This is a genomic window from Methylobacterium sp. 142-1Y (assembly GCF_057747795.1).
Window position 1 is genome coordinate 4,244,561 of sequence record NZ_CM173224.1, and the last position, 55,980, is coordinate 4,300,540.

At 70.4% G+C, this 55,980-nt stretch carries 53 protein-coding genes and 1 pseudogene (1 of these 54 running past the window's edge); 36 read left to right on the forward strand and 18 right to left on the reverse strand.

Annotated elements, in window-relative coordinates; translation table 11 throughout:
- From AC3AOF_RS19380 to AC3AOF_RS19435, 12 genes are all read left to right on the forward strand, one after another.
- A protein-coding gene (locus AC3AOF_RS19380) for a molybdopterin-binding protein (protein ID WP_488346221.1) crosses the window boundary here: on the forward strand, positions 1-515 show its final stretch. It extends 670 nt beyond the left edge of the window; 515 of the gene's 1,185 nt are visible here — the last part of the coding sequence; the start codon falls outside the window, past its left edge; it ends in the stop codon at positions 513-515.
- Positions 512-2,497: a molybdopterin biosynthesis protein gene (locus AC3AOF_RS19385; protein ID WP_442919250.1), complete on the forward strand. Its 1,986-nt coding sequence runs from the start codon at positions 512-514 to the stop codon at positions 2,495-2,497. Before AC3AOF_RS19380 ends, AC3AOF_RS19385 begins: the two co-directional genes overlap by 4 nt.
- Positions 2,488-3,018, forward strand: coding sequence for a molybdopterin-guanine dinucleotide biosynthesis protein B (mobB, locus tag AC3AOF_RS19390; protein WP_488346222.1), 531 nt, complete (start codon positions 2,488-2,490; stop codon positions 3,016-3,018). Before AC3AOF_RS19385 ends, mobB begins: the two co-directional genes overlap by 10 nt.
- Positions 3,002-4,255 carry a molybdopterin molybdotransferase MoeA gene (locus AC3AOF_RS19395; protein WP_488346223.1) on the forward strand — a complete coding sequence of 418 codons (1,254 nt, stop codon included), beginning with the start codon at positions 3,002-3,004 and terminating at the stop codon, positions 4,253-4,255. The genes mobB and AC3AOF_RS19395 overlap by 17 nt, the downstream gene beginning before the upstream one ends.
- Before the next feature lie 150 nt (positions 4,256-4,405).
- A complete protein-coding gene (locus tag AC3AOF_RS19400; protein WP_488346224.1) occupies positions 4,406-5,446 on the forward strand; it encodes a PAS domain-containing protein in 1,041 nt (346 codons plus the stop codon).
- Entirely contained in the window at positions 5,392-6,192 is an 801-nt protein-coding gene (locus tag AC3AOF_RS19405) for an HWE histidine kinase domain-containing protein (RefSeq protein ID WP_488346225.1), read from the forward strand. The genes AC3AOF_RS19400 and AC3AOF_RS19405 overlap by 55 nt, the downstream gene beginning before the upstream one ends.
- A gap of 113 nt (positions 6,193-6,305) precedes the next feature.
- Positions 6,306-7,094: a transporter substrate-binding domain-containing protein gene (locus AC3AOF_RS19410; protein WP_488346226.1), complete on the forward strand. Its 789-nt coding sequence runs from the start codon at positions 6,306-6,308 to the stop codon at positions 7,092-7,094.
- Positions 7,095-7,247: 153 nt separating this feature from the next.
- Positions 7,248-8,075, forward strand: coding sequence for a glutathione S-transferase family protein (locus AC3AOF_RS19415; protein ID WP_488346227.1), 828 nt, complete (start codon positions 7,248-7,250; stop codon positions 8,073-8,075).
- A gap of 29 nt (positions 8,076-8,104) precedes the next feature.
- Positions 8,105-8,716, forward strand: a complete 612-nt coding sequence (locus tag AC3AOF_RS19420; RefSeq protein ID WP_488346228.1) for a TRAP transporter small permease — start codon at positions 8,105-8,107, stop codon at positions 8,714-8,716.
- On the forward strand, positions 8,713-10,038 hold the full coding sequence (locus tag AC3AOF_RS19425) for a TRAP transporter large permease (RefSeq protein ID WP_488346229.1): 1,326 nt from the start codon (positions 8,713-8,715) through the stop codon (positions 10,036-10,038). Before AC3AOF_RS19420 ends, AC3AOF_RS19425 begins: the two co-directional genes overlap by 4 nt.
- 47 nt (positions 10,039-10,085) lie before the next feature.
- Positions 10,086-10,664: an NADPH-dependent FMN reductase gene (locus AC3AOF_RS19430; RefSeq protein ID WP_488346230.1), complete on the forward strand. Its 579-nt coding sequence runs from the start codon at positions 10,086-10,088 to the stop codon at positions 10,662-10,664.
- A gap of 85 nt (positions 10,665-10,749) precedes the next feature.
- A complete protein-coding gene (locus AC3AOF_RS19435) occupies positions 10,750-11,166 on the forward strand; it encodes a nuclear transport factor 2 family protein (RefSeq protein ID WP_488346231.1) in 417 nt (138 codons plus the stop codon).
- A gap of 28 nt (positions 11,167-11,194) precedes the next feature.
- Here the strand turns inward: AC3AOF_RS19435 and AC3AOF_RS19440 are convergent, their stop codons facing one another.
- The 3 genes from AC3AOF_RS19440 to pcaF form a co-directional block, all read right to left on the reverse strand.
- On the reverse strand, positions 11,195-12,250 hold the full coding sequence (locus AC3AOF_RS19440; protein WP_488346232.1) for a KpsF/GutQ family sugar-phosphate isomerase: 1,056 nt from the start codon (positions 12,248-12,250) through the stop codon (positions 11,195-11,197).
- A gap of 131 nt (positions 12,251-12,381) precedes the next feature.
- Positions 12,382-13,329, reverse strand: a complete 948-nt coding sequence (locus tag AC3AOF_RS19445; protein WP_236989323.1) for a helix-turn-helix transcriptional regulator — start codon at positions 13,327-13,329, stop codon at positions 12,382-12,384.
- Between the two features lie 309 nt (positions 13,330-13,638).
- Positions 13,639-14,853, reverse strand: a complete 1,215-nt coding sequence (gene pcaF, locus AC3AOF_RS19450) for a 3-oxoadipyl-CoA thiolase (RefSeq protein ID WP_488346233.1) — start codon at positions 14,851-14,853, stop codon at positions 13,639-13,641.
- Positions 14,854-15,005: 152 nt separating this feature from the next.
- Between pcaF and AC3AOF_RS19455 the strand changes: the two genes are divergently transcribed.
- From AC3AOF_RS19455 to modA, 6 genes and pseudogenes are all read left to right on the forward strand, one after another.
- Entirely contained in the window at positions 15,006-15,380 is a 375-nt protein-coding gene (locus tag AC3AOF_RS19455; RefSeq protein ID WP_236989321.1) for a hypothetical protein, read from the forward strand.
- Positions 15,381-15,599: 219 nt separating this feature from the next.
- Positions 15,600-16,796 (forward strand): efflux RND transporter periplasmic adaptor subunit, encoded by a 1,197-nt coding sequence (locus AC3AOF_RS19460; protein WP_488346234.1) that lies wholly within the window; start codon positions 15,600-15,602, stop codon positions 16,794-16,796.
- 13 nt (positions 16,797-16,809) lie between these two features.
- On the forward strand, positions 16,810-19,983 hold the full coding sequence (locus AC3AOF_RS19465) for a multidrug efflux RND transporter permease subunit (RefSeq protein WP_488346235.1): 3,174 nt from the start codon (positions 16,810-16,812) through the stop codon (positions 19,981-19,983).
- A gap of 88 nt (positions 19,984-20,071) precedes the next feature.
- Positions 20,072-20,844 (forward strand): annotated as a pseudogene (locus AC3AOF_RS19470) (IS5 family transposase).
- A 232-nt stretch (positions 20,845-21,076) separates the two neighbouring features.
- Positions 21,077-21,865 (forward strand): pentapeptide repeat-containing protein, encoded by a 789-nt coding sequence (locus tag AC3AOF_RS19475; protein WP_236989319.1) that lies wholly within the window; start codon positions 21,077-21,079, stop codon positions 21,863-21,865.
- Between the two features lie 83 nt (positions 21,866-21,948).
- Complete coding sequence (gene modA / locus AC3AOF_RS19480; RefSeq protein WP_236989318.1) at positions 21,949-22,728, forward strand: molybdate ABC transporter substrate-binding protein; 780 nt, start codon at positions 21,949-21,951, stop codon at positions 22,726-22,728.
- 484 nt (positions 22,729-23,212) lie between these two features.
- Here the strand turns inward: modA and AC3AOF_RS19485 are convergent, their stop codons facing one another.
- Positions 23,213-24,214 (reverse strand): 4-hydroxyproline epimerase, encoded by a 1,002-nt coding sequence (locus AC3AOF_RS19485; RefSeq protein ID WP_236989317.1) that lies wholly within the window; start codon positions 24,212-24,214, stop codon positions 23,213-23,215.
- Between the two features lie 344 nt (positions 24,215-24,558).
- Between AC3AOF_RS19485 and AC3AOF_RS19490 the strand changes: the two genes are divergently transcribed.
- Positions 24,559-25,269: a carbonic anhydrase gene (locus AC3AOF_RS19490; RefSeq protein ID WP_236992740.1), complete on the forward strand. Its 711-nt coding sequence runs from the start codon at positions 24,559-24,561 to the stop codon at positions 25,267-25,269.
- Positions 25,270-25,312: 43 nt separating this feature from the next.
- On the forward strand, positions 25,313-25,579 hold the full coding sequence (locus AC3AOF_RS19495; RefSeq protein ID WP_488346236.1) for a hypothetical protein: 267 nt from the start codon (positions 25,313-25,315) through the stop codon (positions 25,577-25,579).
- 80 nt (positions 25,580-25,659) lie between these two features.
- On the opposite strand, the gene AC3AOF_RS19500 is transcribed toward AC3AOF_RS19495, so the two are convergent.
- Positions 25,660-26,901: a GGDEF domain-containing protein gene (locus AC3AOF_RS19500; RefSeq protein ID WP_488346237.1), complete on the reverse strand. Its 1,242-nt coding sequence runs from the start codon at positions 26,899-26,901 to the stop codon at positions 25,660-25,662.
- 195 nt (positions 26,902-27,096) lie between these two features.
- Complete coding sequence (locus AC3AOF_RS19505) at positions 27,097-28,545, reverse strand: mannose-1-phosphate guanylyltransferase/mannose-6-phosphate isomerase (protein ID WP_488346238.1); 1,449 nt, start codon at positions 28,543-28,545, stop codon at positions 27,097-27,099.
- 359 nt (positions 28,546-28,904) lie between these two features.
- Here AC3AOF_RS19505 and AC3AOF_RS19510 point away from each other — a divergent pair, with 359 nt between their 5' ends.
- Both AC3AOF_RS19510 and AC3AOF_RS19515 read left to right on the forward strand, forming a co-directional pair.
- On the forward strand, positions 28,905-30,161 hold the full coding sequence (locus tag AC3AOF_RS19510; RefSeq protein ID WP_488346239.1) for a multidrug effflux MFS transporter: 1,257 nt from the start codon (positions 28,905-28,907) through the stop codon (positions 30,159-30,161).
- 172 nt (positions 30,162-30,333) lie between these two features.
- On the forward strand, positions 30,334-30,888 hold the full coding sequence (locus AC3AOF_RS19515; RefSeq protein ID WP_236989311.1) for a DoxX family membrane protein: 555 nt from the start codon (positions 30,334-30,336) through the stop codon (positions 30,886-30,888).
- Positions 30,889-30,921: 33 nt separating this feature from the next.
- Here the strand turns inward: AC3AOF_RS19515 and AC3AOF_RS19520 are convergent, their stop codons facing one another.
- Both AC3AOF_RS19520 and AC3AOF_RS19525 read right to left on the reverse strand, forming a co-directional pair.
- A complete protein-coding gene (locus tag AC3AOF_RS19520; protein WP_488346240.1) occupies positions 30,922-32,085 on the reverse strand; it encodes a PAS domain-containing protein in 1,164 nt (387 codons plus the stop codon).
- Between the two features lie 360 nt (positions 32,086-32,445).
- The gene (locus AC3AOF_RS19525) at positions 32,446-33,159 is read right to left on the reverse strand and encodes a response regulator (protein ID WP_236989308.1); all 714 of its coding nucleotides are present in this window, start codon (positions 33,157-33,159) and stop codon (positions 32,446-32,448) included.
- 367 nt (positions 33,160-33,526) lie between these two features.
- On the opposite strand from AC3AOF_RS19525, the gene AC3AOF_RS19530 reads away from it, so the two are divergent.
- The 6 genes from AC3AOF_RS19530 (at position 33,527) to AC3AOF_RS19555 (ending at position 38,502) form a co-directional block, all read left to right on the forward strand.
- Positions 33,527-34,603, forward strand: a complete 1,077-nt coding sequence (locus tag AC3AOF_RS19530) for an extracellular solute-binding protein (protein WP_488346241.1) — start codon at positions 33,527-33,529, stop codon at positions 34,601-34,603.
- Positions 34,604-34,747: 144 nt separating this feature from the next.
- Positions 34,748-35,662, forward strand: a complete 915-nt coding sequence (locus AC3AOF_RS19535) for an alginate O-acetyltransferase AlgX-related protein (protein WP_488346242.1) — start codon at positions 34,748-34,750, stop codon at positions 35,660-35,662.
- A gap of 149 nt (positions 35,663-35,811) precedes the next feature.
- Positions 35,812-36,084 (forward strand): hypothetical protein, encoded by a 273-nt coding sequence (locus AC3AOF_RS19540; protein WP_236989304.1) that lies wholly within the window; start codon positions 35,812-35,814, stop codon positions 36,082-36,084.
- Complete coding sequence (locus AC3AOF_RS19545; protein WP_236989303.1) at positions 36,081-36,539, forward strand: PIN domain-containing protein; 459 nt, start codon at positions 36,081-36,083, stop codon at positions 36,537-36,539. The genes AC3AOF_RS19540 and AC3AOF_RS19545 overlap by 4 nt, the downstream gene beginning before the upstream one ends.
- A 104-nt stretch (positions 36,540-36,643) precedes the next feature.
- On the forward strand, positions 36,644-38,029 hold the full coding sequence (locus AC3AOF_RS19550) for an MATE family efflux transporter (protein WP_236989302.1): 1,386 nt from the start codon (positions 36,644-36,646) through the stop codon (positions 38,027-38,029).
- A gap of 17 nt (positions 38,030-38,046) precedes the next feature.
- The gene (locus tag AC3AOF_RS19555; RefSeq protein WP_236989301.1) at positions 38,047-38,502 is read left to right on the forward strand and encodes a MaoC family dehydratase; all 456 of its coding nucleotides are present in this window, start codon (positions 38,047-38,049) and stop codon (positions 38,500-38,502) included.
- A 147-nt stretch (positions 38,503-38,649) separates the two neighbouring features.
- Here the strand turns inward: AC3AOF_RS19555 and AC3AOF_RS19560 are convergent, their stop codons facing one another.
- On the reverse strand, positions 38,650-39,252 hold the full coding sequence (locus AC3AOF_RS19560) for a sugar O-acetyltransferase (RefSeq protein ID WP_488346243.1): 603 nt from the start codon (positions 39,250-39,252) through the stop codon (positions 38,650-38,652).
- A 95-nt stretch (positions 39,253-39,347) separates the two neighbouring features.
- Here AC3AOF_RS19560 and AC3AOF_RS19565 point away from each other — a divergent pair, with 95 nt between their 5' ends.
- Positions 39,348-39,917, forward strand: coding sequence for a TetR/AcrR family transcriptional regulator (locus AC3AOF_RS19565; RefSeq protein ID WP_488346244.1), 570 nt, complete (start codon positions 39,348-39,350; stop codon positions 39,915-39,917).
- A 63-nt stretch (positions 39,918-39,980) separates the two neighbouring features.
- On the forward strand, positions 39,981-41,813 hold the full coding sequence (gene htpG / locus AC3AOF_RS19570) for a molecular chaperone HtpG (protein WP_488346245.1): 1,833 nt from the start codon (positions 39,981-39,983) through the stop codon (positions 41,811-41,813).
- Between the two features lie 315 nt (positions 41,814-42,128).
- On the opposite strand, the gene AC3AOF_RS19575 is transcribed toward htpG, so the two are convergent.
- The 5 genes from AC3AOF_RS19575 to AC3AOF_RS19595 all read right to left on the reverse strand — a co-directional run bounded on the left by AC3AOF_RS19575 (position 42,129) and on the right by AC3AOF_RS19595 (position 47,898).
- Positions 42,129-43,424, reverse strand: a complete 1,296-nt coding sequence (locus tag AC3AOF_RS19575; RefSeq protein WP_488346246.1) for a M16 family metallopeptidase — start codon at positions 43,422-43,424, stop codon at positions 42,129-42,131.
- 13 nt (positions 43,425-43,437) lie between these two features.
- Positions 43,438-44,850, reverse strand: a complete 1,413-nt coding sequence (thrC, locus tag AC3AOF_RS19580; RefSeq protein ID WP_488346247.1) for a threonine synthase — start codon at positions 44,848-44,850, stop codon at positions 43,438-43,440.
- 63 nt (positions 44,851-44,913) lie between these two features.
- Positions 44,914-45,327: a DUF4864 domain-containing protein gene (locus tag AC3AOF_RS19585; RefSeq protein WP_488346248.1), complete on the reverse strand. Its 414-nt coding sequence runs from the start codon at positions 45,325-45,327 to the stop codon at positions 44,914-44,916.
- Between the two features lie 397 nt (positions 45,328-45,724).
- Complete coding sequence (gene pyk / locus AC3AOF_RS19590) at positions 45,725-47,158, reverse strand: pyruvate kinase (RefSeq protein WP_236989294.1); 1,434 nt, start codon at positions 47,156-47,158, stop codon at positions 45,725-45,727.
- Between the two features lie 41 nt (positions 47,159-47,199).
- Positions 47,200-47,898, reverse strand: a complete 699-nt coding sequence (locus AC3AOF_RS19595; protein ID WP_488346249.1) for a hypothetical protein — start codon at positions 47,896-47,898, stop codon at positions 47,200-47,202.
- 223 nt (positions 47,899-48,121) lie between these two features.
- Here AC3AOF_RS19595 and AC3AOF_RS19600 point away from each other — a divergent pair, with 223 nt between their 5' ends.
- Together AC3AOF_RS19600 and AC3AOF_RS19605 are read left to right on the forward strand one after the other, a co-directional pair.
- A complete protein-coding gene (locus AC3AOF_RS19600; protein ID WP_488346250.1) occupies positions 48,122-48,502 on the forward strand; it encodes a hypothetical protein in 381 nt (126 codons plus the stop codon).
- 323 nt (positions 48,503-48,825) lie between these two features.
- Positions 48,826-48,981: a hypothetical protein gene (locus AC3AOF_RS19605; RefSeq protein WP_236989291.1), complete on the forward strand. Its 156-nt coding sequence runs from the start codon at positions 48,826-48,828 to the stop codon at positions 48,979-48,981.
- A gap of 3 nt (positions 48,982-48,984) precedes the next feature.
- Here AC3AOF_RS19605 and AC3AOF_RS19610 read toward each other — a convergent pair whose 3' ends face one another.
- From AC3AOF_RS19610 to purM, 3 genes are all read right to left on the reverse strand, one after another.
- Positions 48,985-49,341: a VanZ family protein gene (locus tag AC3AOF_RS19610; RefSeq protein ID WP_236989290.1), complete on the reverse strand. Its 357-nt coding sequence runs from the start codon at positions 49,339-49,341 to the stop codon at positions 48,985-48,987.
- Between the two features lie 129 nt (positions 49,342-49,470).
- Positions 49,471-50,130 (reverse strand): phosphoribosylglycinamide formyltransferase, encoded by a 660-nt coding sequence (gene purN / locus AC3AOF_RS19615; protein WP_488346251.1) that lies wholly within the window; start codon positions 50,128-50,130, stop codon positions 49,471-49,473.
- Positions 50,127-51,203, reverse strand: a complete 1,077-nt coding sequence (gene purM / locus AC3AOF_RS19620) for a phosphoribosylformylglycinamidine cyclo-ligase (protein WP_488346252.1) — start codon at positions 51,201-51,203, stop codon at positions 50,127-50,129. Before purM ends, purN begins: the two co-directional genes overlap by 4 nt.
- A 124-nt stretch (positions 51,204-51,327) precedes the next feature.
- Between purM and AC3AOF_RS19625 the strand changes: the two genes are divergently transcribed.
- A complete protein-coding gene (locus AC3AOF_RS19625) occupies positions 51,328-51,906 on the forward strand; it encodes a CDP-alcohol phosphatidyltransferase family protein (protein ID WP_236989287.1) in 579 nt (192 codons plus the stop codon).
- A gap of 151 nt (positions 51,907-52,057) precedes the next feature.
- Positions 52,058-52,801 carry a calcium-binding protein gene (locus AC3AOF_RS19630; RefSeq protein ID WP_488346253.1) on the forward strand — a complete coding sequence of 248 codons (744 nt, stop codon included), beginning with the start codon at positions 52,058-52,060 and terminating at the stop codon, positions 52,799-52,801.
- 158 nt (positions 52,802-52,959) lie between these two features.
- Here AC3AOF_RS19630 and AC3AOF_RS19635 read toward each other — a convergent pair whose 3' ends face one another.
- Entirely contained in the window at positions 52,960-53,718 is a 759-nt protein-coding gene (locus tag AC3AOF_RS19635; protein ID WP_488346254.1) for a hypothetical protein, read from the reverse strand.
- Between the two features lie 309 nt (positions 53,719-54,027).
- On the opposite strand from AC3AOF_RS19635, the gene AC3AOF_RS19640 reads away from it, so the two are divergent.
- Positions 54,028-55,167 carry an AI-2E family transporter gene (locus tag AC3AOF_RS19640; protein WP_488346255.1) on the forward strand — a complete coding sequence of 380 codons (1,140 nt, stop codon included), beginning with the start codon at positions 54,028-54,030 and terminating at the stop codon, positions 55,165-55,167.
- Positions 55,168-55,194: 27 nt separating this feature from the next.
- Positions 55,195-55,929 (forward strand): P-loop NTPase family protein, encoded by a 735-nt coding sequence (locus AC3AOF_RS19645; protein ID WP_488346256.1) that lies wholly within the window; start codon positions 55,195-55,197, stop codon positions 55,927-55,929.
- Positions 55,930-55,980: the final 51 nt, after the last annotated feature.

Here is a 55,980-nt window from a genome sequence, read left to right on the forward strand (position 1 = left end):
TCGTGGCGCGGCCGGCGGGGGCCGACGCCCTCGCGGCGGCCATGCGGGTGCCGGGGGCCGACGCCGTCGTGGTGATCGGCGGCACCGGGCCCGGACGGCGCGACGCGAGCGCGGCCGCCCTCGCTCGGGCCGGGCGGCTCCACGCCCACGGCATCGCCCTGCGGCCCGGCGAGAGCGCCGGCTTCGGCGAGGCGGCAGGGCGGCCGGTGCTGCTGCTGCCGGGCCGGCCGGATGCGGCGCTCGCCGCCTGGCTCGCGCTGGGCCGGCCGCTCATGGCCGCTCTTGCCGGCGCCGTGCCGGACGCCCTCTTGCTCCTGCCGCTCACCCGCAAGGTCGCCTCCGTCATCGGGCTCGCCGAGGCGGTGTTCCTGCGCCGCGGACCGGCGGGCGCCGAACCCCTCGGCGGGGCCGAACTTCCGCTGCACCGGCTCGCCCGGGCCGATGCCGCCCTGCTGGTGCCGCCGGCCCATGAGGGATATCCCGCCGGGACCCCTGTCGAGGTGCTGCCGCTGTGACCCTGCCTCCCGCCGACCCCTTCCTCGCGCGCCTCGCCGCCGCCTCGCGCCAGGAGCAGTTCCTGGCGGTGGTGAGCCGGGACGAGGCGATGGCGCGTTGGCGCGAGGCCGTGCCGCACGCGGCCCTGCTGCCCGAGACCGTGCCGCTGCACGAGGCCCTGGGGCGGGTGCTGTCCGCCGACATCGCCTCGCCGATCGACGTGCCGCCCTTCGACCGCGCCCTGGTGGACGGGTTCGCGGTGCGCAGCGCCGATACCGAGGGGGCGAGCGAGGCGGAGCCGCGCCGCCTCGTCCTCAACACCGAGATCCTGGCCTGCGGGGTCGCGCCGGGGCTCACCGTCGGCCCCGGCACCGCGACCCCGATCGCCACCGGCGGCGTGCTGCCCCGCGGCGCCGATGCGGTGGTGATGATCGAGGCGACCGAGTTCGAGGACGGCCCGGAGCCGGCGATCGCCCTGGGCCAGCCGGCCGGCCCGGGCCGGTTCGTCGGCTATGCCGGCGCCGACATGGCGCGGGGCGAGACGGTCCTGCGCCGCTCGACCCTGGTCACCGCCCGGGAGATCGGGATGCTCGCCGCCTGCGGCCTCGCCGAGGTCCCGGTGGTGCGCCGGCCCCGCGTCGCGGTGCTCTCCACCGGCGACGAGCTGGTGGCGCCCGGAACCCCGCTCGGCCCGGCCCGGCTCTACGATTCGAACGGCGCCATCGTGGCGGCGAGCGTGACCGAGAATGGCGGCGTCGCGGTCCCGGGCGGCATCGTGCCGGACGACGAGGCGGCGCTCGAAGGCGCCTTGAGGAAAGCTCTCGCGTGCGCCGACCTCGTCGTCCTGTCGGGCGGCACCTCGAAGGGGGCCGGCGACGTCTCGCACCGGATCCTGTCGCGGCTCGGCGAACCCGGCATCCTGGTCCACGGCGTGGCGCTGAAGCCCGGCAAGCCGCTCTGCCTCGCCAGGATCGGCGCCGTGCCGGTGGTGGTGCTGCCGGGCTTCCCGACCTCGGCGATGTTCACCTTCCACGAATTCGTGGTGCCGCTGATCCGGGCGCTCGCCGGCTTGGCCCCCCGGGAGGAGGACAGCATCGAGGCGCGCCTGCCGCAGCGCTTACGGTCCGAGCTCGGCCGCACCGAATACGTGATGACGGCGCTCTCCCGCGGAACTGATGGTCTGGTGGCCTTGCCGCTCGCCAAGGGCTCGGGCGCCGTCACGGCCTTCTCGCAGGCGGACGGCTTCTTCGCGGTGCCGGCGACCCGCGCGGGGCTCGAGGCCGGCGAGATCGTGCGGGTCTCCCGGATCGGCCGGGCGGGGCGCCCGCCGGACCTGACGATCGTCGGCAGCCACTGCCTCGGCCTCGACCGGCTGGTCGGGCACCTCGCGGGGCGGGGCGTCTCGGCCCGTACCCTCTGGGTCGGCTCCGCCGGAGGCCTCGCCGCACTCCGCCGCGGCGAATGCGACCTCGCCGCCATGCACCTGCTCGATCCCGAGACCGGGCGCTACAACGAACCCTACCTCACCCCCGGCCTCGCCCTGGCCCCAGGCTGGCGCCGGCTGCAGGGCGTGGTGTTCCGCAAGGGCGATGCCCGCTTCGAGGGATCGTCGGCGCAAGGTGCCGTGACCGGGCTCATCGCCGACGACGCGGCCGTGATGGTCAACCGCAACACCGGCGCCGGCACCCGGGCCCTGGTCGACGGGCTCCTGAACGGCGCCCGGCCCGCCGGCTACTGGAACCAGCCGCGCTCGCACAATGCCGTCGCGGCGGCGGTGGCGCAGGGGAGGGCGGATTGGGGCGTGGCGATCTCGACGGTCGCGCGCGATTACGGCCTCGGGTTCCTGCCGCTCACCGAGGAGCATTACGACTTCGCCTACCGCGAGGCGCGCCGCGACGAGCCCGCGCTCGCAATCTTTCTGGGCCTCCTCGACGATCGAGGCCTCGCCGCCGACCTGGCCGATCTCGGCTTCACCCGGGCGGGAGACGCCTCATGCGCGTGATCGGGCTCGCCGGCTGGTCCGGCGCCGGCAAGACGACGCTCCTCGTCCGGCTGATCCCGGCCCTGCGCGCCCGGGGCCTGCGCGTGGCGACGCTCAAGCACGCCCACCACGAGTTCGACGTCGACCGGCCGGGCAAGGATTCCTTCCGCCACCGCGAGGCTGGGGCCTGCGAGGTGATCGTCTCGTCGCGTCGCCGCGTCGTGCAGATCCAGGAAGTCGATGAGGAGATGCGCCTGCCCGACCTGCTGCGCCGGCTCGCCCCGTGCGACCTCGCGGTGATCGAGGGGTTCAAGCGCGAGCCGCATCCGAAGCTCGAGGTCTACCGCCACGCCAATGGCCGCCCGCCGCTGCATCCGGACGATCCCCGCATCGTCGCGGTGGCGAGCGATCATTCCTTCCCGGAGGCCGGTCGGCCGATCGTCCCCCTCGACGCGGTGGAGGCGGTCGCCGATATCGTGCTGGCGCGGTCGGAGCCCCTCGCCGCGGTCCTGGAGAGGCTTGCCCATGGCGCAGCTGACTGACGACTGCTTCGCTTTCGGCGGCCCGCTGCTCTCGGTCGAGGACGCCGCCGCCCTCGTCGGCGAGCGGTTGCCGGTGCTCGCCGGCATCGAGACCGTGCCCCTGACTGATGCCGACGGGCGCATCGCCGCAGCGGACGTTCTCGCCGGCCTCGACCTGCCGCCCTTCGACAATTCCGCCGTCGACGGCTACGCCGTGCGCTTCGCCGATCTCGCCCCGGGCCGTGAGACCGTGCTGCCGGTCCGTGGCCGCCTGCCCGCCGGTGCCGTGCCGGAGGCCGCCTTCGTCGGTGCCTCGGCCATGCGGATCTTCACCGGTGCGCCGATGCCCCCCGGCGCCGACACCGTCTTCATGCAGGAGGACGTGCGGCGCGAGGGCGAGGCGGTCGCGCTGCCGTCGGGCCTGAAACCTGGCGCCAACCGGCGGCTTTCCGGCGAGGACGTCGCGCGCGGCAGCATCGTGATCCCTACCGGCCGCCGGCTGACCCCGCCCGACCTCGCGCTCGCCGCCGCGACCGGCCACGCCCGCCTCGCCGTGCGCCGCCGCCTGCGGGTCGCGGTGTTCTCGACCGGCGACGAACTCGCCGAGCCGGGCGCCCCGTTGCGGCCGGGGGCGATCCACGATTCGAACCGCATCCTCCTCGTCGCGCTGCTGCGCCGCCTCGGGGCGGAGGTGAGCGATCTCGGCATCCTGCGCGACGACCCCGCCCTCCTGCCCGACCGCCTCAAGGCGGCGGCCGCCGGTCACGACCTCATCGTCACCTCGGGCGGCGTCTCGACCGGGGAGGAGGACCACGTCAAGGCGGCGGTGGAGGCCGCGGGCCGGCTGGTGTTCTGGCGGCTGGCGATCAAGCCCGGCCGTCCCGTCGCCCTGGGGCTGATCGGCGACGCCGCCTTCGTCGGCCTGCCGGGCAATCCCGTGGCGGTCTACGTCACCCTGCTCGTCGTGGTCCGCCCGCTGCTCGCCCGCCTCGGCGGCGCCCTGCTCGAGCCTCCTCCGAGCCAGCCCGCCCGCGCCGCCTTCCGCTACGCCAAGAAGGCCGGGCGGCGGGAATATGTCCGCGTTTCGCTGCGGCGGGGTGCCGATGGGGTGGTGGAGGCGGTGAAGTTTCCCCGCGACGGCGCCGGATTGCTGTCTTCGCTCACCGGCAGCGACGGCCTCGCCGAATTGCCGGAGGCGGTGACCGGGGTCGAGGTGGGGAACTGGGTGGAGGTATTCCGGCATCCTTTGCTGTGGTAAACCGGAACCGGTCCGATCCTCCGGCGCTCCGCCGCCCTGGAGGCACCTAGTAAAATCGTGCTAGAGGCACCCGATCGCGGGACGGGATGCCCGTGACACCTGCGTCAAGGCAGGTCTTGCGTCAGAGCGGGGCTTGAGTCGGCGCTCATCATGGGTCGAACGGGACTGGACATTCGCCTGCGCGGCCTTCTCGATCGCCTGCGCGCCCTGATCGTCGCGCGCCGGCCCTCCCGCCCGGTGCGGTACGGCGTCCCGGTCCTCGCCGTCGGCGGCATCGCGCTGCTTCACGCGTTGGTCTTCTCCGAATTCGCCCCGTGGTTCCTGTTCACGCCCGCCGTGATCCTCATCGCCCTGCTGCTCGGGGGCGGCGCCGGGTTGTGGGCCACTCTCCTGTCGGCGGCCTGCACCGGCATCGCGCTCCTCGCCGCGCCGCCCGTCGGCGTCCTGTCGCTCACGCAATCGGTCGCCTCGGCGGTGTTCGTCGTCACGACGGCCGGGGTGGTCGGGCTGGTGGTCGCCCTGCGCCATGCGCTCGTCGAAGCGGAGACGTCGCAGGCCGAGCTGAGGCGGAGCGCGGCGGCCTCGGCGGAGCGCGAGGCCTTCCTGGGGAGCATCCTCGCCAGCTCGACCGACTGCATCAAGGTGCTCGACCTCGACGGGCGGCTGACCTTCATGTCCGAGGGTGGCCAGCAGGTGATGGAGGTGAGCGACTTCAACGCGATCCGCGGCTGCCACTGGCCCGATTTCTGGGCCGGCCAGGGGCATGAGGAGGCCGTCGCCGCCCTGGCCGCCGCCCGCGCCGGACGCGCGCGGAGCTTCGTCGGCCGCGCCTGCACAATGCGGGGCACGCCGAAATGGTGGCACGTGGCGCTCAGCCCGATCCGCAACCCCGACGGCACGTTCGACCGCATCCTGTCGGTCTCGCGCGACATCACGGCCCTGCGCGAGAGCGAGGAGGAGCGCGACCGCTTCGTGCGGCTGGCCGAGAACAGTACCGACTTCATCGGCATGGCGCGGACCGACGGCCGGGTCTTCTATCTCAACGACGCCGCCCGGCGGATGGTCGGCCTCGACCGCGCCGATCTCGCCGATCTGACCATCACCGACTTCCTCCCCCGGAGCAGGTCGACACGGTCATGGCGGAGATGCTGGCGGCGGTGGAGTGCGACGGCCACTGGTCGGGCGAGCTGACCTTCCGCCATTTCCGCACCGGGGCGGCGATCCCGGTCCTGTACTCGGCCTTCCCGATCACCGACGGCGAGGGGCGTGTCGTCGGCACCGGCACGGTGACCCGCGACTTCCGCGCCCATAAAGCAGCCGAGGAGGAATTGCGGCTCCTCAACGGCGAGCTCGCCCACCGGCTCAAGAACGTGCTCGCCGTGGTGCAGTCTGTCACGCGGCAGACCCTGCGCAACGCCACCGACCTGCGGAATGCCGGCGAGTCCCTGTCGGCGCGGCTGGTGGCGCTCGGCACCGCCACCGACGTGCTCACCAACGCCGCCTGGCGCTCGGCCGACCTGCGCCAGCTGATCGAGGGCGCCCTGTCCCCGCATGGATCGATCGGCAAGCGGATCCGGCTCGCCGGGCCCGCCCTCACCTTGCAGCCCCAGCTCGCCGTCGCCCTCGCCCTCGCGCTGCACGAACTGGCGACCAACGCGGCGAAATACGGCTCGCTGTCGAACGATACGGGGATCGTGGATGTCCGCTGGCACGAGGAGGGGACGGGGCCGGAGGCGCGGTTCCGGCTCGACTGGCGCGAGCAGGGCGGCCCGCCGGTGACGGCGCCGGCCCGGCGCGGCTTCGGCAGCGCCCTCATCGAGCGCACGCTGAGCGCCTATTTCGGCGGCACGGCGGAGATCGACTACCGGCCGGACGGGCTGGTCTTCGCGCTCGACGCCCCGGCGGACGCCGCGATCCTGGCGAGCGAGGAGGCGTGACGGTGGGCAGGCTTTGGATGCCTGTCCGTCTCCGCCCCTGACACCTGGACGCCCTCCCTCCGCCTCCCTAACCTGAGCCGCGCCACCCGGCGTGGCGATGGGGAGTGAGGTTCATGGCAGTGTGTTCGATGGCGTCGCGCATCGTGACGGGTGCGATGCTGGTGCTCGCGGCGACGCAGGCCCTCGCGGCGGAGGAGCCCTCGCGCCTCGACCAGGTCATCGAGCGCAAGGTCCTCAACGTCTGCACGACGGGGGATTACCGTCCGTTCTCGTACAGGCCCGACGGCGCCAACGACTTCGTCGGCATCGATATCGATCTCGGCCGCTCGCTCGCGCAATCGCTCGGCGCCGAGGCGGTGTTCGTGCAGACCAAGTGGTCGAACCTGATGGCCGATTTCAAGGCGAAATGCGACATCGCCATGAGCGGCATCTCGGTGACGCTGCCGCGCCAGCGCGAGGCCTTCTTCAGCACGATGTACCTGGTGAACGGCAAGGCGCCGATCGTCCGCTGCGACGACGTCGCGAAGTACCAGACGACGGACGCCATCAACCAGCCCTCGACCCGCGTCGTCGTCAATCCCGGCGGCACCAACGAGAAGTTCGCCCGCGCCAACCTCGCCAAGGCGCAGGTCCAGCTCTTCCCCGACAACCGCGTCATCTGGCAGGAGATCGCGCAAGGCCGCGCCGACGTGATGGTCGCCGAGTCGGTCGAGGTGAAGCTCCAGGAGAAGCTGCATCCGGGCCTGTGCGCGGTGAATCCCGACCAGCCCCTGCAATACGGCGAGATGGGCTTCCTGCTGCCGCGCGGCGACACGGTGTTCAAGGCCTATGTCGATCAGTGGCTGCACCTGGCGAAGGCCTCGGGCGAGTTCGACCGTATTTTCACCGCGAACATGAAGTGACGGTGGGCGCGATCGACGATCGCGCGTCCCGTCCTCCCCCGAGGAATCCTCATCCCGGCAGCGGGAACCCAACCATCGTCGGGTTCCCGCTGGACGCCGCCGCGTGCGACACTGCCCCCCAATAAACGAGACGGTCCGGGGGGAACCACGATCATGCTGCTCTACGAGCACCCGCTCTCGTCCTATGCGCAGAAGGTCAAGATCGCCCTGCGCGAGAAGGGCGTGGCCTTCACCACCGAACTGCCGGAGACCTTCGGCACCGGCCGGAGCGACGGCCCCTTCGCGGAGGCCAACCCGCGCCAGGAGGTGCCGGTCCTGGTCGACGAGGGTTCGAGCGTCTTCGAATCGACCGTGATCCTCGAATACATCGAGGAACGCTGGCCCGATCCGCCGCTGCTGCCGCGCGATCCCGTCGCCCGCGCCCAGGCCCGCATGACCGAGGAGGTCTGCGACACCCAGTACGAGGCGGTGAACTGGGGCTTCGGCGAGATCCTGTGGTTCCGCCGCGCCACGGGAGCGCTCGCCGACCACCTGCGCAGCCAGGCCGCGGCGCAGACGAAGACCCTGCAGGACTGGCTCACAGGCCGCCTCGGCGCGGCGGCGTGGTTCGGCGGCGCGGCCTTCGGCTGGGCCGACGCGGCGGCGGCGCCGATGGTCAACCGCTCGGTGCATTACGGGATGGGACCCGAGGCGGGCAGCCCGCTCGCGCGCTGGCACGCAAGGCTGCGCGAGCGCCCCTCCGTGGCGCAGACCTTCCGGGAATTCGATGCCGCGGCGGCCCGGATGGCGGAAGCCGCCGACCTCTACACCACCGGCGGGCGCCGCCGCGAATACCGCGACCACCGCCTCGAATGGATGGTGAAATCCGGCGGCGTCGAGGTGGTGCTGGCGGGCCTGCGCGACGGCACCATCCGCTTCGCTTGGCCCGAAGGCAAGATTCGGCCCGAAGGCGAAATCCGGCCCCACGCCGACACGATCTGACGCCCCGACCGCCCTCCCGGGAAGACTCCATGCACCCCCTGCGCATCCTCGACCGCCTCGAGGAGATCCTGATCGCGAGCCTGATGGCGGGCGCGACGCTGCTGATCTTCGTCGCCGTCGTTCACCGCTACGCCTCCGGCATCCCGGCCCTGTATTCGATCACCACCGCGATCCACCTCTCCTGGGCCCAGGAGCTGTGCATCTACATGTTCGTCTGGATGGCGAAGTTCGGCGCGGCCTACGGCGTGCGCACCGGCATCCATGTCGGCGTCGACGTGGCGGTGAACCAGCTGCCCCCCGCCTGGCGCAACCGGATCGTGCTGTTCGGCCTGTTCTGCGGCGCGCTCTTCACCGCCATCGTCGGCACGATGGGCGCGCGCTTCGTCTACGGGCTCGTCGATACCGACCAGACCACGCCCGATCTCGAGATCCCGAGCTGGGTCGTCTACCTGGCGATCCCGCTCGGCTCCTACCTGATGTGCTTCCGCTTCCTCCAGGTCGCCTGGAGCTTCTGGCGCACCGGGGAACTGCCGCACCACGATCCGGGCCATGTCGAGGGCGTGGTCGAGAGCCCGCACGCCGCCGAAGACCTTGCGAAAGACCTGGCCAACGACGCCCGCACCGGAGGCACCGCCCGATGAATGCCGCCATCATCTTCGGGCTGCTCATCGCCCTGATGCTCACCGGGATGCCGATCTCGATCGCGCTCGGTCTCTCGGTGCTCACCTTCCTGTTCACCATGACCACCGTGCCGATCGAGGCGGTGGCGCTCAAGCTGTTCACCGGGATCGAGAACTTCGAGATCATGGCGATCCCGTTCTTCATTCTGTCGGGCAACTTCCTGACCCATGGCGGCGTCGCCCGGCGGATGATCAACTTCGCCACCTCGATGGTCGGCCACTGGCACGGCGGCCTGGGGCTCGCCGGCGTGATGGCCTGCGCGCTGTTTGCCGCCATCTCGGGCTCGAGCCCGGCCACCGTGGTGGCGATCGGCTCGATCATCCTGCCCGCCATGGTGGCGCAGGGGTTCCCGAAGCGCTTCGGCGCCGGCGTCATCACCACCTCGGGCGCGCTCGGCATCCTGATCCCGCCCTCGATCGTCATGGTGATGTACTCGGTGGCGACCAGCGGCGCGGTGGTGACCGGGCCCGACGGCCAGCGCGTCTCCTCGGCCTCGATCTCGACCCTGTTCGTCGCCGGCGTGATCCCGGGCCTGATGCTGGCGGCGCTTCTCGGCTTCACCACCTGGTACCGGGCGCGCAAGTTCGGCTATCCGCGGATGCCGAAGGCGACTTGGGGCGAGCGCTGGGTCGCGTTCCGCAAGTCGGTCTGGGGCCTCCTGCTGATCGTGCTGGTCTTAGGCGGCATCTATAGCGGCGCCTTCACGCCGACCGAGGCCGCGGCGGTCAGCGCCGTCTACGCCTTCGTGATCGCGCTGTTCGTCTACCGGGATCTCACCTGGAAGGACGTGCCGCGGGTGCTGCTCGATTCGGCCAACATGAGCGCGATGCTGCTCTACATCATCACCAACGCGGTCCTGTTCTCGTTCCTGATGACGAGCGAGCAGATCCCGCAGGCGATGGCGAGCTGGATCACCGGGGCCGGCCTGAACTGGGTGGTGTTCCTGCTGATCGTCAACATCCTGCTGCTCGTCGCCGGCAACGTGATGGAGCCGTCCTCCATCGTGCTCATCATGGCGCCGATCCTGTTCCCGATCGCCGCCAAGCTCGGCATCGATCCGGTGCATTTCGGCATCCTGATCGTGGTCAACATGGAGGTCGGCATGTGCCACCCGCCGGTCGGGCTCAACCTCTACGTGGCCTCGGGCATCACCCGGATGGGCATCACCGAACTGACCATCGCGGTCTGGCCCTGGCTGCTCACCATGCTGATCTTCCTGGTGATCGTGACCTACGTCCCGGCGATCTCGCTGTGGCTGCCGCGGATGCTCGGCATGATGTGAGGTCGTGTTAGACTTCGGGGAGCGTCCTCGCTTCCCGGAGTCCCGCCATGTCGCTCGTGTTCCCGGTCATCCTCGGTTCGGTGCGCGAGGGGCGCAACGGCCTGCGCGCCGCCCGCTACCTGGTCCAGGCCCTCGAATCCCGTGGCCACGAGGCGCCGCTGGTCGATCCGGCGGAACTCGCCCTGCCGCTGCTCACGCGGATGTACAAGGAATGCCCGAAGGGCGAGGCGCCCGAGCCGCTGGAGCGGCTCGCCGCCCTCTATCGCCGGGCGGACGGGTTCGTGGTGGTCTCGGCGGAGTACAACCACAGCATCCCGCCGGCCCTGTCCAACACCCTCGACCACTTCCTGGAAGAGTATTTCTGGCGCCCCTCGGCGATCGTCTGCTACTCGGCCGGCCGCTACGGTGGCGTGCGGGCGGCGATGCAGCTGCGCGCCATGCTGGGCGAGCTCGGCATGCCGAGCATCCCGTCGCTGCTGCCGATCCCCGATGTACACAAGGCGCTCGACGAGGAGGGCCGCCCGCTCCAGCCCTGGCTGGAGCGCCCGACCGGGCGCTTCCTCGATGAATTGACCTGGTACGCCGAGGCACTGCGGGAGAAGCGGCAGGGCGGCGTGCCGTACTGACGGTTCGGCCGGCGCCGAAGCATGCGCGGGGCGCGCGGGGCTAGCGTCCGGCACCGGCCACCGATCGCGCCGGCGAGGACCGACCATGAGCCTGGACGCCGCCTTCCGCCACATTCACGCGCAATGGCACGACACCGTCGTGCGTCGCGACATCGAAGGATTGATGGCGCTCTACGCCGAGGATGCCGTTTTCGAGAGCCCGCTGGTCTGGGCGGCCCTGCCCGAGGGCGGTACCGGGGTGCTGATGGGCAAGCCCGCGATCCGGGACTTCTTCCATCGCGGGTTCCGATCGCCGCAGAACGGCCTGGGCCGCTGGTACCGCACGAGCGTCTTCTTCTCCAACGGGCAGCAACTGGCGTGGGAATACCCGCGCCAGACGCCCGACGGCGATCAGATCGACCTGATGGAGATGATCGACGTGTCCGATGGGCTCATCGCCCATCACCGGGTCTATTGGGGCTGGGTCGGCGTGCGGACGCTCTCGCGCCTGCCCGGGCGATAGCCCCCGGGCGACGACGGGCGAGCCGCCCTCAGACCACCCCGGCCCGCAAGATGTCGTGGATGTGCAGGATGCCGACCGGGCGTCCGCGCTCCACCGCGAACAGGGCGGTGATCTGGCTGCGGTTCATCAGCTCCAGCGCGGCGCTGGCGAAGGTGCCGGGGGTGGTGGTGATCGGTGCGGGCGTCATGATCTCCTCGACCCGGCGGGCGAGGAGGTCGCTGTGGCCGTCGCCCCGGCTCATGTGGCGGCGCACGTCGCCGTCGGTGATCATGCCGACGAGCCGGCCGGCCTCGTCGACGATGCCGGCGCAGCCGAAGCGCTTGCCCATCACGGCGATCAAGGCCTCCGAGACCCGGATGCCGCGGGGCACCAGCGGCATCTCCTCGCCGGCATGCATCAGCTGGGTCACGGTCTTGAGCCGGGCCGCGAGCTTGCCGCCCGGATGGAAGACCTTGAAGTCGCTGGCCGAGAAGCCGCGGCGCTCGAGCAGCGCCACCGCGAGCGCGTCGCCGAGCGCCAGCTGGATCACGCTCGACGAGGTCGGTGCGAGGTTGTGCGGGCAGGCCTCCTTCACCAGCGGCAGCGGCAGCAGGATGTCGGCGGCCTGGCCGAGCGTGCTCGCCGGATTGGAGGTCATGCCGATCAGCGTCACGGCGAAGCGCCGGGAGAAGCTGATGAGGTCGCCGAGCTCGGTGGTCTCGCCCGACCAGGACAGCGCGATGACGATGTCCTGGGAGGTGATCATGCCGAGGTCGCCGTGGCTGGCTTCGCTCGGGTGGATGAACGAGGCCGGCGTGCCGGTGGAGGCGAGCGTCGAGGCGATCTTGCGCCCGATATGGCCGCTCTTGCCGATGCCCGACACGATCACCCGGCCGGGAATGTCGTGGATCGCCGCGACGGCGGCGCCGAACCCGGCCTTCAGCTCGTGGTCGAGGGCGCGGGCCAGCGTCAGGAGCGCCTCGGCCTCGGTGCGGACGCTGCGGATGGCGGAGAAATGCGCCGCCTCGACCACCTGGCCTCCCGCGCTTCCAGGTGCACCGCTTTCCGCCGCCGCGTAGCTCCCGGCCCGGTTCGAACTCTCCATCGTGCTCCTCGACCCCGCCGCATCCCGTGTGAGGGGCGAGCCTGCCGACTCATTTGCGGCCAGAATACGGGTGGTCCCCCGCCGCGCCGGAGATTTTTCACGGCCTCCGGCGCCGCTGTGGCGCCCGCGCCTCAGGCCCTGCGCCGCGTCGTGCCGAGATAGCCCTCGACCAGGCCGGTCAGCTCGGCGGCGGTCTCGGCGACCGTATGGTCGGCGGTGTCGATCACCGCGCGGGCGCGGGCATAGAGCGGCTCGCGGCTCATCAGTACGGCGCGAATCTCCCGCAGGGCGTTGTCGCTGTCCGGCAGCCGGGCCTGGGCGAGGCCCTTGGCCGCCTGCTCGCGCACCCGGTGGATGTGCTCCTCCGGCCGCGCCTTGAGCCAGACGGTGAAGAACGCGGACAACAGCAGGTCGAAGGTGACCGGCTCGGCGACGATGCCGCCGCCGGTCGCCAGCACCATCGGGCCCGGCCGCTCGGCGAGGCGCCGGAGCGCCCCCTGCTCCAGGCGGCGATAGGTCTCCTGGCCGTAGATCGCAAAGATCTCCGCCACCGACAGGCCGTTCTCGCGCTCGATCTCGCGGTTGAGCTCGACGAAGGTCCAGCCCATCCGCTCGGCGAGGATCCGCCCGAGGGTCGACTTGCCGGCGCCGCGCAGGCCGATCAGCGCCACGCGCTGCGTCGGGCCCTCGCCCGGCGCGGCCGCGCCCGAGAGGACGCGCTTGGCCTCGGCGATCTGGTCCGCATTCGCCTTCTCCAGGAGGTCGCGCACCACCGGCCAGTCGGGCGGGCTCTCGACCGCGGCGATCAGGTCCTCGAGCCGTACGCCCATGGCGAGGGCCACCCGGCGCAGCAGGATGATCGAGACGTTGCCCTGCCCGCCTTCGAGCTGGGCGATGTAGCGCTCGGAGAGCCCCGAGGTCTGCGACAGGACCTTGCGCGACATCGCCCGCACCGCCCGCATGGTGCGGACGCGCTGGCCGAGGATCGTCAGGAACTCGGCTTCGGCGTCGCCGGCCTCCGGGCCGTCGGTGTCGGGAGAGTCGTCCGCGTCCGGGCGCGATCCGGTCTTGCTGGGCATGGCGGACCTCACCGGGGCGAAGGGGCGAAACGGCGGCCCCGATCGGACGGCGGGAGGGCGGGGCCGGTGGAAAAAGCGTGGCGGGTCATGGGATTGCTTGCACCGCGGGATCCGTCCCGCGGGGGCGGGCGCTTCGTCCGCGCGGTTCCGGGGGAGGGGCGAGACTGGTTCATACTTAAACCATGCCACGCGGCCCCGCCATGGTGCAGTGCGGCACGATGGAGCGCTCGTCCCCGACTTCGCGATCCCCCGCCGGGTCGATTGGCGGCGGAGCGGAGCCGTGTCCCGCTCCGCTGCCGGTGAGTCGGCTCAGCCGACCCGCTCGACCGCCAGCGCCACGCCCTGGCCGACGCCGACGCACATCGTCGCGAGGCCGAGCCGGCCGCCGGTCCGGCCGAGCTGGAGCGCGACGCTGCCGGCGATGCGCGCCCCCGACATGCCGAGGGGATGGCCGAGCGCGATGGCGCCGCCGTTCGGGTTCACGTGGTCGGCATCGTCGGGCAGGCCGAGGCCGCGCAGGCAGGCGAGCGCCTGCGAGGCGAAGGCCTCGTTCAGCTCGACCGCGTCGAAGTCGGACGGCGTGAGGCCGAGCCGCGCGCACAGCGTCTCGACGGCGGGAATCGGGCCGATGCCCATGATGCGCGCCGGCACGCCGGCCGAGGCGAGGCCGAGCACCCGGGCGATCGGGGTCAGGCCGTGGCGCTCGGCGGCCTCGCGGGTCGCCAGCACCAGGGCGGCGGCGCCGTCGTTGACGCCCGAGGCGTTGCCGGCGGTGACCGTGCCGTCCTTCTTCACGAAAGGCTTGAGCTTCGCCAGTCCCTCCGCGGTCGTGTCGGCCCGGGGATGCTCGTCGCGCTCGACCTTGACATGGCCGCCCTTGCGGTCGGGAATCTCGACCGCGACGATCTCGGCTGCGAAGGTGCCGTCGGCTTGCGCCCGGGTCGCCCGGGCTTGCGAGCGCAGCGCGAAGGCGTCCTGGTCGGCGCGGCCGATCTGATACTCCTCGGCGACGTTCTCGGCGGTCTCCGGCATCGAATCGACGCCGTACTGCGCCTTGAGCACCGGGTTGACGAAGCGCCAGCCGATGGTGGTGTCGTGGATCTCGGCCTGGCGCTGGAACGCGCCCTCGCTCTTGCCCATCACGAAGGGCGCCCGGGTCATCGATTCGACGCCGCCGGCCACGGCCAGGTCGATGTCGCCGGCCCGGATCGCGCGGGCCGCCGCCCCGACCGCGTCGAGGCCCGAGGCGCAGAGGCGGTTGAGGGTCAGGCCCGGCACCCGCTCGGGGTAGCCGGCCAGCAGCAGCGCCATGCGGGCGACGTTGCGGTTGTCCTCGCCGGCCTGGTTGGCGCAGCCGAGAAACACCTCCTCGACGGCGTCCTTCAGGGCCGGGTTGCGCCGCGCGAGTTCCGCCAGCGGCACGGCGGCGAGGTCGTCCGCCCGCACACGGGCCAGCGCGCCGCCGTAGCGGCCGATCGGCGTGCGCACGTAATCGCAGATGTAGACGTCCCGCGGCGCGCTCATGGCTTCTCTCCCGATCGTGGTTTCGAAAAACCGGTACGGCGATGCGCGTCTCCGATCAAGCCCGGGCGGCGTCCGCCCGTACTCCATCGCGCGACTGACAGAATGTCGCGGCGTCTTGTGCGCTGCGGTCGGAACCCCCACTGTTCCGCTCCGTGACCGGTCGTCTCTGGACATCTCTCGCGCGTTTCTGCGCGACCGCCCTTCTCGGCCTCGGCTTCGCCCTCCTGGCGATGTCGGCGGCGGATGCCGCGTCCGGCCGTCCCGAGCCGGTGCTGCGTGCCGGCCACGGCGCCTCGCCGATGGCGAGCCTGCATGCCCATTGGGTGAAGAGCCCGGCCTGCACCCTCACGGCGACCAGCGTCGACAATCCCCGCCCGGACGATGGCGGCGCGGCGAGCACGAACCTCGCCTGCCCGGCCGAGGATCCGGCGGCGGGCGCCGCCACGCCGATGCCCCCGCGCCGCCTCGGTGCCCTGGTCCAGGCCGGCGCCGCCCTGCCCGAGCGCCCGCCGAAAGCCGCCGCCTGACGGCTGGTCCGTCCGTTCCCTTGCGGAAGCGGACCCCTCGTCACATCTCCGCCTCGGAACCTTGCGAGTCTTCCGGCTCGCCGCCGCCGCAAGGCCGCAGCGCCGATGCGCGCATCCTCAAGGCTCGCCCGAGTCCCGCGAGCCCCCCGACCTTTGCCCGGACGCCCGGCGGCGCGACGCGCCCCGGCCGCTTCCCCATCGCGCAGGAAAGACCGACCCGTGATCCAACGCCGCCGCATCCTCCTTGGAGCGACCGCCCTCGTCCTCGGGCTCGCCGCCTGCAAGCCGGCCCAGCAGGCCGCCGCCCCCGCGGCCCCGGCCGCCCCGCCGGAAGTCTCGATCGTGACGGTCAAGCACCAGCCGATTCCCTACGAGCGCGACCTGCCGGGCCGCGCCGCACCGACGCGGATCGCCGAGGTCCGGGCGCGGGTCGCCGGCCTCGTCACCAAGCGCACCTTCGAGCAGGGCAGCCAGGTCAAGGAGGGCGATATCCTCTACAAGATCGACCCGATGCCGTTCCGGGCCGATCTCGCCAGCGCCGAGGCGGCGCTCGCCAAGGCCGAGGCCGCCCTGGTGCTGACCCGCCAGCAGGCCGAGCGCCTGGAGACCCTGCTGTCGCGCCAGACCGCGAGCCAGGCCCAGTACGACGCCGCCTTCGCGGCCCAGAAGCAGGCCGAGGCCGAGGTTGCCGGCGCCAAGGCCGCCCGCGACCGGGCCCAGCTCAACCTCGGCTACACGGACGTGCGCGCGCCGATCTCCGGCCGCATCGGCCGGGCGCTGGTGACGGAAGGGGCGCTGGTGGAGCAGGGCGGCGCCAGCAACCTGGCGACGATCCAGCAACTCGACCCGATCTACGTCGACATCACCCAGTCGGTCGGCGAATTGAACAAGCTGCGTCGGGATCTCGCCAGCGGCGAACTCGATCGCCTCGCCGCCGATGTCGCGAGCGTGCGGGTCATCATGGATGACGGCTCGCTCTACCCCGAGCCCGGCCGCCTGCTGTTCTCCGACGTGACCGCCGATCCGAGCACCGGCCAGGTGACCTTGCGCGCCGTGGTGCCGAACCCCCACGGCGAGCTCTTCCCCGGCATGTATGTCCGCGCCCGGATCAAGCAGGGCATCGATTCCGACGCCATCGCGGTGCCGCAGCAGGCGGTGCACCGCTCCAACGACGGCCGCGCCCAGGTCTGGCTCGTCGGGCCGGACCAGAAGGTGGTGCTCCAGCCGGTCGAGGTCGGTCCGGTGGTCGAGGGCCAGTGGGTGATCCGCGACGGGCTCAAGGAGGGCGACCGGGTCGTCGCCGAGGGCTTCCAGAAGATCGTCGCCGGCACCCAGGTCGCGGCGGTGCCGTTCGAGACCACTACGGTGGCGTCGGCGGGCTCGCACCCCGCCCCCGCCTCGACCGAACAGCGCTGAGGAGGACACCCCCTTGGCGAGCTTCTTCATCGACCGGCCGATCTTCGCCTGGGTCGTCGCGCTGTTCATCTGTCTGGGCGGCGTGCTCACGATCCCGATGCTGCCGGTGGCGCAGTACCCGATCATCGCGCCGCCCTCGATCGCCCTCTCCACCGCCTTCCCGGGCGCCTCGGTGGAGGACCTCTATACCGGCACGACGCGGCTCATCGAGGACGAGCTGAACGGCGCGGCCAACATCCAGAGCTTCGAATCGGCGAGCGATTCGTTCGGCGTCGTCGAGATCACCGCCAACTTCGAGCCCGGCACCGATCCGGGCTATGCCGGCGTCGAGGTGCAGAACCGCCTCAAGCGCGTCGAGGCGCGGCTTCCGGCGGAGGTGCGCCAGCAGGGCATCCTGGTCGAGGAGGCCTCGGCCGCGACGCTGAACATCATCACCCTGGTCTCCAAGGACGGGTCGATGGACGAGGTCGCCCTCGGCGACTTCCTGATCCGCAACGTCATCAACGAGATCCGCCGCATCCCGGGCGTCGGACGCGCCACCCTGTACTCGACCGAGCGCAGCTTGCGGGTCTGGATCGATCCCGACAAGCTGCGCGGCCTGTCGCTCAACGCCGCCGACGTGACCCAGGCGATCACGCGCCAGAACGTCCAGATCGCGTCCGGCGCCGTCGGCGCCCAGCCGAGCCCGGAGACCAACGCGGTCAACTATCCCATCACCGTCAAGGGCCAGATGCGGGCGCCCGAGGAATTCGGCGCGGTGGTCTTGCGGGCCAATCCCGACGGCTCGACCGTGCGCCTGCGCGACGTCGCCCGGATCGAGCTCGGCGGCGAGGACTACAAGTTCACCACCCGCCTCAATGGCGGGCCTGCCGCCGGCATCTCGGTGACGCTGGCGCCGGACGGCAACGCGCTTGACACCGCCAAGGCCATCCGCGCCAAGATGGTCGAGCTGTCCCAGTTCTTCCCCGACACGGTGAAGTGGGACATTCCCTACGACATCACGCCCGCCGTCGAGGCCTCGATCGAGAAGGTGCTTCACACCCTCGTCGAGGCGGTGGTGCTGGTGTTCATCGTGATGTTCCTGTTCCTCCAGAACATCCGCTACACCCTGATTCCGACAATCGTGGTGCCGATCGCGCTTCTCGGCACCTGCACGATCATGCTGCTCGCCGGTTTCTCGATCAACGTGCTCACCATGTTCGGCATGGTGCTGGCGATCGGCATCCTGGTCGACGATGCGATCGTCGTCGTCGAGAACGTCGAGCGGATCATGTCCGAGGAGGGCCTGTCGCCCAAGGAGGCGACCCGCAAGGCGATGCGCCAGATCACCGGCGCGATCATCGGCATCACGCTGGTGCTCGTCGCGGTGTTCATCCCGATGGCGTTCTTCCCCGGCTCGGTCGGCATCATCTACCGCCAGTTCTCGATCGCGATGGTGACCTCGATCGCCTTCTCGGCCTTCCTGGCCTTGTCGCTGACGCCTGCGCTCTGCGCCACCCTGCTGAAGCCCGTCGAGGCCGGGCACGGCCACGCCAAGAAGGGTTTCTTCGGCTGGTTCAACCGGATCGTCGACCGCGAGACCGCCCGCTACGGCCGCGGCGTCGCCTGGGCGGTGAAGAAGTCCGGCCGGATGATGGTGGTCTACCTGATCCTGGTCGCGGGCGTGGCCTACGCCTTCGTGCGCCTGCCCGAGGGCTTCCTGCCGGTCGAGGACCAGGGCTTCTTCACCGTCGACATCCAGACCCCGCCGGGCTCCTCGTTCAACCGCACGCTCGCCGCGGTGAAGAAGACCGAGGAGCACCTGCTGGCCCAGCCGGGCGTGGCGACCGTGACGATCGTCAACGGCTTCTCGTTCTCCGGCCAGGGCCAGATGACCTCGCAGGCCTTCGTGACGCTCAAGCCCTGGTCGGAGCGCGGCAAGGACCAGTCGGCGGCGGCGCTCGTCGCCGGGACCAACAAGGCGATGGCAGGCTACCGCGACGCGGTGATCCAGGCGCTGGAGCCGCCGCCGATCGACAACCTCGGCAACGCCTCGGGCTTCAGTTTCCGCCTCCAGGACCGGGCCCAGAAGGGCTACTCGGCCCTGATGGCGGCGCAGGAGCAGTTGCTGGCGATCGCCCGCAAGAGCCCGATCCTCAAGAACGTCTACGTCGAGGGCCTGCCGCCCGCGCCGCAGGCGGAACTGGTGATCGACCGTGAGAAGGCGGCGGCCCTCGGCGTCAACTTCTCCGACATCAACGACACCATCCAGGTCAATCTCGGCTCGGTCTACACCAACGACTTCCCCAACCGGGGCAAGATGCAGCGGGTGATCGTCCAGGCCGAGGATAACCAGCGCCTCAACGCCACCGACCTCTTGAATTACGGCGTCAAGAACCAGCAGGGCACGATGGTGCCGATGTCGTCCTTCGCCAGCCTGAAGTGGAGCGTCGGCCCGGCCCAGATCATCGGCTTCAACGGCTACCAGTCGGTCCGCATCACCGGCGAGCCGGCGGCGGGCTTCACCTCGGGCGAGGCGATCGCCGAGATGGAGCGGCTGATGACCGAGCTGCCGAAGGGCTTCGGCTATACCTGGACCGGGCAGTCGCTCCAGGAAAAGCAGGCGGGTTCGCAGGCGACCCTGCTGCTGGCGCTGTCGGTGCTGATCGTGTTCCTGTGTCTCGCGGCACTCTACGAGAGCTGGTCGATCCCGCTCGCGGTGATGCTGGTCATCCCGCTCGGCGTGATCGGCTCGGTCGCCGGCGTGCTCATCCGGGACATGCCCAACGACGTGTACTTCAAGATCGGCCTCATCACGATCATCGGCCTGTCGGCCAAGAACGCGATCCTGATCATCGAGTTCGCCCGTGAACTCTGGAAGCCCGGCACCAAGCTGGTGCCGGCCACGGTCGAGGCCTCGCGCCTGCGCTTCCGGCCGATCGTGATGACCTCGCTCGCCTTCATCTTCGGCGTCGTGCCGCTCGCCATCGCGACCGGCGCGGCCTCGAAGAGCCAGCAGGCGATCGGCACCGGCGTGATGGGCGGGATGATCTCCGCCACCGTGCTGGCGGTGATCCTGGTCCCGGTCTTCTTCGTCGTCGCGATGCGGTTCTTCCAGAGGAAGCGCGTGCGGGACGAGAACCTCGACGCGGCGCCGGAGGCGGTGCACGCGCCGGAACCGGCGCGGGAGCACGCCCACGGGCATTGAGGTGAAGGGCGCGGGCTAGGCGGTGTGGACTCTTGGGGTTCCCCTGAGCGGTGAAGAGTGATTCAAGGCTGCTTTTTGGAGGGGCGCCTTGGGAGTTCTGGACCGTCTTGTTCTCGCCGATGCCCAGTGGGAGCGGCTGGCTCCTCTGATCATCGGCCGGCCGGATCAACGCGGCTCGACCGGGCGTGACAACCGGATGTTCGTGGAGGGCGTGCTCTGGATTGTGCGCACCGGCGCGCCGTGGCGCGACCTGCCCGAGGTGTTCGGCGACTGGAACAGCGTGTTCCGCCGCTTCAGTCGCTGGAGCCAGAAAGGCGTGTGGTGGCGCATCTTCGAGGCGATGGCCGATGATCCTGACTTCGAGTACCTGATCGTCGACTCCACGATCGTGCGCGCTCACCAACATGCGGCGGGCGCGAAAAAAGGGGGTCTGATGATCCACCCGATCAGGCGCTGGGCCGGTCCCGCGGCGGCCTGAGCACCAAGATCCACCTCGTCGTACGCGGCCTTGGCTGTCCGGTCCGGTTTGCCCTCACGGCGGGCCAGAAGGGCGATGCGCCCCAGGCCGAGGCGCTGCTGGCGGATCTCCCCGCTGCGGTGGTCCTGGCTGATGCGGCCTACGACAGTAATCGGCTGCGCGAGGCGATTGCCGGCAAGGGCGCGACGGCCGTGATCCCGAACAATCCCTCACGCGCCAAGAAGTACGAACTCGACACGGCACTCTATACCGAGAGGCACCTGATTGAATGCTGCTTCTCCAAGCTCAAACAGTTCCGGCGTGTCGCCACACGCTACGAGAAGACAGCTCGCAACTACGCCGCCGTGGTCACTATCGCCGCTATCGTACTATGGCTCAGGTAACTGTCCACACCGCCTAGAGCATTTTCCGACGAAGTGGAAACCGGTTCGTCGCAGAAAATGCGGCATAACAAGGACTTAGAGAGCTTCGCGATTGCGCCGCGATCGTGAAGCGCTCTAAGGCCCGCGCCCTTGGCTGTTGGTCGGCCTCGCTTCGGGACTGGCTTGATGCTCTATTGCGGGCAACAGGCCGGCGCCCGATCGATCGGCGCGGTACACCGACGGGAGTGAACCGATGCGCCGCCTCGCCCTTGCTGTCCTCGTCCTGATGGCAGGCCCGGCCGCCGCCGAGCAGGACATGCTGCTCGGCGCCGACATGGCCTCCCCGGCGATGACGAAGGCCGAGATGAGCCGGGCCGACATCGAGGCGCTGATCGCCAGGGGTGGGCCGGTCGATCTCTCGGGCAAGGCTCTGTCCGGCCTCGACCTCTCCGGCCTCGACCTGCACGGCGCCAACCTGCGCACCGCGCGCCTGAACAAGGCCAGCTTGCGCGGCACCGACCTCACTGGTGCCAACCTCGAGCAATCCTGGTTCCTGAAGGCGGATCTCTCCGGCGCCAAGCTCGCGGGCGCGCGGATGTTCGGCATCATGGCGCGCGACGCGAATTTCAGCGGCGCCGATCTCAGCCAGGCGATCCCGATCGGCGATTTCCGGAACGCCAACCTGAGCGGGGCGAACCTCGCCGGCCTGAAGGGCGGGGCCGACCTCAAGAACCAGTCGATGGGCCTGATGCGGACGGTGTTTACCTCGGTGAACCTCACCGGCGCCACCCTGCGCGGCGCCGATCTCGGCCGCGCCCGGCTCGACTATGCCGATCTGCGCGGCGCCGACCTCACCGACGCGGTGCTGACGGGGGCCGATCTGTCGGGGGCGAACCTGACCGGCGCGAATGTGGCGGGGGCGGAGTTCAAGAATGCCGACGTGGCGGGCGCGCGGCTCGTCGATCTGAAGGGCGAGGATCGGGCCAGGGACTGGGCGGCGCGGGTGAATGCGGAGCGGGCGATCACGCGGGCGAGCCGGTAACCTCGATATTGGCCGCCGCCATGCGCCGCGACATAAGAAGCGGCGGCCGACCCGCTCGGCCGCGACGAGAGGATGTTTTAGCCATGCGCCGCACCCGCGCCCTCTGGGCCGCCTGCCTGCTCCTCCTCGCGGCCCCGGCCTCGGCCGCCGAACCCACCACGGTCTTTGCCGCGGCGAGCCTGAAGAACGCCCTCGACGAGGCCGGCAAGGCCTTCGCGGCGGAGAGCGGCATCCCGGTGCGGGCGAGCTACGCCGCCTCCTCGGCGCTGGCGCGCCAGATCGAGCAGGGCGCGCCGGCCGATCTCTTCGCCTCGGCCGATCTCGAATGGATGGACTACCTCGCCGCCCGCAAGCTGATCCGGCCCGAGACCCGGGTGAACCTGCTGGCCAACCGCCTGGTGGTGGTTGCGCCCAAGGATGCCAGGGTGACCGAGGCGACGTTCACGCCGGACTGGTTTTCCCGGACGCTCGGTCCCGACGGGCGGCTCGCCACCGGCGAGGTCAACTCGGTGCCGATCGGCAAATACGCCAAGGCGGCGTTCGAGACACTGGGCCTGTGGGCGCAGGTGCAGCCGCGGCTCGCCCAGGCCGACAACGTGCGGGCGGCTTTGGCGCTGGTCTCCCGCGGCGAGGCGCCGCTTGGCGTCGTCTACGAGAGCGACGCGAGGTCGGATCCGGGCGTGAAGGTGGTGGGGGTCTTTCCCGAAGGCAGCCACCCGCCGGTGGTCTATCCGTTCGCGGTCACGGCCGAGGCGAAGGGCGACGGTGGCGCGCGCTTCCTCGCCTATCTGCGGAGCAAGGCCGCAAGGCGCTTCTTCGAGGCGCAGGGCTTCACGATGATCGGGGAGGGGGCGTCGCAATGACGATTCCACACCTCAGGGCCTGTCCGATCGGCGAGGCTCGCCACGCATGCGTCTCTTTCTCCCCATTCGCGACCTCATCCTGAGGTGCGACTGAAAGGAGCCTCGAAGGAGGGCTCCAGTTCGCTCAAAGATTTCTGGAGCCCTCCTTCGAGGTCAGTCGATCGATGATCGACTGAGAGCCTGTTTGACGTGAAGGGTAATTTCTTCCCATTCTCGACCTCATCCTGAGGTGTCAGTCCATCAACGATGGACTGACCTCGAAGGAGGCCTCCAGAAGCCTGCGCGATCCCTGGAGCCCTCCTTCGAGGTCAGCCGATCTTCGATCGGCTAACACCTCAGGATGAGGTTGTGGGCTGGAAGAAGAAGTCCTCTGCAGCAGTCACATCATAATCAAACAAGCTCTGACACCTCAGGATGAGGTGGAGGATGGGAGATCTCGGACTTTATCCAAGTTTCTGCGGACAAAGCCGATTGAACGGCGCCCTCACGCCAGCTGAAACCCGAAGGCGAGGGGGTCGCGCTCGTCGACCAGGATGGTGTTGTGCCCGATCACCCGGGCCCAGCCGCCGATGCTCGGGCGGATGGCGGCGCGCCCGCCGACCTCCGCCTGGCTCTCGACTCGGCCGTGGAACAGCGTGCCGATGATGCTCTCGTGCACGAAGTCGTCGCCGACCTTGAGCAGGCCCTTGGCGACGCGCTGTGCCATCCGGGCCGAGGTGCCGGTGCCGCAGGGCGAGCGGTCGATGCCTTTGTCGCCGTAGAACACGGCGTTGCGGGCGTGCGCCTCCGGGTGCTTCGGGCGGTCGGCCCACATGACGTGGCTCAGGCCCTGGATGCGCGGATCCTCCGGGTGGACCGGGGCGACGGCCCGGTGCACCGCCTCGCGCACCAGCGGGCTCAGGGTCAGGATCTCGGCGGAGGTCATGCCGTCGAGGCCGGCCCAGCCGGGCTGCGGCTCGACGATGGCGTAGAAGTTGCCGCCATAGGACACGTCGACGGTGAGCGGCCCGAGCCCCGGCACCTCGACCCGGACATCGGCGGCGTGCAGGTAGCTCGGGATGTTGTAGAGCCGGACCTCGTCGATGAAGCGGCCGTTGCGGCGATACTCGACCTCGACCTTGCCGGCCGGGACTTCGAGCGACAGGTGCCCCTCGACGCGCGGCACCACGAAGCCCTGCTCCAGGGCCACCGTGACGGTGCCGATGGTGCCGTGGCCGCACATCGGCAGGCAGCCCGAGACCTCTATGAACAGCACGCCGAGTTCGCAATCCTCCCGCGACGGCGGATAGAGGATCGAGCCCGACATCGCGTCGTGGCCGCGCGGCTCGAACATCAGGGCCCGGCGCACCCAGTCGTGCTCGGCGACGAAGATCTGCCGCTTCTCGCCCATGGACACGTTGGGCAGGACCGGGCCGCCGCCGGCGACCACCCGCACCGGGTTGCCGCAGGTATGGGCGTCGACGCAGAGGAAGGTGTGCGGGTGCATGGCGCGGGCGGTCTCCGGGAGAGGCGCGGACGCCCCCTTCGTCGCAGAATTCGCCGCGCCGTCAACGCGGCACGGCCACGGTCGAGGACCGCACTCTCATCCCGGCCCGGCGCCGGGCCAGATGACGCACAGGCAGAGACACGACCCAGGGCAACCCGGCGGCGTCTCGCGACGTTCTCGGGATCATGGCGCGGCCCCGTGGCGGGCCCGCTCGGCTGCGGCCTGGAAAGCTGCCCGATCGCGACGCGGTCGGATGCCGATCCAGGCCCTGGAGTTTGCCGCATCGTCCGACCGGCCGGTCTCCGCGTCGTCGGGCGGTGCCCCCAGAGAGGAGGTTGCCGATGATGGACAATATCGTTCAGGGTTTCACGCAGTTCCGCGAGCAGGTGTTTCCGAGCCAGCGTTCCGTCTATCAGCGCCTCGTCCATGACGGCCAGAAGCCGAAGGCCCTGGTGATCTCCTGCGCCGATTCCCGCGTCGTGCCGGAGCTGATCACCCAGGCGGGCCCGGGCGAATTGTTCGTCACCCGCAACGTCGGCAACATCGTGCCGCCCTTCGCCACCATGCTGGGCGGCGTGACCGCGGCGGTCGAGTACGCCGTGATGGCGCTCGGCGTGCGCGACATCGTGATCTGCGGCCACTCCGATTGCGGCGCCATGAAGGGCCTGCTCACCCCGGGCCTCGCGGAAAAAATGCCGAATGTCGGCGCCTGGCTGCGCCATGGCGAGGCGGCCCGCAAGATCGTCTGCGACGCCTATCCGGACGATATCGACGACAAGCGCCGCCTGCACGCCCTGGCGATGGAGAACGTGCTGGTGCAGCTCAACCACCTGCGCACCCACCCGGCGGTGGCGAGCGCCCTCGCCGCCGGCCAGCTCACCCTGCACGGCTGGCTGTTCGAGATCGAGACCGGCCACCTCCTGGTCTATGACGGTGAGGCCGGGCGCTTCGTGGTCCTGGCCGAGGAGGACGATCTGCCGGTGGCCGAGTCCTCGGCCGCGCCGCGGCTCGCCGCCGCCGGCGTCGGGACGCCCGAGGTCCGGGCGGCCGAGTAGAGCTTCGATTGACAGGCGAGGCGCGGCGGGAGAGGAACCCGGCATGGCCGATTTCCGACCCGACCGCTCCCGCGACGCCGCCTTCGCGTGGATCGCCGCCGCCGCCACCCTGGCGACGATCCTCGTGGCCCATGTCGCGCCGGCCCGCGGGCCTGCGCCGCACCCCGTCGCCGTGTCGCCGGCCGAGGATCCCGGCTGCCGCGAATGGACCGATTCGTGCCGCGTGTGCACCCGCGGTGCCGACGGGGTCCATTGCTCGACGCCCGGCTTCGCCTGCCAGCGCGAGGCCCTGCGCTGCACCGGTCGCTGACGCTCCGGCACGGCATCGACCTCGGTTCGTGGGGTCGGCTCCGTGGGCTCGGCTCCGTCGGCTCGGCGCCGGCCAACCGGTCAGGCAACTTTGGCGACCTCCGTCATCGACGGTCGCGTCCCGACGGGATCTCCGATCTCCGCCAGGGCATAGCCGTTCCGCCCCCGGCTCTTGGCCCGGTAGAGCGCCTGGTCGGCCGCCGTAAACAGCGCGGGCCGGGACCGGGCGGCGCCCACGTCCTTCAGCGCGACCCCGATGCTGACCGTGACGACCCCCGTCCCATCCGGGCGGCCGGGATGGGGGATGGCCAGCGCCTCGACGGCGCGCACCAGGGCGGCGGCGCACCGGGCCGCCTCCGGCGCCCCGGCATCCCGCAGCACGACGGTGAATTCCTCGCCGCCGAAGCGGGCGGCCAGGATCTCGGGCCACATCCCGGTTTCCGGCACGAAGGTGGCGAACAGGGCCGCCACCCGGCGCAGGCAGGCATCGCCCTCCGGATGCCCCAACGTGTCGTTGAACGGCTTGAAGTGATCGATGTCGATCATCATCAGGGCGACGGCGCGCTCGTCGCCGAGCCAGTCCTGCACGCGCTCGTCGAGGGCGCGGCGGTTGGGCAGGCCGGTGAGGGCATCGGTATGCGACAGGCTCTGATAGCGCTCGCGCTCGGACTCCGCCGCCTCGGAGGCGGTTCGCGCGGCCAGCGTCCGGAGATATTCGCGGCATCGTTGCCGCTCCATCCGGTAATTGGCGTAGAGCGCGAACGTGCCGCCGGTGACGAACTGCACCGACAGGCCGAGCCGCAGGTTCGGATCGAGGCCCGACTTGGTGGCGAGGGCCAGCATCGCGCCGACGAAGGCCAGGCCGGTGAAGGCGAGGGCGTGCCGGAAGCGCAGGGCCAGCAGCATGTTCCCGAAGACGATCGCCAGGACCGACGTGTGGAACGTGTAGCTGCCGAGCGGGGCCGTCGTCAGCCAGAACAGCAGGATCGGCACCGCGGCGGCTCCGATCATCCCGAGAAGGGCGAGCCCTTCGCGCCGGGCCGGCCCGACGCGCCGGATCAGCCAGGCCAGCACGAGGGAGACCGGCGTGATCACCAGCAGGTGGCAGACGACGCTCAGCGCGAAGAGATCGGGCGTCAGCCACAGGTTGGTGAGGTTGTCGACGTTGTAGATGACGACGCCGAACAGGACGATCTGGCACAAGGCGACGGCACGCTCCCGGCCATGCTCCGCTTCGTACCGCGCGTCCGTGTGCGGATCGAAGCGCAGCAGCCCGTCCAGGCGGCCGGTCTCGTCGGGCGGTGCGGGACATCCGGCGGCCAAGGTCGAACCCTCCTATGCCGCGTCTGCCACAGCGCCTCCTGTCCTTAGGTGAGGATGGCCTACCCGTTCCTTAACGTTGCGACACGGTAAATCCGGGCGCGTCTTCGATACCAGTATTGTCGTACTAATCCGTCAGTCCGGGCGGGGCCGAGGCGGCGATGCGCCGCCCCTCGCGACCGGGCGCGCCGCCGGGCGTCATCCGCCCTCGCGGCCATAGACGTCCTCGATGCGGATGATGTCGTCCTCGCCGGTATAGCTGCCGACCTGGACCTCGATCAGCTCGAGCGGGATCTTGCCCGGATTGGCCAGCCGGTGCACGCAGCCGATCGGCAGGTAGGCCGCCTCGTTCTCGTGCACGAGGCGCACGACCCCGTCGACCGTGACCTCGGCGGTGCCGCGCACCACCACCCAGTGCTCGGCGCGGTGATGGTGCTTCTGCAGCGACAGCCGGCCGCCCGGCTTCACGGTGATCCGCTTCACCTGGAAGCGCGACCCGATGTCGATGCGCTGGTAGGAGCCCCAGGGCCGGTACATCAGCCGGTGGGCATCCGCCTCCGGCTCAGCCCGACGCCGCAGGGCCTCGACCAGGCCCTTCACCTCCGCCCCGGCGCTGCGGTTCGTCACCAGCACCGCGTCGTCGGTCGTCACCACCACCACGTCGTCGAGGCCGACCACCGTGGTCAGGATCTCGCCCGAGGCGTGGACCAGGCTGTTGCGGGTGTCCCGCACCGCGACCCTTCCGCGGAGCGCATTGCCGTCGGCGTCCCGGGGCGAGACCTCCCACAGGGCGCCCCAGGTGCCGATATCCGACCACGGGAAGCTCACCGGCAGCACGCCGGCCCGGGCGGTCCGCTCCATCACCGCGTAATCGATCGAGATCTGCGGCGCGCGGGCGAACGCCTCCTCGCCGAGGCGCACGAAGTCGAGGTCGCGGGTGGCGGTCTCGAACGCCGCCTTCGCCGCCGCGAGCACCGCCGGGGCCTGGGCCGCGAGCTCGTCCAGCATCACGTCGGCGCGGAACAGGAAGTAGCCGCCGTTCCACAGGGCGCCCTCGGCGATCAGGCCGGCGGCGCGGGCGGCGTCCGGCTTCTCCAGGAACCGCTCGACGACCCGCGCGCCGTCCGCGCCGGCCTCGCCCGGGAGGGAGGCGCCCGGCTGGATGTAGCCGTAGGCGGTGGCCGGCTGCGTCGGCGCGATGCCGAGCGTCATGATGTGCCCGGCCCGGGCCCCGGCCCGGGCGGCCCGGGCGGCCGCGACGAAGGCCGCGTCGTCCCCGACCGCGTGGTCGGCGGCGAGGATCAGCACCAGGCCTTGCGGATCGCGGGCGGCGGCGTGGAGCGCCGCGACGGCGACCGCCGGGGCGGAATCGCGCCGGCACGGTTCGAGCAGGATGTCGGCGGCGACGCCGCCCTGCGCGAGCTGCTCGGCGACGAGGAAGCGGGCGTCGTTGGCGGTGATGACCGCCGGGCGGGCGAAGGTGGCGGGGTCGGAGAGCCGCGCGGCGGTGGCCTGGAACGACGAGCGCCCGGACTCGGCGAGCGGGATGAACTGCTTGGGGAAGCTCTCCCGGGAGGCCGGCCATAGCCGCGTCCCCGATCCGCCGCACAGGATCACCGGGTGGATCAGGTCGCCAGCATCGGACATGGTCGGGCTCCGGGCCGTGAACGGCCGAGGGGGACGGCTCGAAAAACAGGGGCTTCGCGGCCGATGGCCGTGCGGATCTCGGGAGACCGGGCAGGCCGCCGCGCGCGAGGCCGGATCAGGTTGCGGAGTTTGCCACGCCGATCAAGCGACTCGAAAGGGGAGGGGCCCGCCACTTCCGGCCGTCCCGCCGGAAAGTCGCGCCGCATGGTTTCGCGGACGCGAATGCCGCGCCTCCGCTGGCGGAGGAGTGCCGCATCGCTGCCATGCCCCCGCGCGCCTTGCGGGTGCGGCGGGCCTGCGTCACTCCTCGGCGCCGTTGCCGGCCGCCTTCCCGCGAGAGCCGGCCCCTCGGGATGACCATGGCGAGCAGCGCGAGCGGCGGGGCGACCAAGCCCGAGACGATCCGGCCCGAATCCGGCTGGGCCGGGCCCGGCTTCGTCGAGTTCGTCGCCCTGATGGCCCTGATGATGGGCCTGACCGCGGTCACCATCGACAGCTTCCTGCCGGCCTTCCCGGCGATCCAGCGCGACTTCGCGATCCAGGACCCCAACCGGCTGCAGCTCCTGGTCTACGTCTACATGCTGGGCTTCGGGACCGCCCAGCTCGTCTACGGCCCGGTCTCGGACGGGACCGGGCGGCGCCCGGCCCTGATCGCCGGCATCGGCATCTACCTCGCCGGCAGCGTGCTCGCCATGCTGGCGCCGAGCTTCGAGGTGCTGCTGCTGGCCCGCGCGATCCAGGGCGTCGGGGGAGCGGCGGGCCGCGTCCTCGCGGTGGCGATCGTGCGCGACCGCTACGAGGGCCGCGACATGGCCCGGGTGATGTCGTTCTGCATGATGGTCTTCCTCATCGTGCCGATTCTTGCCCCCTCGCTCGGCAGCCTCGTCCTGTTCGCCGGCAGCTGGCGGATGATCTTCGGCCTGATGCTGGCGCTGGCGCTCGTCACCCTGGCGTGGTTCGGCACGCGCCTGCCCGAGACCCTGCATCCGGCCTTCCGCCGGCCGGTCTCGGCCCGGGCGATCGGATCGGGCATCGCCGTCACGGTGCGGACCCGGGCTTCCCTCGGCTACGCCACCGCGCTCGGCCTCACCACCGGCTGCATCATGGGCTATGTCGGCTCGGCGCAGGCCGTCTTCGATACCGGCCTCTACCATCTCGGGCCCCTGTTCCCGGTCGCCTTCGCGCTGATCGCCGGGGCGATGGGTGTCGCGACGCTGATCAATGCCCGCCTCGTGCGCCGCCTCGGCATGCGGCGGCTGGCCCATGGCGGCACGCTCGGGCTGTTCCTCGCCGCCTGCCTGCAACTCGCGCTGGTCCTGGCCTTCGCCGGGACGCCGCCGCTCTGGCTGCTGATCGTCACCCTGGCGGCGTGCCAGTTCCTGATGAGCTTCGCGATGCCGAACTTCAACGCCCTGGCGATGGAGCCGCTCGCGGCGATCGCCGGGACCGCCTCGTCGTTCATCGGCTTCTACACCACGCTGCTGGCGGCCTTCTGCGGCCTCCTCGTCGGCCAGTCCTTCGACGGGACCGTGACGCCGCTGGCGCTCGGCTATTGCGCCCTGAGCGGGCTGTCCCTCGCCACCGTGCTGTGGACCGAGCGCGGCCGGCTGTTCTGAGCGGACTGGCGTCGGCAGGCCGACGCTTCGCCCGTTCAGGCTCTTGCCGTGTCGCAGATTTTCGGCGCCGAACCGGTAACCACTTCGGCGAAATCCGCGGAGGTGCGGGGTCCGGTAGAACCCCCTTAACCGGTCCCGCGCCACCGTCCGCCCATTCGACGAGGGGCTCGGGATGGCTGCGCGCAACGACGGAATCCTGCTCGCCGGGCGGCTCCTGCTCGCCTCCGCCCTGCTGCCGGCGGCGATCGGGCGGGCGCTCAACCCCTCGGGCTTCGCCTTGACGCTGGCGGCGACCGGGATGCCCTACCCGAACGCCGTCGCGACGGCCTCGGTGGTGATCGGGATCTTCGGCCCGCTCCTCCTCGCGCTCGGGCTGCTGCCGCGCCTCGTCGGCCTCGGCCTCGCGCTCCACGCGGTGGTGGCGGGCTTGCTGCTGCACCGGTTCTGGGAGTTCTCCGGCGCCGTCGCCCGGGTCGAGCAGGAACTCTTTCTCGCCCAGCTCGGCCTTGCCGCGGGCTTCGTGCTCTACGCCGTGACCGGTCCGGGCGGCTGGAGCTGGCAGGGCTGGTGGCACGGGGGCGAGCGCGGCACGGCGCCGGCGGCCAGGGTCCCGGCCCCCAAGGACTCTGCCCCCAAGGACTCGGCCCCCAAGGACTCGGCCTCGAAACCGCCCCGCAAGCGGGCCGCCGCGCCCCGCGGGCCCCGCCCGGCCAAGGCCGCGGCCTGACGGCGCGTGGGAGCGAGGAACTGGCGGCGGCGGTCAGGCCGACAGCCGCCGCTCCTCGGCGAGGTGTGCATCGGCGTAGCGGCCGGAGATGTCGCAGGCGACCCCGATCAGCCGGGTGCGGCCGTCGGAGGACGTCATCAGGCTGCCGCGGGCCGAGATCCAGCGCACGCCGTCCTCGTGGGCGATGCGGTACTGCGCGTCGTAGGTGCCCTCGCCCCGCAGGGCGGGTTCGAGACTGGCGAGGACGATGGGGAGGTCCTCCGGCAACACCATCGCCAGGAACAGCTCGTCGAGCGATCCCTTCGTCACGCCCATCAGGCTGGTGCCGAAATCCGAGCAGGTGACCTCCCGGGTCGCCAGGTCGATGTCCCAGGTCATCATCCCGGCCGCCGAGATGGCGAGGCGAAGCCGCTCCTCGCTGGTGCGCAGGGCCTCGGCGGCGCGGACCTGCTCGTCGATATCGGCCATGGTGCCGACCCATTCGCGGATCGTTCCCTCGGCGCTCTCGAGCGGGACCGCGCGGCCGAGCATCCAGCGATACTCCCCGTTCCGGTGGCGCACCCGATAGGTGGCGTCCAGCGGCGTGCCGCTCTGGCAGCAGGCCCGCCACAGGGCCTCGACCGCGGCGCGGTCGTCCGGATGCAGGGCGGCGAGCCAGCCGAAACCCTGCAACTCGGCATCGCCGAGGCCGGTCCGTGCGCTCAGGCCGAAGGTCTGGATCAGGCTGCCGTCCGGGCCGGAGCGCCACTCCACCGCCGCGCTCGCCTCCACCAGGGCGCGGTAGCGCTGCTCGCTCTCCTGCCTGCCGTCCTCCGCCTCCTGCCGACTGGCCGGCACGGGCGATCCCTGGGCCGGGGCGACCTGCCGGAAGCTCGGCTCGTAGCGGCCCAGCGGCAGGTCGATGCGCACCTCGAGCGGGCAGGCGGCATCGGCATAGATCTGCTGCAACACCTGGCGCAGGCGCCGGGCCTCGACCCGCACGATCGCATCCGTCGCCGGATCGAAGCTGCTCGAGCGGCCGAGGGCATCGGTCGCGATGGTGTAGGACTTGAGCAGGCTGCCGCGTCCCGCCAGGCTCTCGCGCACGACATAGGCCAGGAAGGCGGAGAGCTGGGGCGACTTCTTCAAGGGCGGCAGGTTGAGCAGAGCGTCCAGGGTCGCGCTGATGGTCTCCGTTCCAATCGCTTCCCGATCCATCACTCGTTCCCGTCGCGTTCCGTCGCGCGGGTGCACGCCATCACGCCGCGTTCGCACAACCTGCCGGCGAAGCGATCAGTTGTCGTCGCCTCCCCAACACATGGTGAAGGCATACAAAAGCACGCTCCAGTGTCAAGATCAAAACCATTCTAAGAAGCTAACCCAAGGGCAGTATCGGCGAAGAGCGCCGGCGCTATTGGGGGAGGTCGAGGCCGGGGCAGCGCCGATTCGGGAGGTCAAGAGCGAGCATTCGACGAAAGGTCAATGCGCCCAAATCGCAGCACCGCCGATGATATAGTGTTGCAAAGCTCCGGCCCGCAGGTCTTTTCCGGATCGGCATGGCGTGCGGGCCGGCCGGGATCAATCCGCCAGCAGACGTGCGCCGACCACCGCCGCCGCGGCCCGGTTCTGCACCCCGAGGCTGCGTAGCAGCGCCGCCATGTGGACCTTGACGGTGCCTTCGCCGAGCTGGAGCCGCCGGGCGATCTCTTTGTTCGACCGGCCTTCGACCAGGAGGGCGAGCACGTCGCGCTGGCGCGGCGTCAGGTCGGGAATGCGGAGCTGGCGCCCGTCCTGCCGTCCCTCGAACCGTCCGTCCGGTCGTCCGTCGAAGGCGGGGCCCCGTGCCTCGAGCGCCGGGCGCGGGCCCGCCCCGTCGAGCACCGCCAGGGAGGCCGGCACGAAGATCTGGCCCTCGAGGACCATGCCCACCGCCCGGGTCAGCTCGGACGAGCCGATCCCCTTGGGGATGTAGCCGTGGACCCCGACCTCGAGGGCGGTGAGGATCTTGTTGCGCTCGGTGGAGGCCGAGACCACCGCCACCTTCACCGCCGGGAAGCACTCGCGCACCGCGCTCAGGCTCCCGGGGCCCTCCATGCCGGGCATCGCCAGGTCGAACAGCGCCAGGGTCACGGCGCCCCGGCGGGTCGAGAGCTGGTCGAGGGCGGCGTCCAGGGAGCCGGTCTCGACGACCTCGGAAAAGCCGAAGCTGCGGGTCAGGATCGCCACCACGGCGAGGCGGAAGAAGTCGTCGTCATCCGCGATCAGGGCGACTGGCGGAGTCGGGTGGGTCATACCGTGGCGTCTCTGGAAACGATCCGTGCGGCAATCATCCTAGAGCAAGTCGGGGGCGGCTGGGTACCCTCCCGGCACGGAATAACTGGCAATATCAACGACCTATCGCACGGTTCGCAGTCGCCGTAAGAGTTGCATGGAGAATCCGCGCCGCAACACGCCGCCGGCTCCCCGTGCGCGAGGGCCGCCGGAGGCGTCGTGCGGCGCGTCACGGCATCGTCGCCGGGAATCCCTATTCCGGACGGAGCCTGCATCGAGGCGGGCGATCGCGGCCGGTGGCGAAGCGGTCGTGGCGAAGCGGTCGTGGCCAAGTGGTCGTGGCCAAGCGGTCCTGGCGAAGCGGCTTTGGCGAAGCGGAGGGGACGGGATGCGGGGGGCGGCATCGGCGGGCGGGAGGAGGGGATGCGGCGCGGCCGTCCGGCGGCTCCGGGCCTCGCTCGCCCTCGCCGTCTCGGGGGTCGCCGCCTGCCTCGCACCCGCCGCCGGGGCGGAGCGCACCCGGCTCGTCGCCTACACGGCCCTCGAGATCGAGCAGCTCGACCCGATCCGGCGGGCGATCGAGGCGGCGGTGCCGGAGGTCGAGATCGCCTGGCTGCGGGCGTCGACCGGCATCGTCACCGACCGCATGCTCGCCGAGCGGGACGCGCCGCAGGCCGACCTCCTCATCGGGATCGCCGCCACCAGCCTGCTGCAGTTCGAGGCGGCCCACCTCCTCGATCCCTACCGCCCCGCCGGCGTCGAGGCGCTGCGGCCGTTCTTCCGCGATCCGACCCCGCCCTACAGCTGGACCGGGATGGACGCCTATCTGGGGGTGATCTGCTTCAACGTCGAGGTCGCGGCCCGGCACCGGATCACCCGCCCGAGCTTCTGGCGCGACCTCCTCGGCCCCGCCTTCGAGGGGCGGATCGTCATGCCGAACCCGGCGGCCTCCGGCACCGGCTATCTCCTCGTCGCGGGCTGGCTGCAGACCCTCGGGGAGGATGCGGGCTGGGCCTACATGGATGCGCTCGACCGGAACGTCGCCGCTTACCTGCCGAGCGGCTCGGCCCCGTGCCGGGAGGCCGCCTCCGGCGCGGTCGCCCTGGGCCTCTCCTTCGACATGCGGGCCGCCGCCGAGAAGGCGGCGGGCGCGCCCATCGACATCGTGGTCCCGGTCGACGGCACCGGCTGGGAGGCGGAAGCCTTCGCGGTCGTCGCCGGACGGCCCCACCTCGCGCTCGCCCGGCGGGTGGCGGACTGGGCGGCGAGCCGGGAGGCCAACGCGCTCTATGCCCGCAGCTTCGCCATCGTGGCCTATCCGGGCGTCTCCAGTCCGGGCCCGCACTACCCGCCCCATGCCGAGGCGCGGATGATCCGCAACGACCTCGACTGGATGGCCCGCAACCGGCCCCGCATCCTGGCCGAGTGGCGCCGCCGCTACGGCGCCAAGGTCCGCGAGCGCTGACGCGAATCCCGGCAATCCGGCCCGGCCGTCCGTTCCGGCCACCTTTCTTTTTCCATCCTGCGGTAGCAGACCCCCCGGGCAGCCGATCGCCCGCGCGGGACCCCTCCCGCCCGAGACGCGGCCGGATTGCGGGCAGGGGACCGGATGTATCACGCGGGCAAGGACGGCTGGCTCTTCCTCACCGGGGGCACCAACGAGGTCGCGGACCAGTACCGGCGGATCCGCCCGATGGACCGGGTCCTGCGCCAGTGGCGCCGGCAGATCCTGCGGCGCATCCGGCGCGGCCAGAGCTTCGGCGCCCGCTACCTGCACCTCGTGGTGCCCGAGAAGCTCAGCGTCTACGAGGACCGCTTCGACGGCCTGACCCTCGACCCGCGCCTCGCGCCGTCCCGCCGCCTCGGCACCCTGATGCGCTGGTCCTGGCCGGGGCGCCGGGCCTGGATCGACCTCCTCGGGCCGATGCGCGCGCGGCGCAACGAGCGCGACCTGCATTACCGCACCGACACGCACTGGAACATCCACGGCTGCCTGCTCGCCTACCGGCTGGTCTGCCGGGCCTGCGGGGCGAGCCCGCGCACCGATTTCCTGGACCGGCCGTTCCACGAATTCGAGGCCGTGCTCGACATCGGCAACAAGCTCGACGCGCCGCCCCTCGAGACCGTGCGCAACTACCAGCTCTTCCGCGATGCCGAGCGGGTCGGGGGCGGCCGCCTGATCGACGCCTACACGGCCGCCGGCCGCCTCGGCGAGCTGCATGGCGGCGCCCATGCGGTCTACCGCAACCGTTCCCCCGACGCCGATCCGCGCATCCTGGTGCTGTTCGGCGATTCCTGCGCCAACTTCGCCCCCAACGGATTGACCGCGATGCTGGCCGAGACCTTCCGCGAGGTCCACTTCATCTGGTCGTCGAACATCGACTGGGGCTATGTCGAGCGCATCCTGCCCGACATCGTGCTGTGCGAACAGGTCGAGCGTTTCCTGCCGCGGGTGCCGGAGGACGATTTCGACCTCGCGTCCTACGAGGCGGAGCGGCTGGCGGCGTTGGGGGTGGCGTCGTAGGGCCACGGCGAACCGAAGAAACTTGACTGGGCCTGCCTTCGCCGCCTGTACGCGCCCTGCATGGCGCACCAATATGGATGCTGCCTGGACATGAGCCGCATTCGAGTGCGCCGCGTCATTCGATCGGAGATGCTGAGACGGGAAGGACCATGGACGCAAGAGAAGCCATCGCAACCGCGAAGCGCTGGATCGCAGACGTCCATGCCGACGAGGATCTGCGCCACGTCGGCTTGGAAGAAGTCAGGAAGACGGACGATGCCTGGCGCATCACGATCGGCTTCTCGCGTCCGTGGGACGAGCCATGGGTCGGGTCCGGTGCCTCGGTGCGGGATCGCGTTCTGGGTCGAACCTACAAGGTCGTGACGATCGATGATCGGACCGGGGATGTGCTCTCTTCGGAGATTCGCGAGCCTGCCCATTGAAGGCTGCGCTCACCATTCTCGATACCAACCTCATGGTGCTGCTGATCGTCGGTTTGGCGTCGCAGGATTACATCCTGCGACATAAGCGGACGCAAACCTACACGGTTGAGGATTTCTTGTTGCTGCAAGATACCCTGGCTGGAACACCGTCTGTCGTGACCATTCCACACGTCCTCGCCGAGACCTCCAACCTCGTCCGTCAATTCGCCGAGCCGGGTCGCAGCCGCATCTGTGCAGTCTTGCAGAATTTTGTTTTTGATTGCATCGAGACGACAGTCGCGAGTGGTGCGGCCGCGCGTCGACCTGAGTTTCGCCTCCTCGGGCTGACCGACGCGGCTCTTCTCGAGGTGCAGTACGAAACGTCGGTCCTGCTGACCGACGACCTCGATCTCTATGTGGCGAGCGTGAGCGCCGGCCGGCAGGCCGTCAATTTCTCCCATCTGCGTGTTCGCTGACTCGTCCCGGCTCCGCACTCCGCCTTGACGAAAAACTGGCATATGCCACTAATAGCCCCGTGCCGGACCCGCCGGCCACTCTGACTCGCGAGGAGCGCTGCCCGATGGATGCGCGCACCCACCGCCTGCTCCATGCCCCGATCGGCCCGACGCTCCTGCGCCTCGCCGTGCCGAACGTCGTCGTCATGCTGGTCCAGGCCCTGGTCGGGCTGATCGAAACCGCCTTCGTCGCAGGGCTCGGCACCGATGCCCTCGCCGGCATGGCGCTGGTCTTTCCCGTGCTGATGCTGGTGCAGATGATCTCGGCCGGCGCCATGGGCGGCGGCATCCTGTCGGCGGTGGCCCGCAGCCTCGGGGCCGGCCGGCGCGCGGAGGCCGACCGGCTGCCGTGGTACGCCGCCGCCATCGGCCTCATCCTCGGCCTGCTCACCACCGGGCTCGAACTCGCCTTCGGGCCGGCGCTCTACCGGGCGATGGGGGGCGAGGGCGCCTCGCTCCAGGCGGCCACGACCTATGGCGGCGTGGTGTTCTGCGGTGCGGCGCTGGTCTGGCTGTTCAACGCGCTCGCCGCCGTGATCCGCGGCACCGGCAACATGACGCTGCCGGCGCTCGTCATCAGCGTCGGCGCCGCCGTGCTGGTACCGCTCTCGCCGGCCCTGATCTACGGATTCGGGCCGATTCCCGGTCTCGGCATCGTCGGCGGCGGCGTCGCGGTGCTGGCCTACTACGCCGCCGGCACGGCGGTGTTCGCCCATCATCTCTGGGCCGGACGCGGCCTGTTGCGGCCCGGCTCCCGCCCGCCTCGCCTCGCCTGGGCACCGTTGCGCGACATCCTGCGGATCGGGGCCGTCTCGTCGATCGTCAGCGCCACCACCAACATCACCATCGCCGTCGCCACCGCCTTCGCCGGGGAGGCCGGCCCGGCGGCGGTGGCGGGCTACGGCACGGGAGCGCGGCTCGAATACCTGCTGGTGCCCCTCGTCTTCGGCCTCGGCGCGCCGATCGGCGCGATGGTCGGCACCTGCATCGGCGCCGGCGACCGGGCCCGTGCCCTGCGGGTGGCCTGGACCGGCGCGGCGATCGCGGGCGGGCTGACGGAGGCGATCGGGCTTGCCGCCGCCCTCTGGCCGCTGCCGTTCCTCAGGATTTTCGGCCACGATCCGCAGATGCTCACCGTCGGCAGCCGCTATCTCCACCTCGTCGGCCCGTTCTACGGATTCGCCGGAATCGGGCTCGCCCTCTACTTCGCCTCGCAAGGGGCCGGCCGGGTCGGATGGCCGCTGGTGGCGGGGATCGCCCGCATGGCGGTCTCGATCGGCGGCGGTGTCCTGGCGCTCCGGCTCGGCCTCGGTCTCGACGGGGTCTTCCTGGCGCTCGGCCTCGGTCTTGCCGCGCTCGGGCTCGTCAATGCCGGCGCGGTCGCCGCCGGGGTGTGGTTTCGCGGGGAGCGGGCGGCGGTGCCGGCCCTCGTGGCAGCGGGAGGGGAATAGGCGATGGGGAATCGGCGATGACGCGGGACCTGTATCTCGAGGATCTGGCGCCGGGCCAGGTCTACGGCTCGGGCGCGGCGACGGTGACCGAGGCCGACATCGTCCGCTTCGCGACCGAGTTCGACCCGCAGCCCTTCCACCTCGATGCCGGGCAGGCCGCATCGACCTTCTTCGGCGGCCTCGCGGCGAGCGGCTGGCACACCGCCGCGCTCACCATGCAGCTTCTCGTCGGCAGCGAGTTGCGGCTGGCCGGCGGGATCATCGGGGCGGGCATGGACGAGCTGCGCTGGCCCAAGCCCCTGCGACCCGGCGACACGATCCGGCTCACGAGCGAGGTGATCGAGCTGCGTCCCTCCCGCTCCCGGCCGAGCCAGGGCCTCGCGAAGGTGCGCACCACCACGCTGAACCAGCATGGCGAGCCGGTGCAGGTGCTGGTGGCCAACCTGCTGGTGGTGCGGCGGCCGGAGGGGTGATGGGTTGCGCGACTGACGCAGCATCCTATCCTCGACCTCATCCTGAGGCGTCAGTCGATCGAAGATCGACTGACCTCGAAGGAGGGCTCCAGGGATCGCAGAGACTTCCGGAGCCGTCCTTCGAGGCCGCTCCGCGGCACCTCAGGACTAGGTGAGAGGGTGGGATAACCCGTCGAATGGCCGAGCAGGCCTTTCCTCCTGTGCCCCACGCACCCGCGCCGGATTCCCCACCGCCACACCCCCCGCCGGCACGTCCCGGGTCACCACGCTGCCCGCCCCGATGATCGCATCGTCGCCGATCGTCACCCCCGGCAGAATCATCGCCCCGCCGCCGATCCAGACATTGGCCCCGATCACGACCGGCCGGCCGAATTCCAGCATCTGCCGCCGCTCGGCCGGATCGCGCGGGTGGTCGGCGGTGAGGATCTGCACGCCCGGCCCGATCTGCGTCATGTCGCCGATCGTCACCTGCACCACGTCGAGGATGCAGCAGTTGAAGTTGAGGAAGACGCCGCGGCCGAGGCTGATGTTGTAGCCGTAATCGCACCAGAACGGCGGCCGGATGTTGCAGCCCTCACCCACCTGCGCGAAGGCCTCCGCCATCAGCGCCTGCCGCTCCGGCTGGCTCAAGCTGTTGCCGGCGTTGTAGCGGTCCATCCACGCCGAGATGCGCCGGTTGTCGGCGATCAGCTCCGGATCGTCGGCGATGTAGAGCTCGCCGGCGAGCATTTTTTGCTTCTGGCCCGTCATGGTTCCTCGCTGTCGGCTGGCCTTCGATCGCGATACGTACATATGTACACACCCTGGCCGAAAGCCAACCCGCCCCCCAGACGAGCCTGCCCGCCGTGACCCGCCGCTACGATCCGGAACGCCGCACCCGCATCCTCCGGGCGGCCCTCGACACGATCGCCGAGCACGGTGTCGCCGGCACGACCCACCGGCGGATCGCCGCCGCCGCCGACGTGCCGCTCGGCTCGATGACCTACCATTTCGCGGGCCTCGACGACCTCCTGACCGAGGCCTTCACCCTGCTCGCCGACACGGTGTCGGCCCGGTTCACCGAGCGGCTGGCCGCGGCGGTGACCCGCGCCGAGGCCTGCGAGGCGGTGGTGGACCTCGTCGTCGACGATGATTGGGCGACGCCCCGCAACCTGCTCCTGAGCTACGAGCTCTACGCCTATGCCGCCCGGGTGCCCGCCCTGCGCAGCGTGATGCAGGAATGGATGGGCAAGAGCCGGGCGGCCCTGGAGCAGCACTTCTCGCCCGAGACGGCGCGGGCCCTCGACGCGATGATTGAGGGCCTGTCGATCCACCGCTCGGTCGATCGGGCGCCGGCGGACCGGGACGAGGTCCGGGGTATCGTCGCCCGCCTGACCGGAACGGCGCTCCCGCTTCCTCGACAGGCCGGAACTTGAAAAGCCGGAACCCGCCCCGCATATCCGCCCGCGACGATTTGTTCCCAATCGGAGAACCACCACGTGAGCGAAACTGTGGAGCGGCATTCGTTCGGCGCCGAGGTCGGGCGCCTTCTGGACCTCGTGGTCCACGCCCTCTACTCCGAGCGCGAGATCTTTCTCCGCGAACTCGTCGCCAACGCCGCCGATGCGGTCGACCGGCGCCGGTTCGGGGCGCTGACCGAGCCCGCCCTGGCGCTGCCGGCCGACGCCAAGGTCCGGATCACCCCCGACAAGGCCGCCCGGACCTTGACCCTGTCGGATCCCGGCATCGGCATGGGGAAGGACGAGCTGGCGCAGAATCTCGGCACCATCGCGCGCTCCGGCACCCGGGCCTTCAGCCAGTCGCTGGCCGATGCCAAGCCCGAGGAGCGCCCGAGCCTGATCGGCCAGTTCGGCGTCGGCTTCTACTCCGCCTTCATGGTCGCCGACCGGGTCGAGGTCACCTCGCGCAAGGCCGGCTCGGACGAGGCCTGGACCTGGGCCTCGGAGGGGCAGGGCGAATACACCCTGGCGCCCGCGACCCGCTCGGAGCCCGGAACCGACATCGTGCTCCACATGAAGGCCGATGCCGAGGAATACCTCGAGCCGATCCGCCTCGAGACCATCCTGCGCAAATGGGCCGACCACATCACCGTGCCGGTGACGCTGGTGCGCGACGGCGAGGAGGTGCCCTCGACCAAGGGCACGGCCTTGTGGCGCAAGCCCAAGTCGGAGGTGAGCGAGGAGGACTACACCGAGTTCTACCGCCAGATCGCGCACGCCTTCGACAAGCCCTGGGCGACCCTGCACTGGCGCGCGGAAGGCCAGCTCGAATTCACCGCGCTCCTGTTCGTGCCGGGCATGAAGCCCTTCATGGCGGTCGAGGAGCAGCGCGACAGCAAGGTGCGCCTGCATGTGCGCCGGATGTTCATCACCGACGAGGCCGGGCTGCTGCCGTCCTGGCTGCGCTTCGTCCAGGGTGTCGTCGATACCGAGGACCTGCCGCTCAACGTCTCGCGCGAGATGCTGCAGGCGACCCCCGTGCTCGCCCGCATCCGCCGCGCGGTGACCGCCAAGGTCCTCTCGGAGCTGAAGACCCGCGCCAAGGACGCTGAGTCCTACGCCACCTTCTGGCAGGCCTTCGGGCCGGTGCTGAAGGAGGGTCTGTGGGAGGATGCCGAGCACCGTCAGGACATCGCCAACCTTCTGCGCTTCCACTCCTCGACCCAGGAGGGCTGGACCTCGCTCTCCGACTACGTCGCGCGCATGAAGCCGAACCAAGAGGCGATCTACATCCTGGTCGGCGACGACGTGGACGCGCTGAAGCGCTCGGCTCAGATCGAGGGTTTTTCGGCCCGCGGCCTCGAAGTGCTGCTGCTCTCCGACCACGTCGATGCGTTCTGGCCCGAGCGGATGGACGCCTACGAGGGCAAGCCGATCCGCAGCATCACGCAGGGCGGCGACGACCTCTCGGCCTTCGAGCCGGAGGTCGCCGAGGGCGACACCCCGGCCGACCTCGCGGACCTGCTGCCGAAGCTGAAGGAGGCGCTGAAGGACGACGTCTCGGACGTGAAGGCGAGCCAGCGCCTCGTCGACAGCGCGGTGCTGCTCTCGGCTCCGGCCTTCGGGCCCGACCTGCAGATGCAGCGCCTGCTGCGCCGCGCCGGCCGCGGCATGGGTGGCGGCCAGCCGGTGCTGGAGCTGAACCCGCGCCATCCGCTGATCCGCCGCATCGCCGAGCGTGCGGCGTCTGGCGAGGATGTCGGGGAGGCGGCCCAGACGCTGGTCGATCTCGCCCATGTCCAGGGCGGCGACCCGCCGCGCGACCCCGTCGCCTTCGCCCGCCGGGTGGCGTCGGCTTTGGCGCAGGGGTGAGGGGCGGCTTGGCCGCCTGATCAGTGTTGAGGTGCGGGAGCGATAGCCTCCGCGCCAGAACCCTCCCCCCTCTGCGGGGGAGGGTGCCCGGCGGAGCTGGGCGGGAGAGGGGAACCACGCTTCCAGATGAGGCGGACCCGATCTGAAGGTCGCCCTCTGGATGAGCGTCGCGCTGCCCCTCTCCCGGCCCCTGCTGACGCAGGGTCCACCCTCCCCCGCAGAGGGGGGAGAGTTGGGCGTGGCGCGTCTTCAAGCCCGGACAGCCCCGCGGGAAAGGGGCCTATCGGCGGAGAACCGACGCCGCCGCGGAGCCGGTCACGCCCCCCGCACCATCGCCCCGACCGTCTCCAGGCTCTGCAGCTTCTTGATCGGCCCGATCGCCGCGAGGGTCGGCGCGCCGGCGATCAGCGCGCGGCCTGCCGCCCGTACGTCGTCGGGGGTGACGGCATCGACCTTGGCGATCACCTCGGCGGCCGGGATCACCCGACCCCAGGCGAGGAGCTGGCGCGCCGTGCGCTCGATGCGCCCGCCCGGCGTCTCCAGCGCCGAGAGCAACGCCACCTTGAGCTGGGCCTTGGCCCGGGCGAGTTCGGCCGTGTCCACGGTCTCCGCCGCCTCGCGCAGGCAGCCGAGCGTCACTTCGACGAGGCCCGGCAGGTCGCTGCCGGCGGTGCCGGCGCCGATGCCGAACAGGCCGCAATCGCTGAACGGCCAGTGGAAGGCGTGGATCTCGTAGGCCAGCCCCCGGGTCTCGCGCACCTCGTGCCAGAGCCGCGAGGTCAGCCCGCCGCCGAGCACCTGCGCGAAGAGATGCGTGGCGTAATAGGACTCGTCCCGGAAGGACAGGCCGGGCAGGCCGAGCACCAGGTTGGCCTGTTCGAGCTTGCGCGGCATCCGCCGCTCGCCGCCGCGATACCGGCCCGGCACCGCCTCCGGCGTGTCGCCGGCCGGCATGGCGCCGAAATGCTTGTGCGCCGCCGCCACGATGGCGTCGTGCTCCACGGCGCCGGCGGCGGCCAGCACCATCCGGCCCGGCGTGTATTCGCGGGCGAGATAGGCCTCGATCGCCGCACGGTCGAAGCTCTTGATCGTCTCCGGGCGCCCGAGGATCGGCCGGCCGATCGGCTGGTCGGGGAAGGCGGCCTCCGTGAAGGCGTCGTAGACCACGTCGTCCGGGGTGTCCTCGACGGCGGCGTATTCCTGGAGGATCACGCCCTTCTCGCGGGCCAGTTCCCCGGCCTCGAAGACCGAGCGGGTCAGGATGTCGCCGAGCACGTCGAGGGCGACCTCGGCATCCTCGCCGAGCACCCGGGCGGTGTAGCTGGTCTGCTCGACGCTGGTGGCGGCGTTGATCTCGCCGCCGACATTCTCGATGTCCTCGGCGATCCGGCGGGCCGAGCGCGTCGCCGTGCCCTTGAACGCCATGTGCTCGATCAGGTGGCTGAGCCCGTGCTCCTGCGGCCGCTCGTTGCGCGAGCCCGCTCCGACCCAGACCCCGAGGGTCGCGGTGGCGAGACCCGGCATCGCCTCGGTGACGACGGTGAGGCCGTTGGGCAGGCGGGTGATCTTGAGGTCCGGCGAGGCGCCGAGCGTCGCGAAATGCTGGTTCATGCGGCGGTCCCGTTCATGCGGCGCTCTTCAGGATGCGGGCGCGCTCGCGGATCGCCCGCTCCACCGCCGCCTCGTCGTTCGGCAGCACCGTGAAGCGCTCGCGCCGCTCCAGCAGGTCGGCGAGGTGCGGCGGCAGGGCCGGGCGCACGCCGGTCGCGGCCTCGACCGCATCCGGGAACTTCGCGGCATGCGCAGTGGCGAGCGCCACCACGGGAGTCGCGGGATCGTCGGCGAGCAGCTTGCGGGCGGCGCGCACGCCGATGGCGCTGTGCGGATCGACGATCTGGCCGGTGCCCCGGTAGATGTCGCGGATCTCGGCGACGACCTCGTCCTCGGGCACCGAAGCCGCGTCGAACTCGGCGCGGATGCGCGCCAGCGTCCGCTCGTCGAGCGTGAAGGCGCCCGATTGCTTCAGGCCGGCCATCAGCCGGTTGACGGCGCCGGCATCGCGGTCGAGGCACTCGAACAGCAGGCGCTCGAAGTTCGACGAGACCTGGATGTCCATCGACGGCGAGGTGGTGGGCGCCACGCCCCGCACCTCGTAGGAGCCGGTGGCGAGCGTGCGGGCCAGGATGTCGTTGGCGTTGGTGGCGATCATCAGCCGGCCGACCGGCAGGCCCATGCGCTTGGCGGCCCAGCCGGCCAGGATGTCGCCGAAATTGCCCGTCGGCACCGAGAACGACACCGGGCGGTGCGGGCTGCCCAACGCCACCGCGCTGGTGAAGTAGTAGACCGCCTGCGCGGCGACCCGGGCCCAGTTGATCGAGTTGACGCCCGAGAGCCGCACGTCCTCGGCGAAGCGCGGATGCTGGAACAGCGCCTTCACGATCGCCTGGCAATCGTCGAAGGTGCCCTCGACCGCGAGCGCGTGGATGTTGCCCGCATCGACCGTGGTCATCTGCCGGCGCTGGACCTCGGACACCCGGCCATGGGGGTAGAGGATGAACACGTCGACGTTGTCGAGCCCCCGGAACGCCTCGACGGCGGCGCTGCCGGTATCGCCCGAGGTGGCGCCGACGATGGTGGCGCGGCTGCCTTTGGCCTTCAGCGCGTGGTCCATCAGCCGGCCGAGCAACTGCATCGCCACGTCCTTGAAGGCGAGGGTCGGGCCGTGATGCAGTTCGAGCAGGAAGAGGTTGTCGCCGAGCTGGGTCAGCGGGCAGACCGCCGGATGCCGGAAGGTGGCGTAGGATTCGTCGATCATCCGGCCGAAATCGCCGGCCTCGATCTCGCCGTCGACCAGCGGCGACAGTACGGTCTTCGCCGCTTCCGCATAGGGCCGCCCGGCGAGACCCGCGATGGTCTCACGGGAGATCTGCGGCCACTCTTGCGGGATGTACAGGCCGCCGTCGCGGGCAAGCCCCGCCAGCAGCGCGTCGGTGAAGGTCAGCGGAGCGGCGCTGCCGCGGGTCGAGACATGAAGCACGGTGATCGGTCCTGAGGCTGGCGCAGGCCGTACACGAAACCGCGGGGCGCGTCAGCCCTCAGGTCAGACGCTCGCACCCGGCGCCTTGCGCAGGCGGCAGCCGGTGATCCGCCATGCCCCGTCCCCGTCGCGCTCCAGGGTGTAGAGCGCCTCCCAGTCGGTGCCGTCCTGGTCTTGGATCCGCACGCCCTGCGCCAGGCTCCCGTCGGGCAGGGCCTCGTCGGTGCCGAACTCGAAGCGGCGGTTGCGGTACACCGCCGCGTAACCCTGCCGGACCATGCCGATGAAGGTCTCGGGGTTGCCGAAGATCGACCGGATGGCGGGCGCCGCCTCGGCATAGGCGCCGGCCGCGTCGTCGTGCCGGAAGGCCTCCTGCTGGCGAAGGATCACCGCCCGGGCCGCCTCCCGGTCGCTGCCTGCGGCGAGGGCACCCTGGCCGACGGCGAGCAGGGTCATCAGGGCGACGAGGGTGCGCATGGCCGGGCCCTCCTGGGGGGCTGATCGGGATAACGCAGCGTAGCAGGCCGATGCCGTGCACACAACTTGTCCTCGTCCGAGCCTTTTGGGAATGGCGGATGGTCGCGGAGGGAAGGGGCCGGTGCCTGATCATCAGCGTCTCGGTTCCCGTAGAGGCCGAATCTCCTACACGCTCACCTCATCCTGAGGTGTTAGTCGATCGAAGATCGACTGACCTCGAAGGAGGGCTCCAGAAATCTCCGCGATCTCTGGAGCTCTCCTTCGAGGCTCCCTACGGTCGAATGCGATCTCCGATCGCCAGCACCTCAGGATGAGGTCGTGGATGGAGGAGACGATCTCGAGGGTTTCGCGCCAGTGTCGCTGACTGTTGTAAACTCTGTCGAGCGACGACGCGCGCCTACACCCCGCTCGCCTTCCGCCCCAGCTCCACCACCCGCAGGTTGTTGGTCGTCCCGGCCCGGCCGAACGGGATGCCGGCGACCGCCACCACCAGGTCCGGGGCCTGCGCGAAACCTTCCTGGGCGGCGACCTCGGCGGCGCGGTCGACCATCGCCTCGTAGGACTCGATCTCGGGCCCGAGCACCGAATGGGCGCCCCAATACAGGCTGAGGCGGCGCGACACCGCCGTGTCGGACGTCGCCGCGAGGATCGGCACGTTGGGGCGCTTGCGGGCGATGCGGGCGGCGGTGGTGCCGCTCGACGTGAAGGCGACGATCGCCGCCGCCTCGATCGCGTCGGCGAGCGCCGCCGCGGCGGCCGCCACCGCGTGGGGCGGGCTGTCCTCGACCTCCGGCTCGCTCGCCGCGACGAGCGAGCGGTAGAGCCGGTGCTGCTCGGTGCGGCGGATGATCCGGTCCATGATCGAGACCGCCTCGATCGGGTATTTCCCCGCCGCCGATTCGGCCGAGAGCATCACCGCGTCGGCGCCGTCATAGACCGCCGTTGCCACGTCGGAGGCCTCGGCCCGGGTGGGGGAGGGCGCCGACACCATCGATTCGAGCATCTGGGTCGCCACGATCACCGGCTTCACCGCCCGGCGGCAGGCCCGCACCAGTTCCTTCTGGCGCCCCGGCACGTCCTCGGGCGGCAATTCCACGCCGAGATCGCCGCGGGCCACCATCACGCCATCGGCGATGCGGATGATGTCCTCGATGTGGTCGAGCGCCGAGGGTTTTTCGATCTTGGCGATCAGCCCGGCCCGGCCGGCGATCAGACCGCGGGCCTCCATCACGTCGGAGGGGGTCTGGACGAAGGAGAGCGCGACCCAGTCCACCCCGAGATCGAGCCCGAAGGCGAGGTCGCGCCGGTCCTTCTCGGTGAGCGGCGACAGGGCCAGCACCGTGCCGGGCAGGTTGACGCCCTTGCGGTCGGAGATCGGCCCCCCCGTCACCACGTCGGCGTCGATCGCCGCGTCGTCGACGCCGACCACCCGCACCCGGACCCGGCCGTCGTCGATGAGCAGCTCCTGCCCCGGCGCCACCGCGGCGAAGATCTCGGGGTGGGGCAGGGGGATCGCATCCGGGCCGCCCTCCCGGCCCTCGCGCACGAAGCGGATCCGGTCGCCGGTGGCGAGATCCGCCCGGCCGCCGCGCAGGGTGCCGATGCGGATCTTCGGCCCCTGGAGATCCTGGAGGATGCCGATCGGCCGGCCGGTCTCCTGCTCCAGGGCGCGGATGGCGGCATGGACCTTGGCGTGGTCGTCGTGGGTGCCGTGCGAGAAGTTGAGCCGGAAGGTGTCGACCCCGGCGAGGAACAGGGCCTTGAGCCGCTCCGGCGTGTTGCTGGCCGGGCCGACGGTGGCGACGATCTTGGCGTGGCGGTGGCGGCGCATGGCAATCGCTCCTTGCTCTCGTTCGGATCAGGGCCCGATGGTCAGGGCTTGGTGCGGCGGTAGAGGTTGTTGAAGGTCACGTTCATCCCGCCGCAGGCATTGTTGTCCTCGGCGAGCAGGTAAGGAGGCAGCAGCCTCAATCGCAGGCGGCAATCGCCGGAATCGCCGGCCGAGAAGGGCAGCGTGCCCTTGTCCCCCATGGTGAAGGCGAGGTCCGCGCCCTTCGGCGCCGTCTCGCCCTCGACCTCTCCGATATTCACCGCGCCGCGGCGCACGCGGTCGGGATCGAGGGCGCCGTAGGTGGCGTCGCCCTTGATCGCGAGGGTGCCGGGGGTCTTGCCCGGCCGGATCACCACGGTCTGTTCCGGTGCGGTCCAGGTGCCGGTCCAGTCCTTCAGGGACGGGGCGGGGGAGACGGGCGCCGGAGCGACCGCGTCGTCGGCCACCCAGCCGGAACGGGTCGCGCCGGTCTTTCCGACATAGGTGGCGCAGACGAAGCCCGGCAGGGTGGCGCCGAGGATCACGGTGTTGCCCGGCACCAGGAAGGCCTTCTCGCGGCAGGCCGGATCGGGGCCGGGACAGCCTCTGCGCCCGGTGGTGCCCTTGACGAACGGCACCCGGGCCTCGGCCTCCTTGATCGTGCCGAGGCGCGGTCCCGCGCCGGCGCCGAGCGCGCCGTAATCGGTGCAATCCCCGTCGGCGGCGAGCGCCGCCCTCGATCCCGCGAGCCAGGCTAGCACGAGCGACCCGACACCCCACCGCGCCCCACCCCGCATCCGCGAAACCCTCGCTCGTCGCGACATCGCCGCGGAAGCTAGGGCATCTTGGACCAAAGGAGCACCCGTCGGCGCTCAAATCGCATCGCTTGCCGCAGCGCGACGCCCTTGACGCCGGTTATGCTGCAACGCACCCTATCCCTCGGAAACTGTTCGGTGACGATACAGAGGGGGATGATCGACGGCCATGCTGTTCCAGCCGCCCGTCTTCGAGACGATCTTCCGCACCCCCGTCGAGCATCGTCTGGTGATCCGGGGCTCGCGCAGCCGCGGCGCCCCGCTGGACGGCGTGCGCTGGTACCACGACGAGTTCGACGCCACCGGAGCCCTGGTCGCCCGCTACGAGACCTACGACGAGGCCGACGAAGCCGGGCAGGACCGCTGCGGCTGGCGCCGCTACGACGCCGCCGGCCGGCTCGTCGCCCGGCACGAGGTGGCGATGCGCTGGTCGGCCCTCGTCGTCCTGAAGCAGTCGCGCCGGGCGGCCGAGGTCGCGCTGCAACGGGTCGGCGCGCCCGCGCCGCTTCCCCGCCGGGCCTGGCGGCCCGATCGCGTCTCCGCCGCCTGATCCGGAGCCCGTTCGAGCGGTCGCGTCGATCGATTCGGGCACACAGGCCGATCCCTCTCGGCGTCATGACCCGCCACGTCGCGCCGCCCGCACCGGCGGAGGCTGAGCGGACCTGCGTTGGCTTGCCAACGCAAGTCCGCTTAGGTTCTTGTTTCGTCCCAGATTTTTGGCGCCGAACCGGCCACCGCTTCGGCGAAATCTGCCGAGGCCGATCGTGCGCCATCCGCGGTCGGATGGGCCCTTCGCGGCCGCTCAGAATCGGCCTAAAGTCCTGCCCCGAGTCGGCCCGCACCAGAACGGGCCGGCCATCGGAGGAGGCAGCCATGCACGAAGTGGTGCGCATCACGGTGCGGCCCGACGGCCGCTACACGCTCTATCGCGGCGAGACGCCGCTGATCTTCGGCCTGACCCGCGAGATGGCCTTCAGCCTGGCCGAGAGCTGCGGCGTCGTCATCGAGCGCGCCTACAGCATCAATTAGAGATTACGCCTCGCCGCTGGTGCGAAGGCGGGGCCAGACGAGGTCGGCGGCGAGCGACGCCGCCGTGCCGCAGCCGCAGCCGAACACCTTGACCAGAAAATCCGCGACGCGACCGTGCCGGGTCGCCTCGAGCAGCTGGAACGCCTCCAGGGCGCCCGCCGCCGCCACGACCAGCACCAGCACCCGCCAGCGGTGGCGCGGATAGCCGAGGGCGAACAGGAAGGCCAGCACCGCGAAGGCGCCGGCCCGCTCGATCGAGACCGGCAGGGCGCTCACCGGCCGGTAGCCGATCGGCACCACGGTCGCCGCCGTGATGGCGGCCAGGATCAGCCAGCCGAGAATGCGCGACGCTCTGGACATGCGAGGGGAGACCCGTGCGGGCATCGACAAGGACGCGGAGGGTGCGGTGCCAGAACACGGCGCGCTCCGCAATCCTGGCCCGAAAGGTTTACGATTCCCTTCGAGCCGGCTGCGTCACCGTGACCGCGATCAGGCGAGGCCCGGCACCACCAGGGCGCCCTCGGCCGCCCCGCTGCCGTCCGAAAACACCACCCGGCCGCCTTCGAGGCGGGCCCGCCCGCTCGCCACCAGGGCGAGCGCCGCGGGGTAGATCCGGTGCTCCTGCACCAGGATCCGGGCGCTCAAGGAATCTTCGTCGTCCTCCGGCAGCACCGGCACGACGGCCTGGGCGACGATCGGGCCGGCATCGAGTTCGGGCACCACGAAATGCACCGTGCAGCCATGCACCCGCACGCCGGCCTCCAGCGCCTGGGCATGGGTGTGGGTGCCGCGGAACAGGGGCAGCAGGGAGGGGTGGATGTTGAGCATCCGCCCGGCCCACGATTCGACGAACCAGGGCGTCAGCACCCGCATGAAGCCGGCGAGCACCAGAAGCTCGACGCCGTGCCGGCGTAGCTCCGCGTCGAGCGCCCGTTCGAAGGCGGCCCGGTCTGAAAAGGCGCGGTGATCGACCGCCGCGGTGGCGAGCCCGGCCTGCGCCGCGCGGGTAAGACCGGGTGCGTCCGGCCGGTTCGAGGCGACGAGCCCGATCTCGGCCGGGTAGTCCGGTGCCTGCGCGGCCTCGATCAGCGACACCATGTTGGAGCCGCGGCCCGAGATGAGGATCGCGATCCGGGCGCGCGCGCTCATAGGGCGAGCGTGCCGGAGAAGGTCACGGGCGCCTCGCCCCGCGGGGTGATCTGCCCCAGCCGCACCGGCGCCTCGCCGGCCGCCTGGAGCGCCTGCTCCACCGCTTCGGCCCTGGCCGGATCGACCACCACCACCATGCCGATGCCGCAATTGAAGGTGCGCAGCATCTCGGCCTCGGCGACGTTGCCCTGGCGGGCGAGCCAGCCGAAGACCGGTGGCACCGTCACCGCGTCGAGGTCGATGGCGATGCCGACGCCGTCGGGCAGGACCCGGGGCAGGTTGTCGGGAAATCCGCCGCCGGTGATGTGGGCGAGCGCCTTGATGGCGCCGTGGCCGGTCGCCTTCAGTGCCGCCAGCAGCGGCTTGACGTAGATCCGGGTCGGCTCCAGCAGCGCCTCGCCGAGGCTGACGCCTTCCGCGAAGGGCGCAGGCGCGTCGTAGCCGAGACCTGAGGCCGCCACGATCCGGCGCACCAGCGAGAACCCGTTCGAGTGCACGCCCGAGGAGGGCAGGCCGAGCACCACGTCGCCGGGCGCGATGCCGGCGACCGGCAAGAGCGCCCCGCGCTCGGCGGCGCCGACCGAGAAGCCGGCGAGGTCGTAGTCGGACCCGTCATAGAGCCCCGGCATCTCGGCGGTCTCGCCGCCGATCAGCGCGCACCCGGCCTGGCGGCAGCCCTCGGCGATGCCCTTGACGATGTCGGCGCCCACCCCCGGCACCAGTTTGCCGGTGGCGTAGTAGTCGAGGAAGAACAGGGGCTCGGCGCCCTGGACGATGATGTCGTTGACGCACATCGCCACGAGGTCGATGCCGATCGTGGCGTGGCGCCCGGTCTCGATCGCGATCTTGACCTTGGTGCCGACGCCGTCATTGGCCGCGACCAGGATCGCGTCCTTGAAGCCCGCCGCCTTCAGGTCGAACAGGCCGCCGAAGCCGCCGATCTCCGCGTCCGCTCCCGGCCGGCGGGTCGCCCGCACCAGGGGCTTGATCGCCTCGACCAGGGCGTTGCCGGCATCGATGTCGACGCCGGCCTCCGCGTAGGTCATCCCGTTCTGGCGCTCGCCCGTCGTCATCCCTCGACCCTTCGCCTCGATCCGTCCCATGCTGCGACCGCTCTTAGCCGCTCTTGTGAGGGATCGCGAGTCTTGCCCGCGACCGCGAGGCAGGGCAGCCGGGGAGCCATGTCCTCGGGGAGCCATGTCCTTGCCGCACCTGCCGTTGTCGACGATGCTGCTCCGATCGCTGCCGAACCTGATCACCGCCGCGCGCCTCGCCCTGGTGCCGTTCGTCGTCTGGGGCATCGCCCGCGAGGCCTGGGGCACCGCCTTCCTGCTGTTTGCCGTGGCAGGGCTCTCCGACGGCATCGACGGTGTCCTCGCCCGCCGCTACGGCCTGGCGAGCCGGCTCGGCGCGATCCTCGATCCGCTCGCCGACAAGGCCCTGATGCTCGCCGTGCTGGTGAGCCTGACGCTGGCCGGCCTCGTGCCGCCCTGGTTCCCGGCCGTGCTGGTCGCCCGCGACGCCCTGATCGTCGTCGGCGCCGCCCTCGCCCGCCGCGCCGGCCGCCCGCTGGAGACCCCGCCGCTCGCGATCGGCAAGTTCAACACCGCCGGCCAGATCGCCTTCCTGGCCTGGCTCCTCGGCAGCCGGGCGCTCGGGATCGCGGCGGTGGGGGCTGAGGCGGTTGTGATGCCGGTGCTCGCCGGGCTGTCGGTCGCGTCCGCGGTGGCGCAGGGGCTTGCAGCGTGGCGAGGGGGAGCGGCGACGGGTCGGTGAGCTGGACGCTCCTGCGCCGATTTGTTTCTGGCCTGTTTTTGGAAAGGTATTTTTCGGCGCACCGAGAAAATTTTATTTACCTTGAGTAATATTGAAGAAAAATCGTAGAATGGGCTGCGCGCGATTCGCGGCGAGGCGAAATAATAACACGATGAACATCACCGGAGATTATAACAACAATGTTCTTTATGGAACAGAGTATGATGATGTGATCGATGGAGCGTTAGGGAATGACGTTCTGATCGGCAAAGGTGGTAATGATACGTTTCTGGTGAAAGGGGGGCAAGGACCCGATCACTACGACGGCGGTTCGGGGTACGACAAAATTTCGATCGAACAAGTTCCGTGGTACTATAATTACATTTGGCTTGAGATAGCCTCTATGGAAAGCGTCGAGTTAATTGACAATAAAAGTCAACTTGCAGCTTACATTGTAACTGATAATTACCTAAATCTAAATGGAACTGAGCTAAGAGGTATAAATGACATAAGAGGCATGGCTGGCACGCAGTATATAAAGGGAAGTCGACAAAATGATATTATTAAAGGGCTGGATGGCGACGATTTTCTGGAGGGATACATCGGTAATGACACACTCTACGGTGACAATGGGGCGGACGAGATAGTCGGGGGTCGCGGCAACGACGCACTTTACGGTGGGGCTGGTGCTGACAAATTTGTGTTCGACACCGGCCATGGCGCTGACATCATTTACGACTTCGAGGATGGCGTAGACAAAATCCTGTTTCCCGCTGACCTCAGTTACAGCTTCGCTGCCTCTGGCAACGGCACTCTCGTGACCGCTGGGACGACCAGTATACTTTTGTCTGGAGTTTCTTCAGCGTTGATCAGCGCCGACGATTTCGGCACGACTCCTTACAACATATACGGGTAGCATAGATGGCGGCTGTCACGCTATCTGACGCGACAGCCGCCTCGAGATATGCCGCTTGAACCGCCGCTCCCCTTGAATGGATCGGACGGAAGGCCTTTTCTGTCTTGTTTCAGGCAGTCGATGTGAATTTAGGCGCGTGATATTTAATAAGGAAAAATTTATTGCTCGACGTCCGTTGCCCCGTAGTCGACTTCGAGAAGTACTGTGCCCTGATCGTAAAACCTGAGGATATTATTGTCATCCATCTTCATGAATAATTGTCCTGTTGTCTTGTCCCGTGCTTCGAATTTGCCAATGCGGAGTTGGCCATCAGTCCCCTGCGAGACGATTTTGCCGGAAATGTCCGCAACTTCAGCGACGCCCGCCGTCAATGTTGCGATTTTATCCCGAAGTGCTCCAAGAAAGTTCAGATATGACAAATTGCTTTGTTCAATGACATCTCCCCCGCTGGTTCTGCCAGTCGTGTAGGAAAAATCTGATTTAAAATAGTCTTCCATGATGGAAAATATTTTTTCTCCTTCTCGCATTTGTTCCGGCCAGCGATGATAGCCCGGGGTCACGGCGTCGATGGCCTTCTGCGCAGCCTCCTTCCTGGCAAAATCCACCATGATGGCGCGATACTCTGGGTCCTCAATGTCCTCCGGGCGGTCGTAGTACCGCACACCCTGGCTGCTGCCGTGATTCGGGCTCGCCCAGATCTCAGCCGCGCGCAAAGCTGCGTCGCCGATCTTGGCCGCCGCCGCCTTGCTCGCGGCGGTGGTCTCGACGGAGATCGTGTTGACGATCTTGAGGATCGCGGCAGCAGCCTCGTCCGTGTCCTCCGGTCCGATGCCGCCCACGCGGCCGTGAAAGACCGGCCCAGTCGTTTGCAGGAGCGTGGTGATATACGACGCCGGTGTATTGCCGATGCTGGTCATGGCACCTCCTGAACACGGCGCAGGCGCCGGGAACTGCGCAGGCCGATATCGATTTTTGAGTGTATCTCTTGTTTATCCGATTTATTTCCCAGCGGCAATGCCAAGAAGATGTCGGGAATGGACTTTATCTGAAAAGCGATCTTTTATTTTTTTCGGTCGTGATATATTTTATTAACCTATTTCCGCAGGGCAGCCGGCGCCGGAATCCCGAAGCGCCCGCAGGCCGGGCTTGACCCTGCGGCGGCGCCCTTCCATCTCGGACCGGCCGGGACGCGACGGATTCGCGGGGGCGACGGGGGTGAGCCGAGCATGCCGATCCAACGCCGGGCCGCCATCACCCTGGCGGTCGTCGCCCTCGTGGTGTTCCTGCTCTACCAGCTGCGCGACGTGCTGCTGCCCTTCGTGGCCGGCGCGGCGCTCGCCTATGCCCTCGATCCGGTCGCCGACCGGCTGGAGCGGCTCGGGCTCGGGCGGCTCACCGCGACGCTGATCATCCTGGCGACGTTCCTGCTCGGGCTGATCCTGGCCCTGATCCTGGTGGTGCCGCTCGCGGCCAACCAGGTCGCGGCCCTCGTCGCCTCGCTGCCGGCGATGATCGCGAAGCTCCAGGCGATCATTGCCGAGCGGGCCGGGCCCCTGATCGAGCGGGCGGGGGGCCACGGCGCGCTTCAGGAACTGCAATCCTCGGTCGGTAACCTGATGGGGCAGGCGGTGGCCTGGATCCTCGGCTTCCTGCGCTCGCTGTGGTCGGGCAGCCAGGCGGTGGTCGGGATCGTCTCGCTGCTGGTGGTGACGCCCGTGGTGGCGTTCTACCTCCTCGTCGACTGGGACCGGATGATCGCGACCCTCGACCGCTGGGTGCCGCCGCGCCATCGCGCCACCGCCCGGATGCTCGCCCGCGACATCGACGGGGCGATCACCGCCTTCATCCGCGGCCAGACCCTCGTCTGCCTGATCCTCGGCACGTTCTATGCGGTCGGCCTGTGGTGCGTCGGGCTGAATTTCGGCGTGCTGATCGGCCTGATGGCGGGCCTTCTCACCTTCATTCCGTATGTCGGCTCGCTGACCGGCTTCCTGCTCTCCACCGGCGTCGCCCTGGTGCAGTTCTGGCCCGACTGGGTCCCGGTGGTGCTGACGGTCGGGGTGTTCCTGGTCGGCCAGTTCCTCGAGGGCAACGTGCTCCAGCCCAAGCTCGTCGGGGATGCGGTGCGGCTGCACCCGGTCTGGCTGATGTTCGCGCTGCTCGCCTTCGGCTCGCTGTTCGGCTTCCTCGGATTGCTGCTCGCGGTGCCGGTGGCGGCGGCGCTCGGGGTCGTCGCCCGCTTCGCGGTGAAGCGCTACCTCGAAAGCCGGCTCTACCACGACGGCACGCCGATCCTGACCGCCGACGCCACCGTCGCCGCGGTCACGGTGGCGAATCCGGCGCCGCCCGCCATATCGAAGCCCTGAACCCATTGCCGGGACCCCCGACACCGCATGTCCGACCGACCGCGCCAGCTCGCCCTCGACCTGCCCGTCGCGCCCCGCTTCGGCTCCGAGGACTTCCTGGTCAGCCCCTCGAACGAGGGGGCCTATGCCCGCATCGAGGCCTGGCCCGACTGGCCGGACCGGGTCCTCGTGCTCACCGGCCCGCCGGGCAGCGGCAAGAGCCACCTCGCGGCCATCTTCGCCGAGCGGTCGGGCGCCCTGACGGTGCCGGTCGCCGCCGTGACGGCGGCGGCGGTGCCGGATCTGGCGGAGGCCGACGCCCTGGTGATCGAGGATGCCGATCGCGAGGGGGGCCGCGACGAGGCCGCCCTGTTCCACCTCCTCAACCTCGCCCGCGAGCGGTCCTCAAGCGTGGTGGTGACGGCGTCCCGCCCCGTCGAGGCCTGGGGGCTCTCGGTCGCCGACCTGCGCTCGCGCCTGCGGCTGGCGCCCGGCGTCCATCTCGCGCCGCCCGACGAGGCGCTGCTCAAGGTCGTGCTGGTCAAGCTCTTCCTCGACCGCCAGCTCGTCGTCGATACCAGCGTCGTCGACGCCCTGGCCCTGCGCCTCGACCGGTCGCTGGCGCGGGCCCGCGACGTGGTGGCGCTCCTCGACCGCGAGGGCCTGAGCCGGCGCCGGCGCATCACCCGGCCCCTGGCGCTCGCCACCCTGGCGGCCCTGGAAGGGGAGCGGGGGGAGGAGGATCCGGAAGAGGATCCTGGCGACGAGTCCGATCAAGGCTGAGCCCACGGCGCCAGGGCGTGCCCGCGGCGCCACTTGCAAGCACGAACGGCT

Bases quoted from the DNA above. Each gene is read 5' to 3' on its own strand.
- modA (WP_236989318.1), top strand. From the start codon at position 21,949: ATGCGCCGCACCCGCGCCCTCTGGGCCGCCTGCCTGCTCCTCCTCGCG.
- AC3AOF_RS19510 (WP_488346239.1), top strand. From the start codon at position 28,905: ATGGCGAGCAGCGCGAGCGGCGGGGCGACCAAGCCCGAGACGATCCGG.
- AC3AOF_RS19395 (WP_488346223.1), top strand. From the start codon at position 3,002: ATGGCGCAGCTGACTGACGACTGCTTCGCTTTCGGCGGCCCGCTGCTC.
- mobB (WP_488346222.1), top strand. From the start codon at position 2,488: ATGCGCGTGATCGGGCTCGCCGGCTGGTCCGGCGCCGGCAAGACGACG.
- AC3AOF_RS19630 (WP_488346253.1), top strand. From the start codon at position 52,058: ATGAACATCACCGGAGATTATAACAACAATGTTCTTTATGGAACAGAG.
- AC3AOF_RS19440 (WP_488346232.1), bottom strand. From the start codon at position 12,250: ATGGAGAGTTCGAACCGGGCCGGGAGCTACGCGGCGGCGGAAAGCGGT.
- AC3AOF_RS19640 (WP_488346255.1), top strand. From the start codon at position 54,028: ATGCCGATCCAACGCCGGGCCGCCATCACCCTGGCGGTCGTCGCCCTC.
- AC3AOF_RS19430 (WP_488346230.1), top strand. From the start codon at position 10,086: ATGTCGCTCGTGTTCCCGGTCATCCTCGGTTCGGTGCGCGAGGGGCGC.
- AC3AOF_RS19555 (WP_236989301.1), top strand. From the start codon at position 38,047: ATGACGCGGGACCTGTATCTCGAGGATCTGGCGCCGGGCCAGGTCTAC.
- AC3AOF_RS19400 (WP_488346224.1), top strand. From the start codon at position 4,406: ATGGGTCGAACGGGACTGGACATTCGCCTGCGCGGCCTTCTCGATCGC.
- AC3AOF_RS19585 (WP_488346248.1), bottom strand. From the start codon at position 45,327: ATGCGCACCCTCGTCGCCCTGATGACCCTGCTCGCCGTCGGCCAGGGT.
- AC3AOF_RS19550 (WP_236989302.1), top strand. From the start codon at position 36,644: ATGGATGCGCGCACCCACCGCCTGCTCCATGCCCCGATCGGCCCGACG.
- AC3AOF_RS19495 (WP_488346236.1), top strand. From the start codon at position 25,313: ATGGCCGATTTCCGACCCGACCGCTCCCGCGACGCCGCCTTCGCGTGG.
- AC3AOF_RS19420 (WP_488346228.1), top strand. From the start codon at position 8,105: ATGCACCCCCTGCGCATCCTCGACCGCCTCGAGGAGATCCTGATCGCG.
- AC3AOF_RS19410 (WP_488346226.1), top strand. From the start codon at position 6,306: ATGGCAGTGTGTTCGATGGCGTCGCGCATCGTGACGGGTGCGATGCTG.
- AC3AOF_RS19560 (WP_488346243.1), bottom strand. From the start codon at position 39,252: ATGACGGGCCAGAAGCAAAAAATGCTCGCCGGCGAGCTCTACATCGCC.
- AC3AOF_RS19635 (WP_488346254.1), bottom strand. From the start codon at position 53,718: ATGACCAGCATCGGCAATACACCGGCGTCGTATATCACCACGCTCCTG.
- AC3AOF_RS19600 (WP_488346250.1), top strand. From the start codon at position 48,122: ATGCTGTTCCAGCCGCCCGTCTTCGAGACGATCTTCCGCACCCCCGTC.
- AC3AOF_RS19435 (WP_488346231.1), top strand. From the start codon at position 10,750: ATGAGCCTGGACGCCGCCTTCCGCCACATTCACGCGCAATGGCACGAC.
- AC3AOF_RS19515 (WP_236989311.1), top strand. From the start codon at position 30,334: ATGGCTGCGCGCAACGACGGAATCCTGCTCGCCGGGCGGCTCCTGCTC.
- AC3AOF_RS19425 (WP_488346229.1), top strand. From the start codon at position 8,713: ATGAATGCCGCCATCATCTTCGGGCTGCTCATCGCCCTGATGCTCACC.
- AC3AOF_RS19405 (WP_488346225.1), top strand. From the start codon at position 5,392: ATGGCGGAGATGCTGGCGGCGGTGGAGTGCGACGGCCACTGGTCGGGC.
- purN (WP_488346251.1), bottom strand. From the start codon at position 50,130: ATGAGCGCGCGCGCCCGGATCGCGATCCTCATCTCGGGCCGCGGCTCC.
- pyk (WP_236989294.1), bottom strand. From the start codon at position 47,158: ATGCGCCGCCACCGCCACGCCAAGATCGTCGCCACCGTCGGCCCGGCC.
- AC3AOF_RS19625 (WP_236989287.1), top strand. From the start codon at position 51,328: ATGTCCTTGCCGCACCTGCCGTTGTCGACGATGCTGCTCCGATCGCTG.
- pcaF (WP_488346233.1), bottom strand. From the start codon at position 14,853: ATGAGCGCGCCGCGGGACGTCTACATCTGCGATTACGTGCGCACGCCG.
- AC3AOF_RS19530 (WP_488346241.1), top strand. From the start codon at position 33,527: ATGCGGGGGGCGGCATCGGCGGGCGGGAGGAGGGGATGCGGCGCGGCC.
- AC3AOF_RS19475 (WP_236989319.1), top strand. From the start codon at position 21,077: ATGCGCCGCCTCGCCCTTGCTGTCCTCGTCCTGATGGCAGGCCCGGCC.
- AC3AOF_RS19605 (WP_236989291.1), top strand. From the start codon at position 48,826: ATGCACGAAGTGGTGCGCATCACGGTGCGGCCCGACGGCCGCTACACG.
- AC3AOF_RS19485 (WP_236989317.1), bottom strand. From the start codon at position 24,214: ATGCACCCGCACACCTTCCTCTGCGTCGACGCCCATACCTGCGGCAAC.
- AC3AOF_RS19445 (WP_236989323.1), bottom strand. From the start codon at position 13,329: ATGCCCAGCAAGACCGGATCGCGCCCGGACGCGGACGACTCTCCCGAC.
- AC3AOF_RS19490 (WP_236992740.1), top strand. From the start codon at position 24,559: ATGGACAATATCGTTCAGGGTTTCACGCAGTTCCGCGAGCAGGTGTTT.
- AC3AOF_RS19505 (WP_488346238.1), bottom strand. From the start codon at position 28,545: ATGTCCGATGCTGGCGACCTGATCCACCCGGTGATCCTGTGCGGCGGA.
- AC3AOF_RS19575 (WP_488346246.1), bottom strand. From the start codon at position 43,424: ATGAACCAGCATTTCGCGACGCTCGGCGCCTCGCCGGACCTCAAGATC.
- AC3AOF_RS19645 (WP_488346256.1), top strand. From the start codon at position 55,195: ATGTCCGACCGACCGCGCCAGCTCGCCCTCGACCTGCCCGTCGCGCCC.
- AC3AOF_RS19415 (WP_488346227.1), top strand. From the start codon at position 7,248: ATGCTGCTCTACGAGCACCCGCTCTCGTCCTATGCGCAGAAGGTCAAG.
- AC3AOF_RS19520 (WP_488346240.1), bottom strand. From the start codon at position 32,085: ATGGATCGGGAAGCGATTGGAACGGAGACCATCAGCGCGACCCTGGAC.
- purM (WP_488346252.1), bottom strand. From the start codon at position 51,203: ATGACGACGGGCGAGCGCCAGAACGGGATGACCTACGCGGAGGCCGGC.
- AC3AOF_RS19525 (WP_236989308.1), bottom strand. From the start codon at position 33,159: ATGACCCACCCGACTCCGCCAGTCGCCCTGATCGCGGATGACGACGAC.
- AC3AOF_RS19535 (WP_488346242.1), top strand. From the start codon at position 34,748: ATGTATCACGCGGGCAAGGACGGCTGGCTCTTCCTCACCGGGGGCACC.
- AC3AOF_RS19540 (WP_236989304.1), top strand. From the start codon at position 35,812: ATGGACGCAAGAGAAGCCATCGCAACCGCGAAGCGCTGGATCGCAGAC.
- AC3AOF_RS19610 (WP_236989290.1), bottom strand. From the start codon at position 49,341: ATGTCCAGAGCGTCGCGCATTCTCGGCTGGCTGATCCTGGCCGCCATC.